This is a genomic window from Paenibacillus sp. DS2015 (assembly GCF_050433705.1).
Classification (GTDB): domain Bacteria; phylum Bacillota; class Bacilli; order Paenibacillales; family Paenibacillaceae; genus Paenibacillus_AQ.
This window is the reverse complement of record NZ_JBNPWS010000018.1, coordinates 1-57,671: the sequence shown is the minus strand read 5'-3', so window position 1 is coordinate 57,671 and position 57,671 is coordinate 1. Positions and strand designations below refer to the sequence as shown.

Sequence of the window (57,671 nt, the reverse complement as noted above, 5' to 3'; positions counted from 1 at the left end):
TCCAAAGTATCAACAGAATAGAAGTTATCCTGCATAAATTGTTTGGCACGGCTCAGCATTTCTTGTTGTACTTGCTCTAACATTGCATTGATTTCTTCGACTATGTTATCTTGCTGAACTATTTTCTTCTCCCCAGTAATACGGGAAACTAAGACACAGACACCATTCTCCATGTCACGAGGACCTAGCTCTAATCTCACAGGAACGCCGCGCATTTCATATTCATTGAACTTCCAGCCCGGTGTTACATCACTGCGGTCATCTACACGAACGCGCACCCCAGCCTTCTTCAGTTCTTTAAACAATTCATCTGTACGTTCTATAACTGCATCTCGAGTCTTTGCAGGTCCAATAGGAATCATAATAACTTGGGTTGGCGCTACTTTGGGAGGTAAAGCAAGACCCCGATCATCCCCATGAACCATAATCATAGCACCGATCAAGCGAGTACTCGTTCCCCATGAGGTCGTGTGTACATATTCTTGTACGTTCTCACGACTTAAGTATTGAATATCAAAAGCTACAGCGAACTTCGTTCCTAAATAATGAGAAGTCCCAGCTTGTACGGCCCGTCCATCCTTCATCATTGCTTCAATAGAGAACGTATCTACTGCACCTGCAAAACGTTCTGAAGGTGTCTTCTGTCCCGTGATCACTGGAATGGCAAGAAACTCTTCCGCAAAGTCACGGTAAACTTCAAGCATACGCATCGTTTCAGTCCGAGCTTCTTCTTCCGTCTCATGTGCCGTATGACCTTCCTGCCAAAGGAATTCACTTGTTCGAAGAAACGGTAATGTTCTCTTCTCCCAACGAACTACGTTTGCCCATTGATTAATCAATACAGGCAGATCACGATAGGATTGAATCCATTTGGAATACATATGACCAAACATCGTCTCAGACGTTGGACGAATGGCTAAACGTTCTTCTAACTTCTCACCAGCTGCTTCGGTAACCCAAGGCAACTCTGGATTAAAGCCTTCAATATGGTCCTTTTCTTTTTGAAAAAAGCTCTCTGGTATAAACAAAGGGAAATAGGCATTTCTATGACCCGTCTCTTTGAACCGCCGATCTAACTCTTGTTGAATGTGTTCCCAGATTTCATATCCATCCGGACGGAATATAATACAACCCCGTACTGGCGAATAATCCATTAATTCAGCCTTCTTAATAACATCAATATACCAGCGTGAGAAATCTTCACCTTGTGGTGTGATTTCTGTTACAAACTGTTTATCTTTTGACATAAAAATGGATTTCCTCCCAAGACTTGGTCCCATATTTCACACATAGAACCTATCAATATTTCCGTTAGCCATTAATTAATCTTAATATATCGTTATACGTTACAGCTATCATAAGTAAGAATAACATCGCAAATCCGATGAAATGAACCATACCTTCGCGATTAGGATCAATAGGTTTACCACGCACCCATTCTATACCGAGAAAAGCAAGACGGCTTCCGTCTAGTGCAGGAATGGGCAGTAAGTTAAATATCCCTAAGTATAGACTTAATATTGCAGCCCAATTTGTTAGCTGAACAATTCCCTGCTTAGCAATCTGTCCTGTCACTTCAAAAGTCCGTACGGGCCCTCCTATATCATCCATTGAGAACTTAGCAATCAATTGGCTAAATCCTTCAAATATCATTTCGGTAGTCGTGACCATCCTTTTACCTGATTCGGTAATCGTTTCTCCAAAAGAAGCGTTACGCGACGGAAGTTCAAGCGTAATGCCTACTTTCCCGCCTTCCTGTCCAGCCATTTCACGTGGAGTAAGAGTCACATTAAAGGTCTCATCATCACGGGTAATCGTCCATTCCATAGGTTTACCCTTGGATTCGAATGTCATATCCACCATTTTCTGACGGTCCGCACCAATGGCATCCCCATTAATCGACTCTACGATATCTCCCTTTTGCAATTTAGCTTCTTCAGCAGGCATGCCCTTAGATACTTCCGCAATTTGCACATACTGAGGATTTTCTATAGGTATTCCAGCCATCTGAATGTATATTGCAAATAGAATAAATGCTAGCAAAAAATTCATTAGTGGTCCTGCAAAAATAGCTAGCGCACGTTGTCCAATAGTTTTACTACCAAATTGACGATTTTTAGGTGCAATTTGTGTCTCTTGCCCCTTAGTTACCATCATGGCTTGTGGATGTACCTTATAAGATTGATGATCTCCATCCACATTCAATTGGAGTGTTAACGCTTGGTCCAAATCAATAGATTCCACTTCACCACGGATCACGTTCTTCCGATTATCAAGCTGATCCAAATATATCTTCTTGGCTTCCCCATTGACAATTCTAATGGCAATTGTCTGTCCTGGATTAATCTCAACAAGCTCAGGATCTTCCCCAGCCATACGTGCATACCCACCAAAGGGCAACAATCGCAACGTAAACTGTGTTTCGTTACGTTTATAAGAAAACAGTTTTGGACCGAAACCGATCGCAAATTCACGAACTAGAATTCCAGCACGTTTTGCGAAATAATAATGGCCCCACTCATGAACCGTAACTATCAAGAAAAACATAAACACGGTTAAAAATACAATCTGCACCATTTCCAATCGTCGCATCCCCCTTTATTGTCTAAGATCGAAGTATGTCCATATAGATTATCATTATTCTCCGACCCAACACAAGAGAATCACTTCTGAAGCATTTTTTATAAAAAGAGGAGTCTAATGGTGTTTAATCATAACTTCAAAGCTAATTCACGTGAACGAAGATCACATTCTTCGATAACATTAATATCAGGTACGGAACTGTTGATATGCTGTTCGAGCACACCTTCAATAATCTGCTCTATTTGTAAGAACGATATATCCCGGTTCAAGAACCGCGACACCGCTACTTCATTCGCAGCATTAAAAGCTGTTGTTGCCGTGCCTCCCATTCTACCACACTCGTAAGCTAATCTTAAACAAGGAAATCTTTCTAAATCCATCTCCTTAAATTGAAGGCTTCCAACTTGTGTTAGTGACAATCTGGTTGAAGGGGAAGGCCAACGCTCAGGATAAGTTAGCGCATATTGAATCGGAACACGCATATCTGGATTCCCAAGCTGAGCAATAATTGAACTATCACAATATTCAACATATGAATGAATGATACTTTCTGGATGAAGTAGCACATTAATTTGATCATATGACAGATTAAAAAGCCAATGTGCTTCTATCACTTCAAGCCCTTTATTAACCATCGTAGCGGAGTCAATTGTAATTTTAGATCCCATAGACCAATTTGGATGCTTCAGAGCGTCTTCTACGGTGACATGTTCTAGCTCTTCTCGGCTCAAATTCCGAAAGGAACCCCCAGAGGCCGTTATTGTGATACCTGTAACATCTTCTCTACGTTCTCCATTCATACATTGAAAAATAGCAGAATGCTCACTATCAACGGGAAGCAGTTTCACTCCTTTTTGATGAGCAAGCGATGTGACCAGATGACCTGCAGTCACTAACGTTTCTTTGTTAGCAAGTCCAATATGTTTTCCTGCCTCAATAGCAGCTAGAGTTGATCGCAATCCCACACTGCCCATAACTGCTGTCACAACCGTATCCGCATCTGTGCCGGCTGCAACTTCTATTAAGCCCTCACTACCATAAAACACTTCCGTTGTTGCAGGAAGATGGGGTCTGATTCGGTCGGCTAAATCCTTCGTAGATACCGATACTTTACGAGGCTTATATTGACTGACTTGCTGCAATAACAATTCAGTATTATTTCCTGCTGCCAATCCCTCAACTTGAAACTGTTCTGGATGCATAGACACCACGTCAAGGGTCTGGGTTCCGATAGATCCAGTGGAACCCAGAATACTAATTTTTTTCATAATGCACCTACTCTCGTGTTAGTAAGGTAATAACATCACGATATGTACAAATGGAAAAACAATAATCCAACTATCGCAGCGATCCAGAATCCCACCATGCCCTGGGAGTAACTTACCTGAATCTTTAATATCATATACTCTCTTATAGGCAGACTGTACTAGGTCACCTAATTGACCAATAACAGCACAGGTTAACCCAATAAGTACAGCTCTTCCTATACTCAATATATCTCCTGGTAAAACAGAGAAAATGATAGCTACAATAATAGCAACCAGAACTCCACCAAGCGCTCCTTCGATGGTTTTGTTAGGACTAATGGAAGGCCATAGTTTGTTGCGCCCGAACATTTTCCCTAAAAAATATGCTCCTGAGTCGCTTGCCCATATACAGGAAAGAATAAGAAAAGTCCAGAAAAGTCCATGATCATCAGGTGAATTCCGCGACCCAGCAATATAAGAAAAACCGATTCCTACATAAAGGGCACCTATAAATAATAATGAAATATGTTTAATTCCGATTTTATTTCTACTGAACACAGTGATCAACATGAACAAGAACATCAGCAACCATATTCCATGCTCTAGCGTTGGTGTATAAGTGATATGTAAAAGTTTCCATGGAAACATGAACATCAACACGCCTAAGTAACCCACGAGGGCTACTATGCTGAAGGGCTTAATTTTAACCATTTTTATAAATTCATAATAGCCTATAAAAGACATAGCCAGAATAAGGAGATGAAATGGAAAGCCACCCAATAAACAAAATCCTAAGAAAACAATTCCAGCAATGATTCCGGTAATTAGTCGTTGTTTCAACGGTTCCATCCTCCATTTGAGTTATGACAGGCCGCCGTATCGCCGAGTTCTACGCTGATATTCAGCAACCGCTTCGTGCAAATGTTGTTTATTAAACTCAGGCCAGTATATATCAGTGAAGCATAGTTCACTATAGGCTAGTTGCCAGAGCATGAAATTGCTAAGTCGCATCTCTCCACTTGTTCGAATCAGCAGATCCGGATCTGGTATTCCTTGTGAATGCAGGTGATCATCAATCCACCCCGTGGTAATCTCATCTGCCTTCATTCGTCCTGCCTCAATTTCGTGGCCCATGTGTGACACACAATCAGTCAGTTCCTTACGACTACCGTAATTTAGCGCAAAATTCAACACAAGTCCATCATTCTCCGAAGTAAGCTTCATAGCTTTCTCCATAGCAAGCAACGTATGTTTTGGCAAACCTTCTTTGTCACCCATCATACGAATCTGAACATTTTTCTGTATTAATTCGTCTAACTCTATAGCTAGAAATTCTTGTGGAAGCCTCATCAAGAAATCAACTTCATCTTTAGGGCGTTTCCAATTTTCAGTTGAAAATGCATATAAAGTCAAATATTTAATTCCGAGATCGTCTGCTGCAATCGTAGCACGTTTTACAGCTTTCATTCCATTCTGATGTCCAACAATACGAGGTAAACCGAGCCGTTTCGCCCAGCGCCCATTACCATCCATGATGATCGCGACATGCCGAGGAATATTGTCCGCGGATATGTCCATTGGTTTCAGAGTATCTTTCTTTCTCCACCACGACCTTATTCGTTTGATCATTCCATTTCCTCCAAGCCACATTGTGCAGGTTGAAACAGCTACGCCAATCACTATGGACACCGTTTCTATTAGAAAGAGACAAACCCCACCATAAAGGAGGGGCTATACGTCTCTTATACTTCCGTGATCTCTTTTTCTTTTGCCGAGAGAACTTTGTCTACTTCTCCGATAAACTTGTCCGTGAGTTTCTGAATGTCCTCTTGGTGTCTATGGGATTCATCTTCGGAAATATCGGTTTTTTCCATTTTTTTAATTTCATCATTTGCATCTCGACGAATATTACGAATCGCAACTTTTCCCTCTTCACCTAACTTTTTGGTTGATTTGACTAATTCTCCACGACGCTCTTCTGTTAGAACGGGAATTGTTAATCTAATCATGGATCCATCATTAGAAGGCGTAAGTCCAAGATCCGATTTGGAGATGGCTCTTTCAATTTCTGACAAAGATGATTTGTCCCACGGCTGAATCATTAAAGTACGTGAGTCAGGTGTAGTAATGTTAGCTAATTGATTGAGTGGTGTGGGTGCTCCGTAATATTCCACTTGAATTCGATCAAGTATTGCAGGTGTTGCTCGTCCTGCTCGTAGTGACGAAAGATCACGTTTTAACGAAAGAATTGCCTTTTCCATACGTTCTTCAGTATGTTTTTTTACGGTTTGTGGCATCAGTCTACGCTCCCTTTACAATAGTTCCGATTTTGTCCCCTAGAACAACACGTTTAACGTTTCCTTCTACTGTTAAAGCGAACACGATAAGCGGGATGTTATTGTCCATGCACAAGGATGTTGCAGTAGAATCCATTACACCTAAGTTTTTGTTCAATACATCCAAATAAGACAATTGCTCGAATTTCACTGCTGTACTATCTATGAAAGGATCCGCTGAATATACGCCATCCACTTTGTTCTTAGCCATTAGAATAACTTCCGCTTCAATTTCTGCTGCTCGTAATGCAGCTGTTGTATCCGTCGAGAAGAACGGATTACCTGTACCTGCAGCGAAAATAACGACGCGACCCTTTTCTAAATGGCGTATGGCTCTACGCCGGATATATGGTTCTGCAATTTGTTGCATAGCTATGGAAGTCTGTACGCGTGTAGGCACATCGATTTGTTCCAATGCATCCTGTAACGCAAGCGAATTCATTACCGTTGCCAGCATACCCATATAATCGGCTGTTGCACGATCGATACCTTTAGCGCTTCCAGCAATCCCACGCCAGATGTTACCACCACCACATACGATGGCTACCTCAACGCCAAGCTCTACCACTTCTTTAATCTGTTCTGCAATAGAAACTATGGTATCGGCATCAATACCGTATCCATTTTGACCCGCGAGTGATTCACCACTGACCTTCAAGACAACTCTTTTAAATACAGGCTGCTCCAATATTCTACCTCCGCTTTTAAGACAGCACCTCTATAGGCGGTGCCAAGTTATAAAAATTACACAAACATCCAAGAAATATAAGAAAACATGGGATGACACGCTATACTTTCTTATATTTTAAAAAAGAAGGAACACACTGTGTTCCACTCTTCTTTATAACTTATTATAGTCGTATTTACACTTTATTTATTAACTTGCGCCATAACTTCTTCTACGAAATTATCTTGCTTCTTTTCCAAACCTTCTCCAAGTTCAAAACGAGCAAAGCGACGAATGGTAATATTCTCACCAATTGTGCTGATTTTTTCTTTCAACAAAGTGCTAATTGTTTTATCAGGATCTTTGATGAAAGATTGTTCCATAAGACAGAACTCTTCATAGTATTTACTGATACGACCTTCAACCATTTTTTCAACAATCTTCTCAGGTTTGCCTTCATTCAAAGCTTGAGCCTTCAAGATTTCTTTTTCTTTCTCAATTGCATCAGATGGTACTTCTTCACGACGTACATAAAGAGGATTAGTTGCTGCAATATGCATAGCGATATCACGAGCAAATTCCTTGAACTGATCTGTCTTACCTACGAAATCTGTTTCACAGTTGATTTCTACAAGAACGCCAATTTTCCCGCCTGCGTGAATATATGATTCCACAGTACCTTCAGTAGCTGTACGTCCCGCTTTGTTGGCAGCAGCTGCCAATCCTTTTTCGCGAAGCAATACGATTGCTTTGTCCAAATCACCATTAGCTTCTTCAAGTGCTTTTTTACAATCCAACATACCTGCGCCTGTTTTTTCACGAATCTCTTTAACTGCACTAGCATTAACTGCCATTGAATGTTCCTCCAAAATAGGTTTATTTAGTATCATAATCTTAAATACAAGAGTAAACGCAGACGTTTACCGATGATAGACTAGAAAATGTACACTATAACGTAGCAAGATTATCTTATGTCTTTAAAAAAAGGGTAGTGAGAGGTTATCCACCTGCCAACCACCCTTTTCATTTAATTCATATGTGAAATACTTAACCCAAGATTAAGCAGTTTCTTCTTCACCTTGATGAGCTTCAACAATAGCATCAGCCATTTTACCAGTTAAAAGTTTAACGGCACGAATAGCATCGTCGTTACCAGGAATAACGTAATCAATTTCGTCTGGATCACAGTTAGTATCTACGATACCCACGATTGGAATACCCAATTTGCGAGCTTCTGCAACTGCAATACGTTCTTTGCGAGGATCAATAATGAACAAAGCACTAGGTAGGCCCTTCATGTTCTTGATTCCGCCCAAGAATTTCTCAAGACGATCTTTTTCTTTGCGAAGAAGGATAACTTCTTTTTTAGGTAGGACGCCAAATGTGCCGTCTTCTTCCCATTTTTCAAGTTCCTTCAGACGGAAGATCCGTTTTTGGATTGTTTCAAAGTTTGTCAAAGTTCCGCCGAGCCAGCGTTGGTTAATGTAGAACATACCACAACGTTCAGCTTCTTCTTTCACAGAATCTTGAGCTTGCTTCTTAGTACCTACGAAAAGAATAGTACCATTGTCAGCAGAGACGCTTTTAATGAAATTATAAGCTTCTTCTACCTTTTTAACCGTTTTTTGCAAATCAATGATGTAAATACCGTTTCTTTCTGTGAAGATATAACGATCCATTTTTGGATTCCAGCGGCGGGTCTGATGACCGAAATGTACCCCTGCTTCCAAAAGTTGCTTCATGGATATTACTCCCATTGTAAAGCACCTCCTAATTGGTTTTTGTGTCCTCCGCCAACCGTCATTTTCCATCAGGACTTTCAACAGAAAGCACCCCTGTTAGAATCACTTGGCGTGTGTTTTTAACACCGTCATTTAATATAACATAACTGAATGATGTATGCAATCTATTTTTCGAGAATTTTAGCTCCATCCTTCTTTTATAACGACGAAAACCGCCACTAGACTAAAAACTTAGCGTGACGGTTTCATTGTAATTTTGGCTATAATCGAATTATTGGTTTCTTCATCTGAAAAGGTATAGTAACCTTCCCTTAATAGCCGATTAACTCTCTGTGCGTTTGCTTCCTTAATAAATTGTTCTGAATTCGAGATAACGCCAGCCTTCTTCAATCCCTCTGCAATCTCAGTCAGATTGTTACCTTCCCTGATCCTATACGAAATACCTTCAGAAGATTTAGGCTTAACCGTAGTTGTCGGGGTTGAAGCCGTTGATTCACTCGGGGCATTCGGAGTCTTAATCGTTGAATTCTTCGTATTATTGTCATCATTATCACTCTTAGCAGGTGTAACAGGCTTTTCTGGATTTGACGGTTCTTCTGCAGGTAAGCTTTGCTTAGGTTCTTCTGTAGAACCTCCCTGTAGTTCACCACTCTTCTCCACCATAACCTCTGTCCATTCCGCTTCTGTTAATAGTTCCTCCGATGAATCTACAACTTTAAGATCCAATGCTTCCGCTTGTTCCTCAATCTGCTCTTTAGTCAATGGCGTAGTAGGTTTATCATTCGGTACTAAGTCTTCTGCTTTGCCCATAAGTGCCAATAACAGAGCGCCAATCACAAGACCTGCCCCAAGACCCGTCATAAAAAAACGATCTTTGATCACATCGCTGCCTCCTGTTTCGCTAGTTGAAGAATAAGTTGTATTTCTCCAGGCTGAAGCCCTACTATCTTAGCAATACTATCGATAGACTTCCCTTGGTCATGTAATTCGAATACTTCCGAATAACGATGCTTGATCGTATTAACTGGTTCTTTTGACGTATCGAGTAAATCTAGCGGTTTCTCATCGGCGTCTACGTTTGCGCTTAATATTTCGAGATCATCATTTAATGATTTGTTCTCAGATACAGAAATACGATTATCGTATTCAATTAAATGTTGTTCAACTTTAATTAGCTGTTTCTTCATCTCAGTCAGTTGTTCTTCAAGAGTAGACTGCTTCACAGAAGAGTCTTTTTTCATTTGAGCAACTAACTCAACTAGTGCATCATTTTCCGTTTCTATATCAGCCATATACTGTTCTAATGTTGCCTCTACTTCTTTTACTACACGATCTGATGCAGACTTGTCCACCTGAGATGCTGGCTTCTTAGGCAACATCAAAGCATAAACGAATGCCGCAGCCCCTAACAGTACGATAATTAGCCATGGTTCCAAAAGACTCAAGTCTCCTTTACGTTCCTATCATTTAATCATTAATTATAAAGACAGATCAATGTGGTGCCCCTTAAAAGGATGCTCTGCCGGATGTTTTTCTGATTCTTGTGCTTGCGCTTGTTCTTGTTGCATTTGTGTCTGTCCGTCTTTCATGGAAGAATGCTGCTTCCCTTCCTCACGAATGGATGAATTTGTCGTTTCATCTACGCCATTACTTCGCTGGCTCATTTCGCGGCTTTCCTTTATATTCTGTGCAGCCAATTGAACTTGGTCTTGTACCGGCCTCTGAAGTAACTCGTTTTGTATTCTCCCTGCTTCTTGGGTTCTCGGCACTGCAATTTGCAATTCCACCGATTTCATACTCACGATAGACACCTCTTCCTATAAGACTTTAACATTGGCTTCGTTGGTTATATGAAAGGAACCATACTGATATCGCCTTCAGAATAATAAAAGGAAACACGTTCCGAAGTGTCTTTCACATAGCGGGTATATCTCCCAATGACAATTTTGGAGCCCCCGTAAATCGTTTTTTCAATATCTACTCTGGCTCTCCCCGTATCCTCCAACATTTTCTCAATCTCTAGAATACGTTCCTTAATTTCAGCATTCTCTCGAAGGTAGGAGCTCTGCGTTGCCTTGAGTTTAATTCTCATACTAAGTTTATCCGTCGTTAATTGTCCAGTAGCAGCCAATTGATCTAACATGTTTAGACCTTTACCCGTCTTCTCCATATTGTCTGTAAGAACCTTTAATTGATTACGAAGATCTACTAGCTCATTCCTAAGTTCAGGCAAGACGCCTACTTCAATAATGGTCACTGTAGACATCGTATTACCTATCGTCCTTGCGACCGCTTTCTCACCTGCTTGTATGGTACCACCCACAATGAGCCCCTTTGTACCTTTACAAATAACATTTTTTCCAGCTCTTATATTTGAATGCATAATACTTTGAGAGACGAGCACATCTTCTCCTGCTATGACATTTCCATCCTGTATAAAGGAACTCTTAACGTTATGACCTGCCTTCACATAACCTTTGTGATAGCCTATAATGCCACTTGTAATCTCTATAGACCCCTCAGCTTCGAGTTCAGCACCCTCTACTCCACCTATTACCCGGATGTCTCCTGCGGCCTTGATCCTAAATCCACTTAGCACATTACCACGGATAACTACAGTTCCTACAAAATCAATGTTTCCTGTACTGTAATCTACATCGCCGTTAATTTCATATATTGGAAATACATTAATTTTATTTTTATCAGTTGTTGTAATCATACCATCAATTGCCGCATACATCGCTGTTTGTTCGGCATTAATCAGAACATTTTTGCCTGATTTGAAATACACTTCTTTTCCCGGTTTAAAGGCGATTTCTTCATTCTGTACGGATATTCCATTCTTCCCCGGTTCCGCTAATTTACGCTGTGCAATTAACTGCCCTTTGCGTACATTATTCAGACTAATAATTTCCTTATAATCTACATCCCCATTTTCATTTTCTACGGGCCGGCGAGTCTTAGCTTCTTCAATTTTAAATGAAAATTCAATAGAACCATCTGTTCCATGAATAGGTGGTACACCAATTGCAATTGGGGTCTTAGTATATTGATATTCTCCTGGGTGGTTCGCAATACGATCTATCATGTGATATTCAATGCCATATTGAATTTTATGATTACGGATAAATTTTTCAAGCTCTTCTGGGGTGAATTTATTATCATCTAGGCTAGAGAACTGAAGGTATGCCATTGTTTTATCCTCAGAGATCGTAACATTCAAATATTTATCCAATGCTGCATGCTCAGCCAAGCTTACTCCCCCTTATTTCGAGTTTACAAATTCACGAAGCATTCTCACAACGTACGCTTGCCTTAATCGTTTTGTAATAATAAATCTCTATTCTTCTCTAACGTTCCTCTTAACCTCAAAATAGCTTTAGAATGTAGCTGAGAAATTCGCGATGGAGAAAGCGACATAACCTCAGCAATTTCACTTAGTGATAGATCTTCATAATATAAAAGTGAAACAACAATTCGTTCCTTCTCAGTTAGCTTTTCAATTCCCTTAACTAAACACTCCTGCATATAGAACTCGTTGATCTTATAATCAGGGTTTCTAGCCTTATCATCTATTAACATACTCAACCGAGTCTCTGATTCTTCTTCACGGATAGGGTCTTCCAAGGAACATAACGTCATAACAGCAACTTCCTGCAGCATTTGTTGATATTCTTTCTCAGAAACTTCTAAATATTGACTCATTTCAGTGTCACTAACAGAGCGCAAATATCTTTGCTCAAGTTGTTGGTATGCCTCTTCTATCTTCTTGGACTTCTCTCTCACGGAACGAGGGACCCAGTCTCCTTGGCGTAATGAATCAAGAATAGCACCCCTGACACGCCATGAACCGTAGGTTTCAAATTGAAGCCCACGTTTATAATCAAATTTATCAATAGCATCAATTAAACCCATAACTCCATTGCTCGCCAAATCATCTTTTGATACATTTTTAGGAAGACCAATAGCCAAGCGACTAGAAACATACTCTACAATGTGAAGGTGATTTTCAATCAGTTTCTTTTTCGCTTCGGTATTCCCATGCTCTTTCCATTCTTCCCAGAGTTCAATATGATTCAATTGAGTTACCTTCTGCTCGTTCAATAGCTTTCGCCCTCCTTATTCTTCTGTCAGGTGACGAACGGCCTTGACCAATTGTTCAGGATCTTGGGTAGAAACCAACTTAGGTGGAGTTAGAGGTGTAAATCCATTATCATCTCGATCCAGTTCTTCAGACGTTGATTTCAAAAGATCTATTCCCCCATCACTGTCAGCGGGTAGTGTCAAGTCAAACCGTGTTCCGCGCTCTTCGTGCGGTTCTAGTGAATCACCATCATGCCATGTATCTTTAGAAGAACTAGAGCCTATAACACCCAATACCCATCTTCCCACATATCCAAGCGCAAACCATATAAGGAATGCAAGTAAACCTCTAGTGAAACTCGTCATCCAAAGATTATTTACAGATGAAGAAAGTAAAGTCACAGCAAAACCAACAAAACCTATCAATAAACTAAATCGTATATATCTATTCATCGCTACAATTCCTTTGCGCCCATTTGTACACTTCTTATGAACAGTACTCCCGTACTACATTCAAGTTCAATAGTACGACCATAATTACCACCTGAATCTTCAGCTAAGAGTGGAATACCTAGTTCCAACAACTTAGCCTTACATGATTCAGTATTTCTGGGCCCAATTCTCATCGTGTCACTCTTCCCAGCAAAAGCAAACATTTGCGAACCACCAGCTATTTTAGCTACTAAACGTGATTTTGAGGCTCCCATTGCCAGCAATCTAGCTAATAATTCAGGTATTGCTGTATCTGCATATTTAGCAATATTAAGTTGACCCTCACGAGCAATGTCAGATGAAGGAAGCATAACATGCGCCATTCCTGCGACTTTAAGTGAAGGATCATAGAGAGTGACACCTACACAAGATCCTAGACCTGTAGTACGTATAAGGCCAGATTCACTAATAACATTTAAATCTGCCATTCCTACTTTTACAATTTTTTGCTCAATCATTCTCGAGAGGCACTCCTAGAGATTCGAATATTTTAGCAAACGATTCAGGATCTGGAATTAGAAAGAACTGCCCCTCTATTTCCTGCGTTCCTTCTAAAAATTTGGTATCAATCAGTAATGCGTCGTCTCCCATCTCGCCGTACTGCAAGAGGCCATAGCTTAAAATAGCCCCTGCCATATCAATGGCTAGGGATGGAACTGTTGGCGACATAGATAATTTCGTAAAATCAGCAAGCGAAGATAAATACGACCCTGCAAGAATGTTCCCTATTTCACTCAGAGCTGATATTTCCATTTCATTAAAAGAATCATTTTGTCCGACATCGATGCCCTTGAGACGTCTTAATAGATTTTTAGCTGCTTCCGGATTTAAGATGAAAAACAAGTTTCCAGGAGCTTCTCCTTCAACTCTAAGGAATATAGCAACAACGATCTGCTCTGCTCCGCCTACGATATCTGCTACAAGTTCAAAAGGTAGGATTTCCACTTTGGGAACGTCCATATCGATTGGCTTATCCAGCAGTCGAGAGAGCGCAGTAGCAGCGTTTCCTGCTCCTATGTTACCCACTTCCTTCAGCACGTCCATTTTGAATTCTTTAAAATACCTAAAGGCATCCATAACTTATTCCTCTATACTTTCAAGTTGAATAATCTCATTCTTATTCAGTACCTCAACTAGATCTAACATGATTAAAAGACGCTCATCACTGATCTTAGCTACACCTTGCAAATATTTGGCCTTAATACCTCCAACAACTTCAGGTGGAGACTCAATTTGCCCACTATTCAGATCAATGACGTCATTAGCTGAATCAACAATGAACCCTACTTCCATATCGTTAACCACAACAATAATGATCCGTGTATTCTCTGTATGTTCTGCTTCCTTTAGACCGAACCGTCCTCGTAAGTCAATGATAGGAATTACAATTCCGCGTAAATTCACAACACCTTTGACAAATGAAAATGTTTTAGGCACTCGAGTTATAGGTAACATACGTTCAATGGTCTGAACTTTATCTACCTCAATACCGTATTCTTCTTCTCCCAATTTAAACACGATTACCTTGATATCTTCTTCCATCTCAACAACCTCCTAATTGATTGCAACTCTATGTCGATTCCATTTTAATTACTTAATAAATGCATTTGGATCGAGAATTAGAGCAACCTGTCCATCTCCAAGAATCGTAGCACCCGTGAAACCTTGGATTTGTGGTAAATACTCACCCAATGACTTTAGGACAATTTCACTTTGCCCAATAAACTCATCAATAGCTAGCGCAGCAAGTCGTTCTCCTTTACGAATAACAATAATTTCAGTCTCTTTTTCTTGTGACTCATCAAAATCAGGTATTGCGAACAAACGACTTAAAGATATAAGTGGAATATGAGAACCTCGGAATTCTATCATCTTGTTACCATGAACCGTTCGAATCTGATTATTCTGAATAATCGCAGTCTCAACGATAGATGACAATGGGATTGCATACTTTTCCGATCCCATTTTGACAAGCATTGCAGCAATAATCGATAGAGTTAAAGGTAACTGTACAGAGAAATTAGTCCCTTTACCTGGAGTTGAAATAATGGTTACATGTCCACCAAGTGATGTAATTTTTGATTTCACTACATCTAGACCTACTCCACGTCCTGAAACGTCTGAAATTTTCTCTGCCGTACTAAATCCTGGAGCGAAGAGCAGTTGGAATACTTCCTCATCTGACATACTCGCAGCTTGTGCCTCAGACACAACACCTTTTTTGAAAGCTGATTTAAGTACGTTCTCTCGATAGATTCCACGTCCATCTTCTTCAATTTCAATAAATACATGATTCCCACTATGATAAGCCCGTAGGTTTACGATACCCACTTCTGATTTCCCTGCGGCTAATCGATCTGCAATAGGTTCAATTCCATGGTCCACTGCATTACGAATCAAGTGAACCAGTGGATCTCCAATCTCATCAATTACAGTACGATCAAGCTCCGTATCTGCTCCTGTGATGATTAAGTCGATCTTTTTATCCAATGATTTGGCTAGATCACGCACCATACGTGGAAAACGGTTAAATACGGTATCTACTGGAACCATTCGAAGCTTCAAGACTATATTCTGTAAATCAGAGCTAACTCGGCTCATATGCTCTACTGTCTCAGTTAAAGCTGTATTATGAGCCTCACTTGCCAACTGTTCCAAGCGCACACGATCAATCAATAACTCACTAAATAAATTCATGAGAACATCTAAACGTTCAATATCGACTCGTATGGTTCGGGATGGTGTACCTACACTTGCTTTGGTAGCTTCCTTCACGATTGGCGAAGCAGGTGAAACCGGTTTAGATTCAATAGAAACTAATTCAGAAGTAACTGCCACCTCTGCTTTACCAGCACTCATCTCAGTCATAAGTTTCAGTGACTCTTGATCCATTTGAATCACTTTTACTTTATCCATTTCGGATAAGTTCAGAATCTTTTGTTCCAATTCTTGTGGATCCTCTTGTGTTATGTAATAAAGTGAAATTCCTTTTTCAAATTCTCCTTGCTCAATATCTTGAACAGAAGGATTTGACTTAATAATCTCACCCGATCTTTCTAATAGGTCAAAAGCCATATAGGCACGTACAGCTTTTAACTGACAATCTTCCCGAATAAACATTTCAATATAGAGAACACGATGGCCTTCTACAATAGATTGATCAAGAACAGAATACTGGTATTCATCCAGCTGGACATCAAGATGAGTCGTAACAGCACTAGCTTCAGGCTCGCTGATAGCAGGCTTAGTTGTAGATAAGTTTTCTCCTCGAACAATGGCTTGAAGTGAACTTACTATGGTCGATACATCTGCTTTACCCGTACCTCCATCTGTAATGTCCTGAACCATAGATTCCAGAGCATCCAAACTTTTAAAAAGCGTATCAAATATAAAATCCTGCATCGCCAACTTTTCGTTGCGTACCAAATCCAGAACGTTCTCCATTTGGTGGGTCAGTGAGGCAAGATCCTCATACCCCATTGTTGCTGCCATTCCCTTAAGTGTATGTGCTGATCTAAAAATAACTTGGACAATACTCAGATCACTTGGGTTAGCTTCTAATTCAAGCATTTTTTCGTTGAGAGACTGTAGATGATCATTCGATTCATCTATAAACATGGATAGGTATTGGTTCATATCCATTAGGGATACACCTCCTTCATAAGTTCACGAAACGTTATTTCAGCATTCGGACAATTTTGTTTGGAATTTCTTCAAGAGGTAAAATATGAGTCACACACTTTAATTCTACTGCTGAACGTGGCATTCCGTATACAATGCATGTTTCTTCACTTTCTGCATAGGTGTCATTCACACCTGAATCATAGAGTTGCTTCATTGATTTTGCTCCATCACTTCCCATTCCAGTCAACAAAACAACATGACGCTCTATATTATGAAGCTGAAGCAAAGATTCAAACATCGTATCAACCGACGGTCTATGTCCATTACGTGCTACTTCAGCTGATATCGAGATCGCATATTGTCCAATGGATGAGCTTCTAATCGTCATATGGAACCCGCCTGGGGCAATGTAAGCATATCCTTGTTGTAGAATCATTCCATGTTCAGCTTCAACCACCTCGATTGCACTAAAGGAGTTAAGTCGCTGAGCTAAAGACTTCGTAAACTTAGGAGGCATATGCTGCACGATGACAATCGCCGCCGGTATATCTTCAGGAATTTTTTCCAACAGAGTCTTTAACGCCCTAGGCCCTCCAGTTGAACATCCAATCGCTATTAAATGTTGAAAGGAACTATTTTTACTCTCATCTTGTCTTACCTTTGGTACAATCTTAGGTACAGCCTTAGGTACAACCTTAGGTACTATTTTTGCAATTCCAGGTAATACAACTTTTTGAATGACATGTTCAGGTTTTACGGACTGAACATTCCTTTTCACAGGTTCATACAATGTATTAATCTTGGGGTTACGTATTTCCTTCTGGAGCATATTTCGCGTTGGGGCTGCTCGGGCTACCTTTATTTCAGGTGCCTTTACACTCCCTGCTGTTGCAAGTGTCATAGGCTTGGATTTCAATATAGGGTTTATTTCCTGAATAACTTCATTCTGTTTCCCTACTTCTTCTAATCTCCTAGCCTCTCTTCTTTGTTTAGCTTGCATAGCACTGTGCATCTTCTCAAGCAGTAATTCCTTCACCTGAATAATATCCTGTGAATTAGATGCTGAAGGCTTACGGATGAAATCGAAAGCTCCTGACTCTAATGCCAATATGGTCTCTTCTAACCCGGACTCATTAATTCCAGATAACATGATCACGGGAATTGGATAGCTTTCCATTACAGCCTTTAAAGCTTCTAATCCATTCATTTCAGGCATTTCAACATCCATAGTAACAATATCTGGCTTAAGCTCCGAAATCTTCTGGATGGCTTCCCGGCCATTCACTGCCGTACCTATGACTTGAAATATAGAATCTGTCTCAATTAAATCAGATATTATTTTGCGCATGAACGCAGAATCATCCACTACTACAACTTTATAAGAATCCATCGCATTTTCACCTCTGGTCCTTTTACAGAAGAATCATTATGGTCGATGTAGCCACTTTTGCATAAATCCTTTGATTCCACTCAAGGTATTCGGTTGTATGGAATTAGGGACTACCATATAACGCCGAGCGAGACGTTGGATATCCCTTGTTGCAGCACAATTTGGAAAGGCAATAGAAAAAGGAATCTGTTTCTTAACAGACTGTACCACACGAGCATCCTCGCTGATGTAACCAAGCATTGAGATTTCTAAATCTAAAAATTTCTTCGCTGCCAACATAATTTTGTTACTAGTATGCTTCGCTTCTGTTTCATCGACGGCACGATTAATAACTAACTGGAAGGGTACTCGATCATCGATCCCATTTACGACTTTAATTAGAGCATAAGCGTCAGTTATCGATGTTGGTTCCGGTGTAGTGACAACAAGACACTCATCCGCAGCTGTTATAAATTGAATATTCTCTTTTGAGAGTCCTGCTCCTGTATCAAAAATAATATAATCCATCTCATTTGCCATAAGCTCGATCTGTGAAGTGAAGTACTGGATATCATGATCTGAAAGTGATACTAGGTTAGCCATTCCAGACCCACCAGAAATGTAGGGCAACGAATTAGGACCTTTTCCAATGATCTCATGTATACTTTTTTCACGACTTAGAAGATGATGCAGGTTATATCTCGACGATGTACCCATGAGAACATCAATGTTAGCCATACCAATATCAGCATCAAAGATTAGTACTTTTTTACCAAGAGATTGTAAAGCTAGAGCAAAGTTTAACGTGAAGTTCGACTTTCCTACTCCCCCCTTACCACTTGATACAGTAATAAATCTAGCTAGCCTAGGTCCCTGCATTTCCCTTGATGACTTGTTAGCCCCTCTAATAGACACTAGATTCCTTAAGGAATGAGCTTGATCACTCATGACCCATCTACTCCTAGTAACAGCTCACATAATAAATTCTCATCTAATAGCATCAGATCATCTGGAACATTCTGACCATTGGTCAGATATGATAAGTGAAGTGGATAATGATGTAACAGATTCAGAATCGAACCATAGCTAGCGGTTTCATCCTGTTTCGTAAAAATAATCTTATTCAATCCATACTTACTGAAATGCTCTGTTATCTTGATCATATCTTGGCTTTTGGAAGTTAAGCTAAGAACTAGATAGGTTTCACTATTTCCTACTGGAGATAACAAACTCTGAAGTTCTGAGACCAACATCTCATTGCGATAATTTCGCCCTGCCGTATCCATCAATATAAGGTCACAATAATCAAGTCGTTGCATGGCACGTTGCATATCACCTGGAGACTGCACCACTTCAAGCGGCACATTAAGAATAGATGCATATGTTCTCAATTGCTCTACAGCCGATATACGATAAGTATCTGAAGTAATAAATCCTACCTTGCGTTGATAGCGAAACAATTGTTCTGCTGCTAACTTAGCAATAGTTGTCGTTTTGCCTACCCCTGTTGGACCCGCAATATATACAATCCTTGTATCCTGCTCAATCCCTCCACCTAAATGTTTAGAGAGGAACGAACCGAGTTTGTCACGGATAAATTGCTTGATTTGTTGCTCATCCATTGAGTTACCGCTTTGTTCCCATTTTTCCATAGCCTCTTCTAGCCATTCATCTCTAAGTTCTTGGTCTACTTCTTGTTGAATCAACAGTTCCTGTAAGCTTTGTAGAGGTGCCGGGAGTTCCTGACTCAGTGTCGAGTGTCGAGACATCTTAGCCATCCACAACTTCATCTCCCTGATCTCCTCAAGCAGCTGCACATCCCCAGTAACATTATTAAATGAAGTTTCAGGCTGTCTCTGCGCTGGCTCGATAGACGGTTGAGTAATTACCCGCATATCAGATATATCCAAAGCTGCTGCAACACTCTTATTCACTGTAAAATCATCGAGATTCTCTGCAGAAACTGGATCCCCTTTCATCCCTGCACTAAGCGTTTCTGTGGTTCTTCGATAAGCTTCGGGGACGGATTTCCTAGGAACAGCTAGAGTAGGAACGGGACTAGTTGAAACAGCCTTAGCAGGAGTAGCATAATTCGACACAGTCTGTTGAACAGGTCTAGGAAGTTTGGTTGAGTTACTAGGCTTGGTCTTTCCGTCATTCTCGACCGCAGCCATCACTTCAATTCTTTTCTTCCTAAACATTCCTAAGAAACCGCCAACTTTGATCTCCTTCGTACTAAGCATGACTGCATCACTACCCAGATCATTTCGGATCTTTAGCATAGCTTCCGGCATATTATCGACTACGTACCGCTTCACTCTCATAAATTCACCACTCCAACGCTTTGAATTTCAACATTAGGTTCCAGTTCGCTATAAGATAACACTGGAATGTCCTGCATAGTTCTCTCAATAACTTGCCTTAAATACATTCGTATGGTTGGCGAGGTTAGAAAGATAGGCTGCTGTCCTGACTGAAGTAACCGATTAATCTGTTCATTAAGCTTCTGATACACCGTCTGTGTTGAACTAGGATCCATCGCAAGATAGCTACCTTGTTCAGACTGTTGTACACTTTCAACAATTTTCTTTTCAAGTGTAGGTCCTACAGTAATGACCTTCAAAGTCTCTCCCTCTTGAGAGTACTGCTGGGTAATCTGCCTTGAAAGAGCCTGTCGTACATATTCCGTCAGAACATCAGGATCTTTCGAGTAATTACCATAGTCAGCTAAAGTTTCAAAAATAGTTACTAAATCTCGTACAGATATCTTTTCTCGAAGCAACTTCGCAAGCACTTTCTGTACATCACCCACGGACAGAACGGATGGAATCAGTTCATCTACAAGCACAGGATAACTGACTCTTAAATTGTCGATCAGTGTCTTGGTCTCTTGACGACCCAATAATTCATGTGCATGTTTCTTAATTAACTCTGTTAGATGTGTTGCAACTACCGAAGGTGGATCCACAACCGTATAACCTGATAATTCAGCACGTTCTTTTGTGGATTCATCTATCCATAAGGCGGGAAGACCAAAAGCAGGCTCCAATGTTTCAATACCTGATATCGATTCATCTTCATACCCAGGACTCATTGCTAAGTAGTGATTTAGTAATAATTCACCACCACCCACGGTATTCCCTTTAATTTTTATGACGTATTCATTCGGTTTTAGTTGAATATTGTCGCGAATTCGGATAACAGGGACTACAAGTCCTAATTCAAGCGCACATTGTCTTCGAATCATAATAATTCTATCGAGTAAATCTCCACCTTGTTGCGTATCAGCTAGAGGAATTAAACCATAACCAAATTCAAATTCAATGGGGTCTACTTGTAATAAATTGATAACACTTTCGGGACTTCGGACCTCTTCGATCTGTTGTTCCTCCTCCATTTGCACTTCAGCTATTTGCTTTTTATCCAAATTCTGCTGCATCTTCCAAGCAGCATAACCCAAGATGAAGGCTAACGGTAATGTCGAAAGCACATGGATAGGGGTAAAGAATCCTAGAAATGCGATCGTGATAGCAACAATATAAATCAACTTAGGATATGCGAATAATTGTCCAGTTAAATCATCTGCTAAGTTTCCATCCGAAGAAGCTCTTGTTACAATTAACCCTGCAGCTGTAGATATTAATAATGCTGGGATTTGACTGACTAATCCGTCACCAATAGTTAGGATAGAATAGGTCGATAGAGCCTCTGAAAAAGGCATGCCATGAATGGTCATACCGATAATAAAACCACCTACTAAGTTAATGATCAGTATAATGATACTTGCAATTGCGTCCCCTTTAACGAACTTACTCGCACCATCCATAGAACCATAGAAATCTGCTTCACGTTCGATTTTACTTCGACGCTCTCTTGCTTGCTTCTCATTGATTAATCCAGCATTCAAATCCGCATCAATACTCATTTGCTTACCAGGCATTGCGTCCAAAGTGAACCGCGCTGCAACTTCTGCTACGCGCTCAGAACCTTTGGTTATTACAATGAATTGCACTACTACCAGAATTAGAAATACTACAAAACCAATGGCAATCTGGCCGCCGGCAATCCAACTACCAAAAGTTGCAACTACCGTTCCCGCATCACCATCTGATAGAATGAGCTTTGTTGTCGAGATATTCAATGATAAACGAAATAAAGTAGTAATGAGTAGAAGTGATGGAAAAATAGAAAACTGCAACGCTTCAGTTGTATTCATAGATACTAGTAGAATCATAAGTGCAATGGAAATATTAACAACCAACAATACATCGAGCAACCATGACGGGATCGGAAGAATCATCATTAATACGATACCGATGACTCCTACCAGCACAGTAATATCTTTTATTTTCAAGGCTTTCTTCGCCTCCGATCCCACAATTATTTGGCTTTACCTTTAAGTTTATATACATAAGCCAGTACTTCAGCCACTGCTTGAAACAAATCAGCAGGAATGGAGTCCCCGATTTCTGCTCTTTGAAACAACGCTCGAGCTAACGGCTTGTTTTCCATAGTCATAACGCCATGCTCCTTGGCGATTTCCCTGATGCGTAATGCCATATAGTCCTGGCCCTTCGCTAAAATAATTGGAGCCTCCATCTGTGTCCCATCATATTGCAAGGCGATTGCAAAGTGAGTCGGATTGGTAATAATGACGTCGGCGTTAGGGACTTCCTGCATCATACGCTGCATAGCCATCCTTCGTTGGCGCTCTCGTATTTTACCTTTTATGAGAGGATCTCCTTCCATCTTCTTATACTCATCCTTAATATCTTGTTTAGACATTCGCATGCCCTTTTCATGTTCATACCGTTGATAGATATAATCAAACACTGCAAGTATGAATAAAGCAGCTGCAATCTTAAGTCCTAGTGTAAGTGTTAAACCTGCAGTGTAAGACAATATTGTCTCGACATTAATTTCGCCGAGAGTGGCAATATTTGATTTCTGACCCCACAATGTACTGTATACGAGATAGCCTATAATCGATATTTTGAAAATTGATTTCGCGAATTCTACTAAAGATCGAATAGAGAAAATATTTTTAAAGCCCTTAATTGGATTGATTTTACTAAACTTCATTTTGAGAGGATCACCTGTCAGCATAAAGCCTACTTGAACCAGATTAACAACAAGTGCCAAAACGATAACGATCACAAAAATAGGTGCTAATATAAGTAGAACTTGAATAGCATACTGCGTGAATAGATCCATCACATTCTCAATCGTTACATCCATTAACAATCTGTTCAAGAATACGTCTTTATACAGGTTTACAACTCGCTCTTTAATGTAGCCACTAAAGATAAGAAGGCACAGAAAACATGTAAGAAGAATGACAGACGATGAGAGTTCTGAGCTCTTTGCAACTTGCCCCTTTTTACGTGTATCCTGACGTTTCTTGGAGGTTGCCTTTTCCGTTTTTTCTCCAGAGAATAGTTGCAAATCCAACGGATATCTAGAAGATATCCTTCGTTCCTCCATCATGCTCATGTCGGTCGACTCCCAATAACCCCTAGCAGATTCTGCATGGATTTAAACAATATTTCAAACAAATTACTGAATATATAAGTGAAACTAGGAACAAGTATCAATAACATGCCCAAACCCAAAAGGATCTTTAGTGGAACACCAATTACAAAAATATTAAATTGTGGTGCTGTTTTAGCTAGAAATCCAAGTCCTACATCTGCCAAGAACATTGATACTATGATGGGTGCGGACATCTGAAACGCTAAAATAAAAGCTTCACTAAAAGTTCTAATTAAGAGCTCTGAAATACTTCCAGCAAATAATCTCGAATAAAATTCATTTGATAAAGGAATCCATTCATAACTATAAAAAATAGCATCTAATAAATAATGATGTCCATTCATACTCAAAAACAGCAGCATAGCGATCATATATTTCAAGTTACCAAGTAAAGGAACTGACACTCCTGTCATCGGATCCATTACATTCGCCATCCCGAATCCTATTTGAATATCAATAAAGGAACCTGCGGTTTGTACTACGGTAAACATCAGATAAGCGATAAAGCCTAGCAGCAGTCCTATTAATACTTCACTAAAGATAAGTAGGACATATGTCATGTCTTCAGGTACTTTTTGATTTAATCCAGTGGATAGATAAACCAACATACTGATAAAGAATGAGACTCCTATTTTAAATATATTTGGGACACCTTTTGCTGAATACACAGGTGCAACGACAAAAAAAGATGTAATTCGACAAAAAATAAGCATAAAAGCCGGATAATTTTGCAGTAATATTTCCATTGTCATTCAGCCTAACCGATGTATTTATACAAATTATTTAGAATATTAAAAGTAAAATCCACCATTGTTGTTAATATCCATGGACCAAATAATACAAGCGACACTAGTACAGCAACGATTTTGGGTACAAACGCTAACGTTTGCTCCTGTATTTGGGTTGTGGCCTGAAAAATACTAATGATTAAACCGACCACTAATCCCATTAACAACATCGGCGCACTTACCATAAGTGCCGTATAAACGGCCTGACCAGCCAAACCTATGATGAAATCCGAACTCATGATCGACCTCCCCCGTCCCACTTAGACGTTTCTATGTAAAGCTTTGTAGTAACGACTTGACGACTAAATACCAACCATCAACGAGGACAAACAACAGTATTTTGAATGGAAGAGATATCATGACCGGTGGTAACATCATCATCCCCATAGCCATTAATGTACTTGCAACCACAATATCAATCACTAGAAAAGGAATAAATATCATGAATCCCATCTGAAAGGCCGTTTTGAGCTCGCTTATTGCAAATGCCGGTACCATAACCGTAAGTGGAATGTCAGAGTAATTATTCGGTTTTTCTGTTTTGGTATAGTTCATGAATAACAATAGATCTTTTTCCCTAGTATGAGAAAACATAAATTTTTTGATAGGATCCGTTGCTTCCGTTAAAGCTTCCGTTTGCGTAATTTCTCCTTTTAAATAGGGCTGAAGTGCTACCTCATTCATTGTTGAAAACGTAGGTGCCATAACGAAAAGGGTTAAAAATAACGCCAATCCAACCAATACTTGGTTTGGAGGCATTTGTTGTGTCCCCAGTGCGGTTCTAACAAAACCAAGAACAATTACAATTCGAGTAAAACTAGTCATTAGCATCAAGATTGCAGGTGCAACACTAATTATAGTGATAAGAAGCAATACAGATAATGAGCTTGTGGCTGGACCTTCACTAGAATCCCCAATTGTAATACCAATATTGGGTATAGGTTCAGCAAAAGCAGAAGTAGCTAATACTAAACTGATGAGTCCAAATAACAAATAGAATAACGCGATCTTTTTTTTCATGAATCCCTCGACCGATCTGTAGTATTGTCCTCCCGCATCAGTTCTTCCATTTTATCTTTGCGGCTTGACATGCGACGTAGCTTGGAGTCAAACACTTCGTGAAAGGAAGACCCTTCTTCAAGCTCTATTTCTTCTGACTGATCTTTCTTGCGGAATTTATTAATAATGCTCATAATGTTCGGAATCATCATATTCTGTCGATTTGACTCTTCTTCAAACGTTGATAATATGTAAGCAACTTCCTCAGGATCAGATATTTTGTCAACGAGGCGAATATCTTCGCCCACACCGACCAAATATACACTTGTTCCGATCTCAATAATTTGCAAAGTTTTATTTGCTCCGAGACCTACTCCACCAAGAATTCGAACAGATCCACTGTTAAACCAAGATCTGTTCTTCTTACCTAAGAAACGAATCAGAAAAATAATAAGAGCAACAATGATTACCAGAACAATAATGACGTAAACTATAGACATTAAGGGACTGCCATTTGAAGTCTGATCTAAGCCACCCATTAGTTGTATTTACACTCCTAATGTTTTGTTAATAGCTTCTACAACACGGTCAGACTGAAATGGTTTAACAATAAAGTCTTTTGCCCCTGCTTGAATAGCATCGATTACCATGGCTTGTTGTCCCATTGCAGAACACATAATAACTTTAGCACTAGGATCTATTTTCTTAATTTCTTTTAGTGCTGTGATTCCATCCATTTCAGGCATGGTAATGTCCATTGTAATTAAATCTGGACGAACTTCCTTAAATTTTTCAATAGCTTGAGCACCATCCTGTGCTTCTCCTACTACCTCAAAACCATTTTTAGTCAAAATGTCACGAATCATCATTCTCATAAATGCAGCATCATCAACTATTAAAATTCTGTTTGCCATTGGTTAAAAATCCTCCCTAACTACTACTTATTGTATTTGTTGTATTCGGTCCCACTGGCTAACAATATCTATCACACGTACACCGAAATTCTCGTCGATAACAACCACTTCGCCTTTAGCGATCAACTTGTTGTTCACCAGAATATCAACTGGCTCACCTGCAAGCTTGTCCAATTCAACGATAGAACCTTGGGACAGTTCTAGAATATCCTTAATTTGCTTATGGGTCCTACCTAATTCTACGGTGACTTTAAGAGGAATGTCCATCAATAAATTTAAATTGTTTTGATCTACTTGAATTTGTGGATTATTCTGGAAATTAGCAAACTGTATAGGTTGTACATTAACATTCCTATTAGGCATCCCACCAAAGTGTTGTGGATGGTTTGCGTGTTGCATTTGCTGATTGGGATCATATCCACCCGAGTATGGCATTTCAGGCTGACCGCCATATCCTGCTTGCGGTGGCAACGGATTAGATGGCGCTTGTTGCATGTTCTGCGCATTATTGTTTACAGCTTGTGAAGGTGCGCTTGTAGTTGCTACAACTTCAGGCACTTGTTCAGGCACTTGTTCAGGCTCTTCTGTCCCATTAATTAATAAATTCACCATATCTTTAGAGAATTTAACCGTTAATAGTTGCATTATGGTGGAATCTATTAAATCACCAATGGTTAATCTGAAGGAGATTTTAACTAGATTTTCTTCTGATGGAAGACTATTGACTCCATCGCCACTTGACATATCCAAAATGTTTATTCCTGGAGGAGAAATATTCACGAAACGATTGAAAATCGTAGACATCGATGTCGCCGATGATCCCATCATTTGATTCATGGCTTCCTGAACGGCACTAACATGTATTTCATTCAATTCTTCGTCTTGGGGATTACCGTCCCCACCTAGCATTAAATCAGCTATGACTTGGGCATCTCTAGTCTTAATTACGAGAGAATTAATCCCTTCAAATCCATCTACATAAGTTACATGAACAGCGACATGAGGTTTTGGAAACTCATCATTAAATTGTGATCGTGTAATCATAGATACTGTCGGTGTAGTAATGTCAACTTTCTTACCTAGTAGTGTCGAAAGAGCTGTTGCTGCACTCCCAAATGTAATATTCCCAATTTCGCCCAATGCATCTTGTTCAAGTGGAGTCAAGTAATCATCAATATGACTTACGCCACTAGTTACATCACTATCTTCTGATTGTCTTAATAGGGCATCTATTTCCTCTTGTGACAAATAATCTTTACTCGTCATGTTCTTCAACTCCTTCGGTGACAATCTCATCAATCTGTACAGCAACTCGATCTTTCAAAGTACCTGGACTCCCAATAAACTTTAATTTATCTCCTACTTTGATCGACAGTCCAGAATGAACCGGCTTATTCAAACTGATGACATCTCCAGCACACAATCCCAAAAATTCTGATATAGTTAATTTAGATTCACCAAGTTCTGCTACAATCTTCAAATTGGCATTTCTTACGCGCTGCTTCAAAGATTCAACTTCAAGAGGCTGACTGATTTTCTTTTCTGATACAAACCACTGATGTGCTGATAATTTTGACATTATAGGTTCTAAGACTACATGAGGTATACAAAGGTTAATCATACCTGTTGTATCGCCAATTTTGGTGCTTAGAGAAATCAATGCAATCGTTTCATTAGGTGATACGATTTGCATAAACTGTGGATTCGTCTCCATCGCTTCCATGCGGGGAGAGATGTCCAAGACAGTCTTCCAAGATTCATGTAAGCTTTCGAACGCTCCTCCAAATATTCGCTCCATAATTGTTGTTTCTATTTCGGTCAGCGAATTAATTTTGGAAGGTGCATTCCCTACTCCCCCTAACAAGCGATCCAGCATAGCGTATGCCACGTTTGGATGAACTTCCATCACCATTCTACCTTTCAGTGGTTCAGCCTCAAAGATATTAAGGATCGTCATCTTAGGGATCGAACGAATGAACTCATCATAAGGTAGTTGTTCAACCTGCACAACGCTTATTTGAACAAAAGTTCTAAGCTGCGCTGAAAAATAAGTTGTCAAGTAACGAGCAAAATTTTCATGGATACGAGTTAAGCTTCGAATATGATCTTTAGAAAAACGTACTGCTCTCTTAAAATCATATGAGCGAACCTTTTTCTGCGTATCTTCCTTTTTAAGCTCCTCCGCATCCATTTCCCCTGAAGAAAGTGCAGCGAGCAGGGCGTCAATCTCGTTTTGTGATAATACATCAACCAATCATCTCACCCCCTTACATGATTCCAGTTAGTTAATTAAATTGGTGCTAGTAAAAAGTAGGTGATCTCAATTTGTGTTAATTTTCCTGCGGTCAAAGTTTTATTGATCAAATTGATCAATTTAGCGTTAAATTGATCTTTACCACTAGCGCCTTTAAGATCCTCTGGCTTTGTATCCGCAAGTGTTTTAAGGATAATGGGTTTGATTTTGATTTCTTTAATTTTGTCAAACTCTTCTTTTGACTTCACTGTATCTAATTGGAACGCCAAATTCATCATTACGATATAATCGGTATCTACTAGATTCGTTTTAATATCGTTAATCTCTGATGTAACTTCAACAATTTCATCAGCCGACATATATTTAGTATCTACTGATTGAACAGCTGAAGGGACATCATTCCTATCATTACTGAACCAATTGGACATTACCAAGAATGCAGCAAGTACTATGAGCGTAATGGCTAACAGAATTGTAATTAGCCAGGGCAGCATCTTTTTCATGGGGATTCCTCCATTTGTTGCACTTTAATAGTGGCATTATTAACGCCGATTTCTTGGTTGTATTGTTTCACTAACACGATGATATCGACAGCCTTCTCAAGAACAATTAATCTTTTACCTGTCACTAAGGTTATGTATGTGTCAGGGGTTTCCTCTACCGTTTCAATTAATAGAGCATTTAACCACATTTGAGTACCATTTAATCGTGTTACTGAAATCATAGTAAGCCTCCTATGAATATTTGGGAGAGGGCCTCCCCCCTCCCGTTACCTCATTAACGTTTCAGATTGACAACTTCTTGGAGAATTTCATCTGATGTAGTAATTATTCGTGAATTCGCTTGGAAACCACGTTGTGCAATGATCATCTCAGTGAATTCGCCTGTTAACTCTACGTTAGACATTTCGAGTTGACCTGCAACAATAGCTCCTGATCCTTCTTCAGCGCTATTAGCAGCCACTCCCTCAAGTTCACCCTCTGGATTAGCATTCAGAGTCATTCGATACAAATTTCCTCCTATTTTCTCAAGACCCTCAGGGTTTAACACCATACCAATCCCAATCTGAGCCCCCTGCGCTGACGTTCCATCCGCCATCTTCTGATTGATGAAGCCGTCCGATCCTATAGTAAATGCCGTAACCTCATCTTCGATTTGAATAATTCCACCGCCGACATCTGTAACAAACATTCCATCGCTAGTAACCAGATTTCGGTTAGCATCAATTTTGAAGTTACCTGCACGAGTTAAGAAAGGAACCTCTTGATCTTCGGATAGCTTCACCATGAAGAATCCATTCCCATCAATACGCAAATCCGTAGGGACATTCGTTGTCATGGCACTACCCGCTAAATGTATCGTATCAATCGAACCTATAGTTACACCCAACCCAATTTGTTGAGCATTAACTCCCCCTGATTCTCCTTCTACCGGTGCAGTCACACCAGACGTAGTTTGGCTCATGATGTCTTTAAACATAATGCGACTTGATTTAAATCCAGTAGTGTTAACGTTCGCGATATTATTACCAATGACATCGAGTTTAGTTTGAAACCCTCTCATACCTGATACGCCTGAATACATAGATCTTAACATTTATATTATTCCTCCTTGTTAAGTACATGGACTGCATCAATCGATCCGCAAGTCCACTGGCTCTCCTATTCGGGCCAGCCAGTTATGAAATAATGACAGCACTATCAATTTGAGTAAAAACATTATCTTTCATAGAATTCCCATCCATTGCAGTTACGACAGTACGATTAGGAACACTTACAATAAGAGCCATATCCTTAAACAAAATTAATGATTCTTTACTACCTTTTGCTGCCGCTTGATTAACAGCGTTAGAGATGCTTGCCATTTGTTCTTGCTTAATCTCAATCCCCCGCTGCTCAAGTCTCTTGATAGCATGGTTACTAAATTTAAGCATGTTTTCCTGTAAAAGTTGTTCAAAAGAGCCACTATTCTGCTCGCCTTTTGAAACTCTTTGACTAGAAGATTGAGTAACTGGATGTATTGGGGCAGGATAAAGTTGACCAATGGTCATCCGATCACTCATATTTCCTTCCCACTTACCTCTGATTCTGCATCAGAATCCAGTTCAGAAGAAGTGTTAGCCTTCTGATTAGCAGCACTTACAGGATTAACGTCACTAGTAGAGTCAGGCACACTTGGTGTTGTGCTATCTTCTGTGGGATTAGCTATTTCAATAATTTTGGTCACAGGGATAGCTAGATCACCTACAGAAGCATATTGAACGCCATCACGAATAATGATTGAGTTCACAATACCACTGTTAATTTGTGAGCTACCTCCGGTACTTTGATCACCATCTACAACCCAACTAACTTTAGCACCGATTAATCCTGAGACACTACCAAGTGATTGGTTTAAGGCAGACAACTGAGTCGAGATATTCATCAGCTGCTCTACAGATGTGAATTGAGCCATCTGAGCAATAAATTCTTTGTCTTCCAAGGGCTGTGTAGGGTCTTGATTCTGTAATTGTGTGATCATGATCTTCAAGAACTGATCCTTACCCATGGTTTGTGTATCCTTTTTACTTGCAGTTGCAACGTTTGCAGCGGAGTAGTTCGGCCACATATTTTTTGTCGATATAATGTCTGAAGCCATCTTTATCACCTCCATCTCTATGCTTTAGCTGTAAATGTACTAACTTCACTTGATCCTTCTTGCCTGCTTAACCACTCATTTATTTCTTCAGTTAGTTCTGCAACTACTAGCGAGTCATCAGAATGACCCTCGCGCTCTTTCGATCTGCGATTAGATTCCTGCTGGCCAGAATTTGGCTGACGACCATCATGATACATTTGAGATTGAAGAGATTGGTTTTGTGTAACTACCAACTTCTCAACATTTAAGCCTTGTGATTGCAGAGCCGATCTAAGCTGTGACATTTGCTGTTCTAACAAATCCTTAGTTCCAGCATGTTCCGTCATAAAACTAGCAACCATTTGCCCGTTTAACATGGTAATTTTGATGTCAACTTGTCCTAAATGTTCTGGATAGAGAGAGATCTTAGCTTCTGTCATTCCATTGGTCTTTACAATATCTAACTTATTAACGATAAATTTTGTGATCTCAGTAGTAAACTGTTCAACGGGCACAGGTGATGGTGCAACTGCTAACGGGGCCTTTAACCCATCTCTCATTGCAAGTTGACCCACTGTAACGGTACTTTGCTCTGAATGATTAAGTTCTTCATTGGTTATCATTTCAGTAGTCGCTTCAACTGTTTCTAAAGCATTGAAAACTGTAGGTTGATTGGATTGCTCCAGTCCCTGTCTAAGTTGATTCAACTGTAAAACTGGCGTCGTCGTTGCTGCCTTCATCTCAACCACTGTCGTATCTGCGGGTATATTGCTTACAGCTTGTGTATTCTTGCTTGTAAGGTCTACAGAAACTACCGGATTACTTGATTGTAAAGGGGTTGATACTGAAGATTTGGACTGTTGTGAATCCGCCGTTAATGTTCCCTCTACTAGACCCTTAAAAGAACTTAATAATTGTACTGCCTGAGTAATTTCATTCACCGAAGTATCACGAGTCTGTAGCTTAGAAACTAGCTGTGTTAGAGCATCCTGTACAGCAAATTTAATCGTTGAAGGATGTTCCGCTAGGAGCGACAGAGAATCATTTTCTCCTTGATCAGCCTCATGTGTAACTTGATCATTCTCATTTATTGTGACATTGACTTGTTGCAACCAAGTTTGAAGTACTAACATTAATGACGGGTCTTCTGCTATTACATCATCTAGCTTTTCCACTTCACTAAGCAGTCCTTCTAACATTGGAGTCAGCGACTTATTTACTTCCTCTTCCTCAACACTATCCACAGACACACTTTGTAGCAATCCTAACAAAGTTGAAGTTCCAGTTGTTGATACTTGAAGCTCGGCTGCTACACCTAGCATAAGTTGCGCCAATGCCTGATCAAATTCAAGTGTTGATCCACTGGCAGCGAGCGAAGTAGTAACAGCACTATCACTCGTTACCTTCGCACTTAATGTTCCACCATTAGTAGTCGCGGAAGTATTCATGTTCATACTTTGAGATATTAACGTCATCGTATTTTCACCTCCTTTCATGGATCATGATACACTGACAATTAGCTCTACTTAACACTCATAAGCTTGTTCAAGATTTTAGCTGTTGTAACTGAATCAATAGAAGACATTTTCCCTAGAATTGCTGATCTTGTAGCATCGTCTACTGAATTCAATACGGTCAATACTTTATCAGGGCTAATCTTGTACGTTTGAAATAAAAGCTCCGCCGCACTCTGCGGTGTCATCGTAGCAAAGGTTTGGCTAATCTGGCTCTTATTTAGATTTGTTAAATCTGGCGTTGAAGTAGTTGATGTCTGATTTTTCTTTAATCTAGACTGTAACGCCGCCACCTGTTGGTCAGTCGAAGATTTAGCTTCCTTCAACATAACCGTCACGTCAGCAGCAATCTTAGGGTCCATTTTTTCCATAATCGCCACTTTATTTGGGGTCTTCATGGCTTCGAACAAAAGTACAATCTCTTCAAGTGTCAAATTCTGAATAATAAGTGCTGATTTGCTAGGATTCATATCAGAATACATCTTAGCTAGATCATTGATCTGCTTCTGATAGCTACTAACTTCTGTTTCCCCACCCTGTGCAGCAGCCGCTGCTTTATCAGCTGTTTCCTGCTTCATTTCATCAATTTGCGCTTGAAGTTCGTTCACCTTACTTTCTCGCTCGCTCTTACCTTCATTCGCCTTTACCAATGCGGCTTCTTGCTCACTAAGCTTCACTTTAAGCTCTTGATTCGTAGCTTCAGTACTTTTGAGCTGATCCTTCGTTTTATCTAATTTGCTTTTCTCTGGATCAAGGCTCGGATCTGGAACCCACTTTTCAACAATAGGAACCTTGTTAGCAAGCTCCAGGAAAGTGTTACGAATATTGGGATTAAAGAGAGCTAGCAGGACACCAAGAAGAACAATAGTAAAAACGATAGGAATCATAAATAACAAAAAACGTTCAAATCCTCCTGATGATTCCTTCTCAACTTCAAAATCATTTTGAGCCACTCTTATTCCTCCCTAAGGGGCCAAACATTTAGTGCACCCTCCGATGATGTTTCTATCGGCTGTTCATAGCAAATCTTACAGTCGCTATTTCATCCAGTTCGTTTTGTTCCTTGAGGAGCATTTCATGCTGAAATTTATCTTTTTCCTTCTCACGTGATTTCATCCATACCTTTTCATCGAGCATCTTGGTTGTTAAATGATCTTTGCTCTTAATGACAACCACATTGGCTCTATGAACATCTGTGTGTTTTCTTTTAATACATTGATCCAAATGATCTACATAGGTCTGAATTTCTCTAATCTTAGCAACAGATGCTGCATTCTCAATATCAGACTGTAGCTGATCAGCCATTTGCTTACGACTAGTTTGAAGTTCACGCAATGATCGTTCTTCATCCTGAAGTTTACCGATCGCGGTTGATAACATCCACTCCGCTTGACTTTTTTCATTACTTTTCAAATCTACAATATTCTGAAACGCATAGTGAAATCGCATTCTTCAGTGGTCATCTCCTTGAAAATTCAGAAATTAATCGCTCTCGCACTTCTGCCAGTGTGACCTTTTCATCTACTTTTTGCTTACTAAAGTCCCAAATACTCTCAATGAAGTCCATAGACTCATCAATGCCCGCATTAGAACCTCTCTGGTATGCACCAATATTAATTAAATCCTCGGATTCTTTATAGACCGCGAGCAATCTTTTGAAGTTTTCGGCTGCAGCATTTTGTTCATCCGGCGAAATATCCTTCATGACACGTGAAATACTGGCCAATATATCAATCGCTGGAAAATGACCCTTATTTGCAATATTTCTATCCAATACAATATGTCCATCTAATATACCGCGAACTGCATCGGCTATAGGTTCATTCATATCATCACCATCGACCAATACGGTGTAGAAGGCAGTAATAGATCCTGTAGGCCCCGTTCCTGCTCTCTCTAACAACTTAGGTAGATTTGCAAAAACCGATGGAGTATAACCTCTCATTGCTGGTGGTTCACCAACTGCAAGTCCTACCTCACGCTGGGCCATTGCATATCGAGTAACCGAATCCATCATCAACATGACATTCATACCTCGATCGCGGAAATACTCGGCAATCGTTGTTGCTATCAAAGCACCTTTAATACGAATTAATGCGGGTTGATCCGAAGTAGCGACAATAACAACAGAACGCTTCAAGCCTTCTGGTCCTAGATCACGTTCAATGAAATCTAATACTTCACGCCCACGCTCACCGATAAGAGCTATGACATTGACATCAGCAGATGTATTTCTAGCGATCATTCCCATCAGTGTACTTTTACCTACACCAGATCCCGCAAAGATCCCTACGCGTTGCCCCTTACCAATGCTCAACAGACCATCAATAGCTCTCACGCCTATGCTAATAGGTTCAAGCACCCTAGGACGATTAAGAGGATTAGAGGGCGCTTTAAAGGTCGAGCTAAATGCCATTCGTGTTGGAATCATCGACCCATCCAAAGGCTGACCTAAACCATCTAGTACTTTCCCCAACAGCTCAGATCCAACCTGAATACTAAGCGGTTTTCCTGTCCCTACAACGTCACAACCAGGACCTATTGACTGCAGTTCTCCCAATGGCATCAAGAGTACTTTATTGTCGCGAAAACCGACTACCTCTGCTTGAAGTGGTTTTGAGCTCTTACTAGGATAGATTAAACATACATCACCAATGTTAGCATCAGGACCTTCCGACTCTACCATTAGACCAATAACCTGTGTTACTTTTCCATTTACCCTCACAGGATCTAATGGACCTAACTGATCAATATATCGCTGGCTATCAAGCACCTTCATCCTGATTTCCTCGCTCCTCATTATCAAGTGCTATACGGACCAGCTCTTTTTTAATTTCTGTAAGTTGGGTATCAATTCGAGCATCCACACTACCAAAGGAAGATCTGATTACACATCCACGATCCTTCACTGTAGCATCTGGTATAATTTTCAGTTCAGCCTGAGAATCAATAGCAAGACTAAGTTCTTCTCTCGCAGCCTCTATAAAAGCATAGTGCGAAGGTGACACACATAACGTAATGACACCTTGTTCCCTCTTCCGCGAAAGGCTTCTTTTGATTAGTTCAATCATAAAATCAGTTTCGAGCGTTAATTGTTTATCAATAACCTTTTCAGCAATAGATGTACTTAATTCTACTAAGAAGGGCTCAGCTTCCTGAATGATTTGATTCTTAGTCTGATAAGCCTCTTCAAGCACATTCTGAGCTTCATTCATCATTTCTTCCACTTTCAAACGAAGCTCTTCCTCTGCTTTAACTTTGCCTTCGTTATAACCTTGCTCAAATCCCTCTGATTTCAGAACTTCTATTAAATGCTCATCTTGTTCTCTACGTTCAACCCACCATTGTTCAATCGTTTCATTAGCAGAAGTCATTATACGTTCCGCTTCATCTGATGACTCACGAATCTGTCTTTCTGCAAATTCCTGAGCATCTCGGAGCATTTCTGCCTTCAAACGTTCTGTCTCAGCATCTACCCGTATTACGATTGGTTCAACAACGTCTACTTCCAACTCCTCGGAAGGCTCCGCTTCTGTCGTAATATACTGTCTTGCTAGATCCAATTCCTTCAGCACTTCTATAGGCACATATTGGGAATTTTTGATCAAATTAGACAATAATATCATCTCCCCCACCGCGGGCAATAATGATCTCACCAGACTCTTCTAATCTACGAATCGTACCCACAATACGTGTCTGAGCTTCCTCAACATCACGCAACCTTACTGGGCCCATAAACTCCATTTCTTCCTTGAACGATTCAGACATCCGTTTAGACATATTCCGGAAGACAACATCCCGCACCTCTTCACTAGCCACTTTAAGCGCAAGTTGAAGATCGGCATTCTCAATATCCCGAATAATACGTTGTATGGATCGATCATCAACATTAACGATATCTTCGAACACAAACATACGTTTCTTAATTTCTTCAGCTAATTCAGGATCTTGAATTTCTAGAGCATCGAGAATGGTACGTTCAGTACCTCTATCAACACCATTCAGTATTTGAACGATAGACTCAATTCCACCAGCATTCGTGAAATCTTGGGTTACTGTTGAAGATAGCTTTTGTTCAAGCACTCTCTCTACTTGATACAAAACTTCAGGAGATGTACTATCCATAACAGCAATTCTACGCGCAACATCGGCCTGTTTATCTTGTGGCAACGAAGAAAGAATCGCGGACGACTGTTCGAATTGGAGATAAGAGAGCACCAATGCAATCGTTTGTGAATTTTCATTCTGAATAAAGTTTAGAATCTGATTCGGATCAGCTTTACGAGCAAAGTCAAAAGGTCTAACTTGAAGATTTGCCGTTAAGCGATTAATAACTTCAAGTGCTTTTTGTGGACCCAGTGCCTTCTCAAGAATTTCTTTAGCGTAATTAATACCGCCTTGAGAAATATATTCCTGAGCAAGACAAATTTGATGAAACTCTGCAAGTATCATTTCTTTCTCTGTAGCATCCACTTGACGGACATTAGCAATTTCGAGTGTTAATTGTTCGATTTCCTCATCACGTAGATGTTTAAAAATTTGAGCAGATACTTCTGGTCCCAAGGTGATGAGTAGTAAGGCTGCCTTCTGACGACCACTCAACACCTGGCTAGTTGCTTTTGCCAATAAACCCACCTCTATTCATCAGCCAGCCATGTCCGCAGCAAGTTGACGAATTCATCCGGTTTCTTCTTCGCCAACGTTTCGAGCTGTTTACGCACTTGACTTTCATTAGTCATACTTTCCATAGTTATGGAAGGGAATTCTGTAGTAACTTGAAGAGGAACATCTTCTTCGAGTTCTTCTTTATTCTTACGATTTCTATAAATCAAATATCCTCCAAGTGCTAAGAGTACAACAGCGCCAATTCCAATCCCCCACAATACCGCTGGTGAGAGCTTTATACCTGTTGTTTCAACAGTACTTCCACCAAAAGATTGCGAATAGACCGAAACTTTCTTAGCTAAATCATCGTCTGTATATGTAACACCCGAATCCGCAATGGATGCTCTTACAATATTCACTAGAATGTTCTCAATTGCATTACGGGTATCTTCATCCAAAGAAGTTTGTCCCGTAGGTGGTTCAACTGCGACATTAATGGTTAAATCTTTCACAGTGTATGGACTAGATATAATATCTCTAGTGATTCTATTGACTTCAGAGTTAACTGTCTTAGATAATTCCTCCGAAGTTGTAGTTCCCGAACTGGAACTACTTGGATAAGTCGGAACCTCCTGATCACCTGTGCCTGCGATTCCACTATCAGGACTTGCTGTTCCCGTGTAGTTTTTCGATATTTCTTGAACGCTAATCTCAATCCCCTTCATGTTTTCAACATCGACAGGCGTGACTAGTTTTTCATTACTCTGTACTTTATCGAAGTTAAGCTTGGAGACGACTAAAACATCTACTTTATCAGGTCCCATAAACTTAGAAAGAAATTGTTTAACATTTAGACGAACATCGTTCTCAAATCTCTTTTGTAGTGAAAAGTTAGCTTCTACCGCAGTTGTTAATCCCCCTTGCCCCCCTTTATCTGTTGAGAGTAGTTCAGTTTCATCATCTGAAATCGTAATATTCTCCATAGGCAGATTAGGAATCGCTGTTTTAACTAGATTATAGTAACCATCGATTGCTTCTTGATTAGGGCTGTAGGTAGGCTTAAATTTCAAAACAACAGATGTTGATGCTTTGTTCTGATCGTCAGTACCAGCAAAAACGCTTTCTTCCGGTAGATTAATTAGAACTTTAGCATCTTGTATGCCATTCATTCGTTTCAATAATTGTTCAACTTCACCATTCAAAGCGTTGTTATACTTTACATTGAATTCACTATCTGTCGTACCTATGGCTGAAGAACTTTCTTCAAAAATCTTGTATCCGATAGAGCCATTCTCTACTATACCTTGAGATCCAATATCCACTTTAACACGTGATGATAGAGTACTAGGTACTGAGATACTTTTACCATCTGAACTTAACTTGTAAGGAATGCTACTACCATCTAGTGAAGCCATAATCCCAGCTGCATCTGTCGAATTTAGCTCCGTAAAAGCAACTTCATATTCTGTCTTAGAGAACACCATCGTTAGAATAATAGCTGCCATTATAATTAAAGCTATAGTTGATATAAATAATGTTTTTTGAATTCTACTAAATTTACTCCAATATTGGATGACCTTATCCTTATATTGGCTCATTCGTTCATTCACAATGTCACCCCACCCGAATCTTCGCTAGCTACAATTATATTTGTGTCCGCATAATTTCTTGATAGGCTTCAATCGCCTTGTTTCGAACTTGTGCCGTAAACTGTAAACTTAGCAAAGCCTGTTCAGCGGTGATCATAGCTTGATCAACATTGACTTCACCTAATATCAACTTTTCAGTCATATTACTCGCACTTTTTTCTTGCTCTGACACTTGATCAATAGCGTCCTTTAAATAATCGCCGAAATTCTGAAGTGACTCTGAAGGTGTACTATCTACCTGACTCGTGTTATTTTCAAGCAGCTGTATTGGTTTAATCGCTTGGGTGTTAAACATCGTGTTTTGAATCATTAATTCCCCTCCTCTTTCTAATCTATTTATAATTTATAAGGAACTGGTTACCTGGATATTATCTACCAATTTCTAACGCTTTCATGACCATTGCCTTAGATGCATTTAGTGCAGTTATATTCGCTTCATATGAACGCGATGCAGAAATCAAATCTACCATCTCTTTGGTGATATCTACATTTGGCATCAATACATAGCCATCTACATCAGCATCAGGGTGTGTAGGATTATATACCGGTTTCAAAGGCGCACTGTCTTCCTCAATCGACTTAACTCTTACACCGTCACCTACTGATTCTTTTCCACTCATTTGTGACTGTAGCATACTAGAGAAATCAGTTTGATTGGGTGTTAGAACAACCATCTTCCGACGGTAGGGTACAGCTTTTCCATCAACTACACTTGCTCTAGTCGTCTGGGCATTTGCAATATTGGATGATATGACGTCCATCCGAAGGCGTTGCGCAGTTAGCGCAGAAGCACTAATTCCAAAACTACTGCTTAGTGTCATTTACTCTATCTCCCCTCAACAGCTGTGCGCATCATTTTAATCTTTTCATTCACCTGTGAAATATAGGCGTTGTAACGAAGCTGATTGTCAGCCAAAAGACTCATTTCTTGCTCAATATCTACGTTATTTAAATTATTATTCATTACCGTAGATTGATCTTCTGTTATAACTGGTAAAGGGACCGATGACGTTGGCCCAATAACAAAATGGCGTGCGTCGGTCCTATTACCCTTGAGTACTGGCATATCTCCAGCCATCGTTTCCTTAAGAAGACTTTCAAAAGACACCTCTGAACGTTTAAAGTAAGGTGTTTCATTGTTAGCAATATTATTAGTAATGACTTGTTGTCTTAAGTTTGCCGATTGAATGGCACCTTCTAATTTTTGAAAACTTGATCCATTCAACAAATTCAATTCTGTTCCCCCTCTTCTATAAAGAATTATTCAAAACATCTCTTAACAGATCATTAAATTTTTTTTGAAATATTACAAAACTAATATTACCACATTTAAGGAGATAATCCTCTTTTTTTTCGACAAATATTGTTAACTATCTTGTAAATTACCCGAGGTTAAAGTAGAAAAATTTACATATTTGTCGTAATACCAGTTTCTTATTGATTGGGTTTTTTTACAATGAGAAAAAAGCCCTATCTTTTGTGTAAAAAGAGGGCTTTTTTCTCATTTTTAATTGCAAATTTTCTAAATTCTATTTAAATAGGTCTCTCTAGGAAATTAGCACGAGTTTTCAAATTCTTAATATCGAAATTCTAGGATTAATTGTAATTTATTTTCATTTAAACAAGGAACAATTATTTTTTATTACATAAGCTTACATTAGTTCCTAAAGAATATACTGACTTAAGTCTCGATCCTGTGCAATATCCGCTAATTTCTCTCTTACGTATTCTGGTGTAATAGTCATACGCTCTAATGTCAATTCAGGTGCTTCAAAAGACAAATCCTCTAATAACTTCTCAAGAATAGTGTGAAGCCTACGTGCACCAATATTTTCCGTATTCTGGTTAACCGTTGCTGCCATCTGCGCGATCACACGAATGGCTTCCGGTTGGAATTCAAGATCAATATCTTCTGTCTTTAGTAAATTAACATATTGTTTCGTCAAAGCATTCTGTGGTTCAGTTAATATAGATACAAAATCTTCAAGCGATAGACTACTTAACTCCACTCGAATCGGAAATCTTCCTTGTAATTCTGGAATTAAATCCGAGGGTTTAGCAATATGAAAGGCACCAGCTGCTATAAATAGCACATAGTCTGTCTTCACAGGTCCATACTTGGTCATAACCGTAGATCCTTCGACAATAGGTAGAATATCACGCTGAACACCTTCTCGCGAAACATCAGGCCCCGTACCTTTACCTTGACTTGCTACTTTATCTAGTTCATCAATAAATATAATCCCAGATTGTTCCGCTCTATGAATAGATTCCGTTATCACATCATCCATATCAATCAACTTCGTAGCTTCCTCTTGGATAAGAAGCTCGCGCGCTTCTTTAATACTTAATTTACGTTTCTTCGTCTTACGAGGTAATAGATTACCGAACATCTCTTGCATATTCATACCCATCTGCTCGTTACCTTGACTTGAGAACATATCCATCATAGAGGAGTGAGAATCTTCTACATCTATTTCAATGATATCATCCTCTAATTTACCGGATAAAAGATTAAACTTCACTTGTCTACGTCGCTCTTTAACGCCACTATCTGGCTCTTTCTCTTCAGCGGAATTCTGTTCGCTGTTGCCACCCCCAAAAAGGGCCTCAAATGGATTCTTCTGTGTCTTAGAGCCTGTAAAGGAAGGAACGAGTAATTGTATAATACGATCATTGGCCATCTCTACAGCGCGCTCCTGCACCTTCTCAGTACGCTCTATTTTAACCATCCGAATCGCTGTCTCAACCAAATCTCTTACCATCGATTCAACATCTCGGCCCACATATCCAACCTCTGTAAATTTGGTTGCTTCAACTTTGACGAATGGAGCATTAACCAACTTTGCGAGTCGTCTTGCGATCTCTGTCTTCCCTACACCCGTAGGACCAATCATCAGTATGTTCTTAGGTACGATCTCATCCCGCGCATCCTCAGGTAGGAGATTACGCCGATAACGATTACGTAGAGCTACTGCCACCGACTTCTTGGCTTGTTTCTGTCCAACAATATATTTATCTAACTCATTTACGATCTGTCTGGGCGTTAACGATTGATTATCCATCATGTATTCCTCCACCCCTCTAACTATTGTTACTGCATCCTTTACAACTCTTCAACAATAATATTACCATTTGTGAACACACAGATTTCTGATGCAATCTGCAATGCCTCTCTAGCAATGTCCTTCGCTTCAAGATCCTGATTATGACGTTTCAACGCTCTCCCTGCAGCCAAAGCGAAATTCCCACCTGATCCGATAGCAATGACGTCATCATCAGGTTCGATAATTTCACCACCACCTGAAATAAGCAACATCCCATCTTTGTCCATAACGATCATGAGTGCTTCTAATTTCCGTAGGATACGATCTTGACGCCAATCCTTGGCTAACTCAACAGCAGCACGTTGCAAGTTACCATGGTGTTCTTCTAACTTACCTTCAAATTTCTCAAACAATGTAATCGCATCTGCTACAGAGCCTGCAAAACCAGCAATGACTTGCCCACGATACAGTCGTCTTACCTTCTTCGCAGTCGCCTTCATAATCACATTGTTTCCAAAAGTAACCTGTCCGTCACCCGCAATTGCTGACTTCCCTTGATGTCTTACTGCACAGATCGTTGTCGCATGAAATGTTAAATCCATCTCTATGACCTCCTTTGTTGTTCTTTAATCGAGCTTGGCTAAGCCAGCCTCTCCAATAAAGGTCGTGATACTCTCTATGGCTCTTGCCGCAAGAGCTTCATTCTTGTCCTTTTTACTACGCATTCTTTTCTCAAGATTAGGAAGGAGTCCAAAGTTAGCATTCATCGGTTGGAAATTTTTAAAATCCGCTGTTGTAATGTATTTAGCCATACTTCCAATTGTACTCAACTCTGGAAAAACTAAACATTCCTCATCTAGAGCTAATCTCGCAGCATTGATCCCAGCAATAAGACCCGATGCTGCAGATTCCACATAGCCTTCTACCCCAGTCATCTGCCCTGCAAAAAAGAGATTTTCATTATTTTCAAGCTGGTAGGTAGGCTCAAGAAGCCTTGGCGAGTTAATAAATGTGTTGCGATGCATCACTCCGTAACGAACGAATTCAGCATTTTCAAGTCCGGGAATTAATCCGAAAACACGCTTTTGCTCACCCCATTTAAGATGCGTCTGGAACCCAACAAGATTATACAATGTTCCCGCTGCGTTATCTTGGCGTAATTGAACGACTGCAAATGGAAGTGTGCCCGTATGTGGATTAACTAATCCAACTGGCTTCATAGGTCCAAAGAGAGCTGTCTGTTTACCACGCTTCATCATGACTTCTATCGGCATACAACCTTCGAAATAGATCTCTTTCTCAAAATCCTTGAGTTGTGCGACCTCTGCGGTGATGAGCGCTTCATAGAAGATATCAAACTCCTCTTCATTCATCGGACAATTCAAATATGCAGCCTCCCCTTTGTCATAGCGAGAAGCCAAATATACTTTACTCATATCAATGGAGTCTTTCTCAACAATTGGTGCTGCCGCATCATAGAAATAGAAATATTCTTCACCCATCTTCTCACGAATATCAGCGGATAAAGAAGGAGAAGTGAGTGGACCTGTTGCAATAACAACAATCTCATCATTAGGAATATGTGTAATTTCTTCATTAAAGACTTCAATCAATGGATGATTATGTAGAGTACTTGTTATTTCTCCAGAGAAACCATCGCGATCTACCGCTAAGGCTCCTCCAGCTGGAACAGCATGTCTGTCAGCTGCTCCCAGAACAAGAGAATCTAACATCCGCATTTCTTCCTTTAAAACACCCACTGCATTTGTTAGACCATTAGCACGCAAAGAGTTACTGCATACTAATTCAGCAAACTGGTCTGTATGATGAGCAGGCGTCTTCACGACAGGTCTCATTTCATATAATTTCACAGGCACTCCCCGACTTGCTATTTGCCAAGCTGCCTCGCTGCCAGCAAGTCCTGCACCAATAACTGTAACTTTTTTTATTTCATTCAACTTAATTACCTCCTGCAATGACTATTCTGCATTATCATCGTTGTCGTCGTCTTCTTCAACCATTTCTACATGATCACAAGATGTACATTGTAATTTAATTCCCTGTTTATTACGTTTCTCAACCATTAAAGAGTCACATTTAGGACATGGCTTAAGCGATGGGCGATCCCATGATACAAATTCACATTCAGGGTAACGATCACAACCAAAGAAAATTCTACCTTTCTTACTCCGTCTCTCAACCACATGTCCTTCTTTACATGATGGGCAAGTGACACCAATATCTTTGATGATGGGTTTCGTGTTACGGCAATCCGGAAACCCTGAGCAAGCTAAGAATTTACCAAATCTACCTAATTTATATACCAAATGCTTCCCGCATTTTTCACAAATCTCATCCGAGACTTCATCCTCAATCTCGATTTCCTTCATTTCCTCTTCGGCAACTTCCAAGCGCTTCTTAAAAGTTTCGTAGAATTCAGCAAGTACTTTAACCCAGTCCTCTGATCCTTCACCCACGTGGTCCAGATCTTCTTCCATATGTGCTGTAAACTCAACATTTAGAATTTCTGGAAAGAACAACTCCATCTGTTCGATGATCAATTCGCCTAATTCGGTTGGCATAAATTTCTTTTCTTCCATCGCAATATAACCACGCTTTTGAATCGTCTCCAGCGTTGGCGCATACGTACTTGGACGACCTATGCCAAGTTCTTCTAAGGTCTTTACAAGTCGCGCTTCGGTATATCGTGGTGGTGGCTGCGTAAAATGCTGCTTCGGTTCAACTTCTTGTTTACTCAAAGAATCACCTGATTGAAGCGCAGGAAGAAATTTATCATCATCTGTTGTTCCGCCGTCATCGTTCCCCTCGACATACACCTTCATGAAACCAGGAAAACGAACCTTTGAACCAACAGCACGGAACGTTACAGATGCAGCGGTAATATCTACCGAAAGCGTATCCAGCACCGCCGACGACATTTGACTAGCAACTAGACGTTCCCAGATTAGTTTATAAAGGCGAAATTGATCTCGACTCATAAATGCTTTTACCGTTTCAGGTTCTCTAAGCATAGATGTTGGTCTTATAGCTTCATGCGCCTCTTGAGCATTTGCTGCCTTCTTAGTATATTGACGAGGCGTCTCTGGAGCAAAAGCTTCCCCGTATTTCGTCTCAATAAATGCTTTAATCTCTTCTTGTGCGGATACAGCGACTCTTGTCGAGTCCGTACGCATATAGGTTATAAGACCGACCGTACCTTCTTTTCCTAGCTCAACACCTTCATACAACTGCTGCGCAACTGACATCGTCTTTGCCGCACGGAAATTGAGCTTACGAGCTGCCTCTTGCTGAAGTGAACTTGTTGTAAAGGGCGCTGATGGATGTCTTTGACGCTCTTTCTCTTTCACTTCACTTACGGTGTATGAGGCTCCTTCGATCGCTTTCAGAACTTCCTGTACATCCTCTTCACGAGACAGTGCCTTCTTCTCTCCATTCATCCGGTGGAATTTAGCTTCGAATTCAGAATCTCCCTTGGATAAACGAGCCGTGATACTCCAATATTCCTCAGGCACGAAATCATCGATTTCATTTTCCCGATCCATGATAATTTTTACCGCTACCGATTGTACACGCCCAGCTGAAAGTCCTTTTTTAACTTTCTTCCATAAAAGAGGGCTAATTTTGTATCCTACGAGACGATCCAAAATTCTGCGGGCTTGTTGAGCTTTAACTAGATCCATATTGATTTTACGTGGTGTTTTGAAAGCATCCTTGACAGCCTGCTTCGTAATTTCATTAAAGACCACTCTACAGCTTTGGGTCTGATCTAGCTCAAGTGCTGTCGCCAAATGCCAAGCAATAGCTTCTCCCTCGCGGTCCGGGTCAGCTGCTAGATAGACATTCTTAACTTTTTTACTAGCACTTTTTAATTCCTTCAATATTGAGCCTTTACCCCGAATAGTAATATACTTAGGATCGAAATCATTCTCAACGTCGACACCAATTTGACTTTTTGGTAAATCTCGTATATGTCCCATTGAAGCTTTTACAATATATTTACTTCCTAGATATTTTCCTATCGTCTTCGCCTTTGAAGGCGACTCTACGATGACGAGTGAATCTGCCATAGATTTAGCCCCTCTCCTGCAATCGAACCATTAGAATCCGTCAAACCCCATTATATGACCTTATATATAGCACCAGCTAATTGGGTAATTTTCTTTTTTATGATTAAAGATAACAGAACTGAATGCAAATGTCCAAAATCCCATTGACTTTCCAGCAACAATTGATCCAGTGTAAATGGTCCCTGCTCGAGTATATGGTATAGTTGAATCTCCTCTGTTGTCAAATTCTCTTTTGGCGAATTGAGTTTCTCTTCTATTAAATGATGCTTTAAATCTTCTTGATTCGTACCCGCTAGTAGTAAATGTGACTCGTATTCCTCCAACACATCCTGGGTACACGTAACCAACTTCGCCCCCTGTTTAATAAGTTCAAGTGTCCCCCGACTTTTAGGAGATGTAATCGGTCCTGGAACTGCAAATACATCACGTCCAGCTTCCATAGCTAGATCAGCAGTAATTAACGAGCCACTTCTTGCATCTGCTTCTACTACTAATGTTCCCAAACTTAGTCCTGCAATAATGCGATTACGCTGTGGAAAAAGTCCAGGATGTGATGGCGTTCCTATTGGATATTCTGTTATGATCAGTCCTTTAGCGGCAATACGTTCATATAACGTTCGATTCTCAGCTGGATATATCACATCCATCCCCGTTCCCATCACCGCGATCGTATTTCCACCGCATATTAATGAAGCTTCATGACACACACTATCAATTCCTCTAGCCAATCCACTAATAACCGATACTCCTGCTTTACACAACCCTTCCGCCAGAACAGCCCCAACCTTCCGACCATAAGCAGTTGGTATCCGAGTACCTACCATTGAAATAGAAATCGAATGAAGCAACTGAATATTCCCAAGACAATACAATATCCATGGGGGTTGATGTATCTCTTTTAAACGAGGAGGATATTCCTTGTCCAGTATCGTAATTACTTTAACTTTTCTACGTTGCAGTTCACGACTCCTCTGCTCAATACGATCCAATGACAATTGTTTTATCACTGTTCCTACCTTATCCCTCGGCAATCCTGCTTGTTCCCAATCTTGTTCACTATAGTTTAACATCTCGCCTGATAATGTTCTCTTGTTCATTAATTTTTCAATACTTTTGGATCCTATTCCATCTAGTTCGTATAGCGCAACAAGCATCTCTCGTTCACTCAAATAGTTCATAATACCCTCCTTAATATCGAGGATTTCACCCTCGTAAAATTGCAGTTTTCGACAAAAAACATAAAAAAGCAACCTTAATTTCCCCATAAAGAGAGAAAAAAGGTTGCTTACCTTGTTATTCGTTATTCTCAAATCTCAACCTACTAGAACCGTAGATCGCGCTGGATTATTATACCGTACACTTATCCAGGATCCCTTGTTCTTCTAGCACGCTAACTAATGTAGAACCCATTTCTGATGGCGTAGGAGCGACTTTGATACCACACTCTTCGAGTTTGGCAATTTTCTCTTTCGCTGTTCCTTTTCCTCCAGAAATAATGGCTCCAGCATGTCCCATTCTCTTACCCGGAGGAGCCGTTACACCGCCGATAAATCCTACAACAGGCTTCGTCATGTTGTCGCGAATCCATTCAGCAGCCTCTTCTTCAGCGGTTCCACCAATCTCACCGATCATGATAACGGCATAGGTGTGCGGATCATCGTTAAAGAGCGTAAGAATATCGATGAATTCAGATCCCTTTACAGGATCTCCACCAATACCAATAGCAGAAGATTGGCCAATTCCACGAGTCGTCAATTGATGAACCGCTTCATAAGTCAATGTACCACTTCGAGAAACGACGCCGACATGTCCAGCCATATGAATATAACCTGGCATAATGCCAATCTTACATTCCCCTGGCGTAATAACACCCGGACAGTTCGGTCCGATCAATACTGTTTTCTTACCTTCAAGGTACCGTGATACTTTGATCATATCAAGTACAGGTATCCCCTCCGTAATACAAATTACGAGATCCAATTCCGCATCTATCGCTTCCATAATGGAATCTGCAGCAAAAGCTGGCGGAACATAAATCACACTTGCTGTTGCACCGGTAACAGCCTTAGCCTCTATCACTGTGTTAAATACAGGCAAACTAACGTTTTGCCCATTCTCTAACGTAATTTCAACTAGTGTGCCACCCTTACCTGGTGTTACTCCGCCCACCATTTGAGTTCCGTAATCCAGAGCTCCTTTGGTATGATATAAACCTGTAGCTCCCGTAATCCCTTGGGTGATAACTTTTGTATTTTTATCGACTAAAATGCTCACGATTACTTCACATCCCCTATCGATTTAAAAGTAACTATTTTACGAGCGAGACAATTTTCTGTGCACCATCAGCCATAGAATCCGCAGCAACGATATTAAGTCCCGACTCCGCCAAAATTTTCTTACCCAATTCCACATTCGTACCTTCGAGACGGACAACCAATGGACGTGTTAAACCGATTTGTTTGGCAGCTTCAACCACACCATTAGCGATAACATCACAACGCATTATTCCACCAAAGATATTGATAAATATCCCTTTAACTTTCTCATCGGAGAGAATAATTTTAAAAGCTTCAGTTACTTTCTCCGTAGTAGCGCCGCCCCCTACATCTAGGAAGTTAGCCGGATCCCCACCATAATATTTAATAATGTCCATCGTTGCCATAGCCAGTCCTGCACCATTGACCATACATCCAATATTACCATCTAAGGCAATATAGCTAAGATCGTATTTAGAGGCTTCGATTTCTTTCAAATCCTCTTCTTCCAAATCTCTAAGCTCTAGGATGTCCTTATGACGGAATAAGGCATTAGAATCGAAGTTAAGCTTGGCATCTAATGCCATCACTTGGCCGTCACCTGTAATCACTAGAGGATTAATTTCTGCGATAGAACAATCTTTATCAACAAAAGCTCGATATAATGCCACCATAAACTGAGCAGCTTTGTTTACGAGTTCGTTGGGAATATGGATCGCATACGCCAGCTTACGAGCTTGGAACAATTGTAATCCAACCGCTGGGTCTACAATCTCTTTAAAGATTTTCTCAGGTGTCTCAGCTGCTACTTCCTCAATCTCTGTACCACCTTCTTCAGAGGCCATCATTACGACACGTCCAGTTGCACGGTCTACAACGACTCCAACGTAGTACTCTTTGCGGATATCACAGCCTTCTTCAATTAAAAGGCGTTTGACCTCTTTTCCAGCAGGTCCTGTCTGGTGTGTCACCAATACTTTACCAAGAATTTCTTCTGCATAAGTACGGACTTCATCCAGGCTTTTTGCCACTTTAACGCCACCAGCTTTTCCTCGTCCACCCGCATGAATTTGCGCTTTCACTACTGTCACCGGACTTCCCAGCGACTTCGCAGCTTCTACGGCTTCTTCTACCGTATAAGCAACCTTTCCGTTAGGAACGACAACTCCATACTGTTTTAATACTTGCTTTCCTTGATATTCATGGATATTCATTTACGAGATCCTCCTATCAACATGACTGCAACAAGACGAGACAATGACATCGAAATTTTTAATTATTAATTGGAAAATACTATAAACCCAACCTATTGTACCATGATTGTAAAACGCTTACCTTAATTATTCTACTTTAATACACACTCTTTTGATATCGTTTTCATTCCTAATTGCGAATGATTGGAAAAATATAGGAATAGAGCGATAGGCATTAACTTACCCTACCTTCGCTCTCTAATTATTATATAACTAGTTATTTATGACTCAAACGCACATTAGATTCATGAACTCGATCTAACAAATCATTAAATTGTGAGAGTAGACTTTGGAATTCATCTCCTGAAAGACAAGTCTGTTGAGATATAGCTGCAGGTACTTGTAATGCTTGCTCCTGCAATTTCCAGCCCGTATCTGTCAAAGTTATGTTCACTTTACGTTCATCCTCTGTAGATCGAATACGATGAACAAGACCCGCAACCTGCATTCTCTTCAGCAGGGGTGTTAAGGTTCCCGAATCCAGATAAAGAGCTTCACCCAACTCTTTAACTGTACGTGCCTTATGTTCCCATAGCACAAGCAAAACTAGGTACTGAGAATAGGTTACCCCTAATTGATCTAACGTCGGTTGGTACAGTTTCGTAATTTCCCTAGAACATGCATAGACCTTGAAGCAAAGCTGGTTATCCAGTAATAATTGTGGATAGGCTTCATGGGTATTATTCATTGTTTCATCATCTTTCATAACTTATATCACCTACCTCTTCACCTTTGATTTTAACATACTCATGCAGATGTTTCATGTTAATCGTTACAAATATATCTCTAACACATTATCTTTACATATTTTTAATTGCGTCCAATGTATATAACATCTTCCTTGACAACATCAACCAATGGTTCTACAATTTGTCTAATATTATCATTGCCGAAGAAATGGAAGCACCTTTTTTCTAATCTGACATGAGACTTTACTATGTCCTAAATAGAAGAGAGGTTTTTTGTTATGTACGGTAAAATGTATAGTGCGTGTCTATATGGAATTGACGGAGTGATCATCGAGGTTGAGGTAGATTTGTCCAACGGTCTTCCGCAGACTTCTATTATTGGGTTACCAGACTCAGCTATCCGAGAAGCTGTCGAACGTGTACGAGCAGCCATTAAAAATTGTGGATTTCGTTTCCCCATGCAAAGAGTTACGATCAATCTAGCTCCTGCAGATTTGCGAAAGGAAGGATCAGCCTTTGATCTTGCCATCGCTCTTGGGATTCTAGTTACAAGTAATCAACTTGTTCTTCCAACAGAGACTAAGCTATTAATCATTGGTGAGCTAGCTCTAGATGGGACTCTGAGACCTGTAACCGGTGTCCTCTCTATGGTGGATCGAGCGAAGCGAGAAGGGTTTCATGGCGTGCTCCTTCCTCGCGAGAATGCAGCAGAAGCGGCACTCATCGCAGGTATACCTATATATAGCCTCAATCATTTACAAGAGTTATTATATCCAAGCACCCCACGGCCTAAAGCTTCAAGAAAAGAGAGTGACGACCCTATTGTTCTGTCCTCGTTAAGTTATCTACAAGTTACTCCTAGTGTCTCTTATTCTGTCGCCAGCACTAATCGTGGGCTCAACAAATATGAAGACTATTCTGACGTCTTAGGCCAACAGCATGTTAAACGCGCACTAACGATTGCTGCTGCTGGGATGCATAATATCCTGTTAATAGGTCCTCCAGGAACAGGTAAGACGATGCTTATCAAGCGTTTACCGACGATACTCCCCTCATTAACGGAACAGGAAGCTTTGGATACGACCAAAATATTTAGCGCCGCTGGCAAGTTAAAGGAAACGGATACCGGACTGCTCAATCGACGTCCTTTCCGCTCTCCACACCACACCATTTCATCTGCTGGATTAATTGGTGGTGGCACCATCCCCAAGCCAGGAGAAGTTAGTCTCGCTCACCGCGGCATTCTTTTTCTAGATGAATTACCTGAATTCTCACGTCATGTACTTGAAGTATTACGACAACCTTTAGAAGAACGATCTGTAACGATTAGCCGAGCCAAGGCTGTGATCACATTTCCTGCTCATTTCATGCTGGCTGCGTCAATGAATCCTTGTCCGTGCGGCTATCTTGGAAGCGATCATCCGGAACATCGATGTACTTGTAGTGAAGCACGCATTACGCAGTATCGTTCCAAAATATCCGGTCCCCTCCTCGATCGAATAGATCTCCAAGTCGATGTGCCAAGGCCCAAGGAATGGAGCCGCGAGAAATTCGGTCTTTCTTCACAAGAAATGAAAGATCAGGTCGTGGCAGCACATGCTATTCAGCTCTCTAGGTACAAAGGGTTCCCTTTCTCATGGAATAGCGAGTTATCGGGTAGTCAATTACGTGAGCAGGCCTCACTTCGAACAGATACAGCTGACATGCTTCAGCAGACACTTGAAGCCTTAGGACTCAGTATGCGCGCATATGATCGAATCATTAAACTATCACGCACCATTGCAGATCTTGAAGGCAAGGCTAATATCGAAGCCTATCATGTTGCAGAAGCCATACAGTATCGTAATTTAGACAGACAACAGCTTAATATGGATGAAAGGTCAATGTAAATAGCCCTTCTTATCCTTTATATAGGCAGGGAATTAACCTCTTCCTTTGAGTCGCCAAGGTTTGGAGATTGATAGTTTATTGGATAGCGTAAACTTGGCTCATCTAGCAAAGAACGAACCTTTGCGTTGGTGAACTTCATTTTTGCTAAGTAGTACCTTCATCTTACCTGTTAACTCAATTCGTTTAATACAAGTCAGCATAAAAAAAGCTACCTCAGAAGAAGTAGCCCCTACATATTTTTTTACTTTTGAAGTATATTCAATAGAATAAACAACGTCCACACTAATATAGAGAAAAATAAAGATATAAAGAAACGACTCATTTTTTGCTTGTTGTTAAGGAGTAGATACATCATTAAAAATGATAATATAGGACTAAAAATTAGTGAAATATAAATAGCTATATCAACCAATGAGAACTCTCCTTTTTATTTTATTGATAATAGGGTGTATTAGTCCATGACCAAGTTTTAGTAAAGGCGTTAGATTGTTCATACGATGTAGCATAAGAAATATTTATAGCCGGCGGAGCTGAAATGGTGATCTCTCCAGCAATACCAATCTGTTTATGAAAATACTTCGCTGCCATTGAAGACTGTTCAGTACTACCGCTACCATCTTGAGGCTTACCAATTTTAACTGAAGACCAACCCTTATGTCGATATACATCATATGATTGACCATTCTTAGTAAAAGCATCTATCAAGTTTATTTTCCATGAGATGCCTGCTCCAGGAAATGTATCATGATATCCTGATATTTGCCCTCCAGCAGTATTTCCAATTGCACTGTCAACCCCTCTTCTTCCATATGCAACATAACTATATTTGGCTGTATTATGATATATATCATAATCATCAGTCCATGATAAAGCGAACTTATCTTCCATCACGAAAATCGGACTATAATTCCAATCCCAGTTATAATTAATCACAAAATGAGCAATATTGGCCTTGTCAGAGCGTACTCGACTGATAGTAATAACATGATCAAAGTTTGTTAAACTTCGTGTTCCGATTTCATTCTTTTTCTGATTGATCTCAGCAATTTTTTTATTAACACTTTGCCTTTGTTCGAGAGTCATATTAGAAGTATCTTCAGTTATTAATTCTGATTGATTTTCATAATCAATAAATACTGCACCCTGATTATAAAGATCTTCTTTCTGTTCTAATTCAAATAATTCGATTATTTCTTCAGGATAATTGCTTTGTCTCAAATATTCATTAATATGTTCTTCCGTAGCTATTGTATCTTCTGCATAGACTTCATGCAAACCAATCAATGAAAAAAAGAAAATACCTGATAGTAATAATTTAAATAACTTCATGTTTTTTCCTCCTATTGTAATTTTTGTATTACTTCTACTATTTAACCCATCTATTACATGTTTAATCTTTTGGAGTGTGATTTTCTGGAATTAATTATTGAGCTATGTATCCCATAATATCTATTATTGGCTTACCAGACTCAGCCATCCGAGAAGCTGTCGAACGTGTACGAGCTGCTATTAAAAATTGTGGATTTCATTTCCCCATGCAAAGAGTTACGATCAATCTAGCTCCTGCAGATTTGCGCCAAAATATTCAGCGCCGCTGGTAAGTTAAAGGAAACGGATACCGGAGTGCTCAATCGACGTGTGTCCTTTCGTCGAGGATAGGCACTCTCTTTATGTTGTAAGACCAAATATGAGTTGAACTGTTTCTACTTGTATCTCAATAGAACGGCTGCTAATGCCTGATGCTGGGCTATAGATTTCTATATGAAAAATAATATAGATTCTTATATGAAGATTGGTAAGACATCATCCGTGAACCCTAGTTGTTGGATTTCAAGTTTATAGGGTTCAAGATAAGTTGTTGTCATTTTATATTTTCATCCTTTCGGGTATGTATAGGGTAAAGAAGGCAAAGAAAAAAGCCTACCCGTTGGATAGACTAGATTCAAAACTTAATTATTCATTATTGACATAGAATCATCATCAGCAAAGTGTGTCTGATATACTTCAGTATACTTACCATTTTCTTTTAGTCTTTTGATTCCTTCATTAAAAATATCAAGAATTTCGTTATTCTCCTTCTTGACTAAAAAGGAAAAATGTTCTTTGTAATCAAAAGAACTAAAATTAATAATGGCATACAGATAAGAGTAACTATAATCAAATTTTTCTTCCACTTTATTATTCCGTGGATAACCAAATGCTACATCTGAATCATTTCTTGAAACAGATGTATAAACATCTTCATCTGTTGGAAATGTCTCAAAGGAATACTTAATATCCATCTCTTCAAGTAAAGCAATTGTAAGATCATATTGAAATTGATTAATCTTATCTATTGTGTCTTGAATTTCCTTTTTATCACTCTTTTCAGTAGATTTAAAGTATGAAATTTTTATTTCTCTGTCTATCGTTTCAGTTGGTGTTACAACCTCTAGTTCTGATGTATTCTTATTTGATTCTTCCGTTATTACGGGTTCTGAACTAATGTTGTTCGACTTACCGTTACCACATGAAGAAAGAATAACTGCAATAAAAACTAATAATAAACATGAAAAACCATAATACCTTTTCATTCAGATTCCCCCATACCTCTACTTTTCACCATTCTATCATTATCGACAAAATAATTCTTAAGTATTAGATTAGATAAAACTAGTCCGTGCTAAACAATATTAAGAAGCTGAATGTCCAACTTCTAAGATTATAGCATTCCAGCAATATATTATTAAATTCAACTTTAAGACAACGTTACAAGCACATTGATAATCAATATTGTATGACGACTATTAAATTCATTTGTTGACTTAGAAGTGTATTTAGTAGACATTCCAAACTTACCTAATGACATAGACTGCAATCAAGCAGTAGTCTTACAAGCATACAAATAGTACGATGATGCGGTTGATTTGAGTGAATCACACATTAGAGAGTTGATTGATATGGCAATTGAGATAACGTATTGTGTGACAATGATTTTCTGAGTAATTAATATTGAAGAAACGTGTAGAATTTATAAAATAGTTCATTATTTAGAAAAAAGTGCAACAGATTAGTTGATCAGTTACACCTTGAATATTATAAATTAATCATTCCATGAATCGAGTACGCCATTATAGAAATAAAGATAAGTATTGCCGTACACCCATTGTTCAATTCGTAAATTAGATTTATTATGTGAATTTATTCTATCTGCTCCACCCCATGACATCAGTACTTGTTCAGCATTCATGCCTGTTACTATTTGTTGTTCTTGAATTGCTTTCCAAATCTTATCGCTCCATGAAGGATGAGTTTTTCTTGGGTCGGAATAGTAAAATTGATCATACATGACTTCTTGTGGATAGCTAGAAAATGGAAGACTGAAAGTGAACTTATTTCCATTTGAGCGTTTTGCAGTTACGTTAATTTTCTTATTGTCTACTTTTAAAGAAATAATATAAATTTTTTCTATATTATACAAAGGGATATTTGAAGAGATTACATTCTTTTTTACCCAAGCATATCTATTCCCATAAGCACCATTCAATAGTTCAATTCTTTGATAGAGTGTAAATTCGGTTGGTGATTCCAAAAATATTGTTGCTTCAATCGTTTTACCAGATTGTAAGACAATTTCCACATCAGTAAAACTTGAATCTGTGTTGCTCATTTCAGATACCCAACCTATTTTATTTCCTTCGTAGACATAGACTTTTCTTCCCATAAAATATCTAATCTCTTTTGGGACGCTCGCTATATTATTAATTAGTTTTTTTGATCTTGTTTCGCCATCTTCATTGCTCCATATAAACAATGAATAAACATCACTAACATATTTCCCCTTTAGATTAGATATTTTTAAAAATAATTCGAAAGATATATATGTACGATTATTAAAAACATAAGAGTTTGATTTATTAATCTTATAGGTGCCATTCAAAGTACTTATTGTGACACCATTTTTTGTAACTATACTGATACCGGGAAGTTGAGTTAACAACTTAATGGGAACATATGTCGAACCGTTAATTGCTAGATATGACTTACTATCTAAGATCTTTAGTTTCCCATCTAAAAAGATAGAGATTTCTTCAATGCCTTCTTCAGAATCTAATAATGGGTTTGAAGCAGCGTAACTTGTTGCTGGAAGAAAACCTCCTACAAGACTAAATACAATGAATAAACTTAATATGAATTTTGATGCAAATTTCATTTCTTTATCCCCCAATTTAATTAATGTTACCAAATTAATTATATTACCATAATGCTATATGTAAAAACGGGTAGGTTAAAAATCCGGGAGCGTCAAGAATTTTATGTAAATAAAAATATGCCTCTCTTGTAGAAGTTCGTTTAGATTTTGTTAGAGAACATTGCTAGAAGTTCCGATCGAGCTTTATCGAAGCCAATGTGACAACGGGTAGCAAAGCGTTGGTTATAGCCTTCAAACTGCGAAACCAAGAATTTTTCTAATGCTTCTTCATGGGGGAATTGCTCTTTACGATTCGTGTATTTCTTAATCTGTTTGTTAAAAGATTCGATTAAATTTGTCGAATAAATACTTCTCCAGATCGATTTAGGAAAACTTTAGAACGTAAAGATATAGGAATTTTCTCGAAAAGATTTAACGACTTCAGGATAAGCGGTTTTCCATTTAACACAGAAGGCTTCCAGCGCTACTTACCAGCTTCTTCATCCTCGGATCGATAAACGGATTTGAAATCTTTACAGATCTCTGCTTGATCCGTCACGCGCACTTTATGGGTAATATTACGCGCTAAATGAACACAGCATGTTTGGTACTTGGCCTGTAGGTAGATCTCCTGAATCGCATTCACAATACCTGTGAGTCCATCGGAGATAAACAGAAGGATTTGTTCCGTGCCACGCTGTTTCACGTCCTGGAGTAGTTCTTTCCAGATGTAAGCTGATTCGGTCGGTGCGACGGCGTACGTGAGAACTTCCTTGGAGCCATCCTCACGAATTTCCAAAGCAATGTAGAGCGCTTCTTTAGATACCGTTTCACGTTTAACGGCGATATAGGTCGCATCAATATAGACACATACGTAGCGCTCCTCAAAGGGTCGTTTCATAAAAGCATCGACATGCTCGACCATCACTTTTGTCATTTTAGATACCGTTTGTGGCGTGTAGTGGTGACCGCACATTTTCTCGATGAGGTCGGCAATTTCCATCATCGTGACACCCTTCTGAAACATGTGGATGACAAAGGATTCTAGTGTATCATTGGAACGCTTATAAGGCGCAACAGTCTGCTGTTTAAACTCTCCATTGCGATCTCGGAGCATGTTAAGTTGCAAATCGCCATACTCCGTGTGAAGTGTACGCGTGTAACCACCGTTACGGTAGTTGTCAAGACAGTTGTCGCGATTCCATAGAATTTATGTAGTCATTTGAATTGTTCTTCATCAGCATCTATGACTCCATCTTTTTCG

At 39.6% G+C, this 57,671-nt stretch carries 59 protein-coding genes and 2 pseudogenes (1 of these 61 running past the window's edge); 2 read left to right on the top strand and 59 right to left on the bottom strand.

Annotated features, from left to right (window positions below; translation table 11 throughout):
* The 54 genes from proS to J2T13_RS15810 all read right to left on the bottom strand — a co-directional run.
* Positions 1–1,247, bottom strand: partial view of a proline--tRNA ligase gene (gene proS / locus J2T13_RS16075; RefSeq protein ID WP_429373019.1) — the 5' portion only. Its footprint begins 202 nt before the window's first position; the window shows 1,247 of its 1,449 coding nt (coding positions 1–1,247); it begins with the start codon at positions 1,245–1,247; its stop codon lies beyond the left edge, outside the window.
* Positions 1,248–1,311: 64 nt separating this feature from the next.
* Positions 1,312–2,583, bottom strand: a complete 1,272-nt coding sequence (gene rseP, locus J2T13_RS16070) for an RIP metalloprotease RseP (protein WP_429373017.1) — start codon at positions 2,581–2,583, stop codon at positions 1,312–1,314.
* Between the two features lie 128 nt (positions 2,584–2,711).
* Positions 2,712–3,851, bottom strand: a complete 1,140-nt coding sequence (locus J2T13_RS16065; protein WP_429373015.1) for a 1-deoxy-D-xylulose-5-phosphate reductoisomerase — start codon at positions 3,849–3,851, stop codon at positions 2,712–2,714.
* Between the two features lie 18 nt (positions 3,852–3,869).
* The gene (locus J2T13_RS16060; RefSeq protein ID WP_429373013.1) at positions 3,870–4,670 is read right to left on the bottom strand and encodes a phosphatidate cytidylyltransferase; all 801 of its coding nucleotides are present in this window, start codon (positions 4,668–4,670) and stop codon (positions 3,870–3,872) included.
* A gap of 21 nt (positions 4,671–4,691) precedes the next feature.
* Entirely contained in the window at positions 4,692–5,459 is a 768-nt protein-coding gene (locus J2T13_RS16055) for an isoprenyl transferase (RefSeq protein ID WP_429373011.1), read from the bottom strand.
* Positions 5,460–5,572: 113 nt separating this feature from the next.
* Positions 5,573–6,127 (bottom strand): ribosome recycling factor, encoded by a 555-nt coding sequence (gene frr, locus J2T13_RS16050; protein ID WP_429373009.1) that lies wholly within the window; start codon positions 6,125–6,127, stop codon positions 5,573–5,575.
* Positions 6,128–6,131: 4 nt separating this feature from the next.
* Positions 6,132–6,854, bottom strand: coding sequence for a UMP kinase (gene pyrH / locus J2T13_RS16045; RefSeq protein ID WP_429373008.1), 723 nt, complete (start codon positions 6,852–6,854; stop codon positions 6,132–6,134).
* Between the two features lie 182 nt (positions 6,855–7,036).
* A complete protein-coding gene (tsf, locus tag J2T13_RS16040; protein WP_429373006.1) occupies positions 7,037–7,687 on the bottom strand; it encodes a translation elongation factor Ts in 651 nt (216 codons plus the stop codon).
* A gap of 204 nt (positions 7,688–7,891) precedes the next feature.
* Positions 7,892–8,590, bottom strand: coding sequence for a 30S ribosomal protein S2 (rpsB, locus tag J2T13_RS16035; protein WP_429373004.1), 699 nt, complete (start codon positions 8,588–8,590; stop codon positions 7,892–7,894).
* A 216-nt stretch (positions 8,591–8,806) separates the two neighbouring features.
* Positions 8,807–9,457 carry a hypothetical protein gene (locus J2T13_RS16030; RefSeq protein ID WP_429373002.1) on the bottom strand — a complete coding sequence of 217 codons (651 nt, stop codon included), beginning with the start codon at positions 9,455–9,457 and terminating at the stop codon, positions 8,807–8,809.
* The gene (locus J2T13_RS16025) at positions 9,454–10,011 is read right to left on the bottom strand and encodes a hypothetical protein (protein ID WP_429373000.1); all 558 of its coding nucleotides are present in this window, start codon (positions 10,009–10,011) and stop codon (positions 9,454–9,456) included. The genes J2T13_RS16030 and J2T13_RS16025 overlap by 4 nt, the downstream gene beginning before the upstream one ends.
* Positions 10,012–10,053: 42 nt before the next feature.
* The gene (locus tag J2T13_RS16020; RefSeq protein ID WP_429373101.1) at positions 10,054–10,371 is read right to left on the bottom strand and encodes a hypothetical protein; all 318 of its coding nucleotides are present in this window, start codon (positions 10,369–10,371) and stop codon (positions 10,054–10,056) included.
* Between the two features lie 50 nt (positions 10,372–10,421).
* A complete protein-coding gene (locus J2T13_RS16015) occupies positions 10,422–11,828 on the bottom strand; it encodes a DUF342 domain-containing protein (protein WP_429372998.1) in 1,407 nt (468 codons plus the stop codon).
* A 62-nt stretch (positions 11,829–11,890) separates the two neighbouring features.
* Positions 11,891–12,679 carry a FliA/WhiG family RNA polymerase sigma factor gene (locus J2T13_RS16010; RefSeq protein ID WP_429372996.1) on the bottom strand — a complete coding sequence of 263 codons (789 nt, stop codon included), beginning with the start codon at positions 12,677–12,679 and terminating at the stop codon, positions 11,891–11,893.
* A gap of 15 nt (positions 12,680–12,694) precedes the next feature.
* Positions 12,695–13,111 carry a hypothetical protein gene (locus J2T13_RS16005; protein WP_429372994.1) on the bottom strand — a complete coding sequence of 139 codons (417 nt, stop codon included), beginning with the start codon at positions 13,109–13,111 and terminating at the stop codon, positions 12,695–12,697.
* Between the two features lie 2 nt (positions 13,112–13,113).
* The gene (locus J2T13_RS16000) at positions 13,114–13,608 is read right to left on the bottom strand and encodes a chemotaxis protein CheD (protein WP_429372992.1); all 495 of its coding nucleotides are present in this window, start codon (positions 13,606–13,608) and stop codon (positions 13,114–13,116) included.
* On the bottom strand, positions 13,601–14,227 hold the full coding sequence (locus J2T13_RS15995) for a chemotaxis protein CheC (protein WP_429372991.1): 627 nt from the start codon (positions 14,225–14,227) through the stop codon (positions 13,601–13,603). Before J2T13_RS15995 ends, J2T13_RS16000 begins: the two co-directional genes overlap by 8 nt.
* Before the next feature lie 3 nt (positions 14,228–14,230).
* Positions 14,231–14,692, bottom strand: coding sequence for a chemotaxis protein CheW (locus J2T13_RS15990; RefSeq protein ID WP_429372989.1), 462 nt, complete (start codon positions 14,690–14,692; stop codon positions 14,231–14,233).
* A 48-nt stretch (positions 14,693–14,740) separates the two neighbouring features.
* Entirely contained in the window at positions 14,741–16,792 is a 2,052-nt protein-coding gene (locus J2T13_RS15985) for a chemotaxis protein CheW (protein WP_429372987.1), read from the bottom strand.
* Positions 16,793–16,826: 34 nt separating this feature from the next.
* On the bottom strand, positions 16,827–18,164 hold the full coding sequence (locus J2T13_RS15980) for a protein-glutamate methylesterase/protein-glutamine glutaminase (RefSeq protein WP_429372985.1): 1,338 nt from the start codon (positions 18,162–18,164) through the stop codon (positions 16,827–16,829).
* A gap of 36 nt (positions 18,165–18,200) precedes the next feature.
* The gene (locus J2T13_RS15975) at positions 18,201–19,091 is read right to left on the bottom strand and encodes a MinD/ParA family protein (RefSeq protein WP_429372983.1); all 891 of its coding nucleotides are present in this window, start codon (positions 19,089–19,091) and stop codon (positions 18,201–18,203) included.
* On the bottom strand, positions 19,088–20,467 hold the full coding sequence (gene flhF / locus J2T13_RS15970; protein ID WP_429372981.1) for a flagellar biosynthesis protein FlhF: 1,380 nt from the start codon (positions 20,465–20,467) through the stop codon (positions 19,088–19,090). Before flhF ends, J2T13_RS15975 begins: the two co-directional genes overlap by 4 nt.
* Positions 20,464–22,497 carry a flagellar biosynthesis protein FlhA gene (gene flhA / locus J2T13_RS15965; protein WP_429372979.1) on the bottom strand — a complete coding sequence of 678 codons (2,034 nt, stop codon included), beginning with the start codon at positions 22,495–22,497 and terminating at the stop codon, positions 20,464–20,466. The genes flhF and flhA overlap by 4 nt, the downstream gene beginning before the upstream one ends.
* A 26-nt stretch (positions 22,498–22,523) precedes the next feature.
* Positions 22,524–23,636, bottom strand: coding sequence for a flagellar biosynthesis protein FlhB (gene flhB, locus J2T13_RS15960; protein ID WP_429372977.1), 1,113 nt, complete (start codon positions 23,634–23,636; stop codon positions 22,524–22,526).
* Positions 23,633–24,421 carry a flagellar biosynthetic protein FliR gene (gene fliR, locus J2T13_RS15955; protein WP_429373099.1) on the bottom strand — a complete coding sequence of 263 codons (789 nt, stop codon included), beginning with the start codon at positions 24,419–24,421 and terminating at the stop codon, positions 23,633–23,635. Before fliR ends, flhB begins: the two co-directional genes overlap by 4 nt.
* A gap of 11 nt (positions 24,422–24,432) precedes the next feature.
* On the bottom strand, positions 24,433–24,702 hold the full coding sequence (gene fliQ, locus J2T13_RS15950) for a flagellar biosynthesis protein FliQ (protein ID WP_429372975.1): 270 nt from the start codon (positions 24,700–24,702) through the stop codon (positions 24,433–24,435).
* A 31-nt stretch (positions 24,703–24,733) separates the two neighbouring features.
* Positions 24,734–25,483 (bottom strand): flagellar type III secretion system pore protein FliP, encoded by a 750-nt coding sequence (fliP, locus tag J2T13_RS15945; protein ID WP_429372973.1) that lies wholly within the window; start codon positions 25,481–25,483, stop codon positions 24,734–24,736.
* Entirely contained in the window at positions 25,480–26,001 is a 522-nt protein-coding gene (locus J2T13_RS15940) for a flagellar biosynthetic protein FliO (RefSeq protein ID WP_429372971.1), read from the bottom strand. The genes fliP and J2T13_RS15940 overlap by 4 nt, the downstream gene beginning before the upstream one ends.
* Positions 26,002–26,010: 9 nt before the next feature.
* Complete coding sequence (locus J2T13_RS15935) at positions 26,011–26,376, bottom strand: response regulator (RefSeq protein WP_068596933.1); 366 nt, start codon at positions 26,374–26,376, stop codon at positions 26,011–26,013.
* A 27-nt stretch (positions 26,377–26,403) separates the two neighbouring features.
* The gene (gene fliY / locus J2T13_RS15930) at positions 26,404–27,642 is read right to left on the bottom strand and encodes a flagellar motor switch phosphatase FliY (protein WP_429372969.1); all 1,239 of its coding nucleotides are present in this window, start codon (positions 27,640–27,642) and stop codon (positions 26,404–26,406) included.
* The gene (gene fliM, locus J2T13_RS15925; protein WP_429372967.1) at positions 27,632–28,630 is read right to left on the bottom strand and encodes a flagellar motor switch protein FliM; all 999 of its coding nucleotides are present in this window, start codon (positions 28,628–28,630) and stop codon (positions 27,632–27,634) included. The genes fliY and fliM overlap by 11 nt, the downstream gene beginning before the upstream one ends.
* A gap of 35 nt (positions 28,631–28,665) precedes the next feature.
* Positions 28,666–29,133 (bottom strand): flagellar basal body-associated FliL family protein, encoded by a 468-nt coding sequence (locus J2T13_RS15920; RefSeq protein WP_429372965.1) that lies wholly within the window; start codon positions 29,131–29,133, stop codon positions 28,666–28,668.
* Entirely contained in the window at positions 29,130–29,354 is a 225-nt protein-coding gene (locus J2T13_RS15915) for a flagellar FlbD family protein (RefSeq protein WP_429372963.1), read from the bottom strand. The genes J2T13_RS15920 and J2T13_RS15915 overlap by 4 nt, the downstream gene beginning before the upstream one ends.
* A 53-nt stretch (positions 29,355–29,407) precedes the next feature.
* Positions 29,408–30,226 carry a flagellar hook-basal body complex protein gene (locus J2T13_RS15910; protein WP_429372962.1) on the bottom strand — a complete coding sequence of 273 codons (819 nt, stop codon included), beginning with the start codon at positions 30,224–30,226 and terminating at the stop codon, positions 29,408–29,410.
* 82 nt (positions 30,227–30,308) lie between these two features.
* A complete protein-coding gene (locus J2T13_RS15905) occupies positions 30,309–30,692 on the bottom strand; it encodes a TIGR02530 family flagellar biosynthesis protein (RefSeq protein ID WP_429372960.1) in 384 nt (127 codons plus the stop codon).
* On the bottom strand, positions 30,689–31,267 hold the full coding sequence (locus J2T13_RS15900; protein WP_429372958.1) for a flagellar hook capping FlgD N-terminal domain-containing protein: 579 nt from the start codon (positions 31,265–31,267) through the stop codon (positions 30,689–30,691). The genes J2T13_RS15905 and J2T13_RS15900 overlap by 4 nt, the downstream gene beginning before the upstream one ends.
* Positions 31,268–31,284: 17 nt before the next feature.
* Complete coding sequence (locus tag J2T13_RS15895) at positions 31,285–32,721, bottom strand: flagellar hook-length control protein FliK (protein WP_429372956.1); 1,437 nt, start codon at positions 32,719–32,721, stop codon at positions 31,285–31,287.
* Positions 32,722–32,768: 47 nt separating this feature from the next.
* Positions 32,769–33,713 carry a MotE family protein gene (locus tag J2T13_RS15890; protein WP_429372954.1) on the bottom strand — a complete coding sequence of 315 codons (945 nt, stop codon included), beginning with the start codon at positions 33,711–33,713 and terminating at the stop codon, positions 32,769–32,771.
* A 52-nt stretch (positions 33,714–33,765) separates the two neighbouring features.
* On the bottom strand, positions 33,766–34,209 hold the full coding sequence (fliJ, locus tag J2T13_RS15885) for a flagellar export protein FliJ (RefSeq protein WP_429372952.1): 444 nt from the start codon (positions 34,207–34,209) through the stop codon (positions 33,766–33,768).
* A 10-nt stretch (positions 34,210–34,219) separates the two neighbouring features.
* On the bottom strand, positions 34,220–35,539 hold the full coding sequence (gene fliI, locus J2T13_RS15880) for a flagellar protein export ATPase FliI (protein WP_429372950.1): 1,320 nt from the start codon (positions 35,537–35,539) through the stop codon (positions 34,220–34,222).
* Entirely contained in the window at positions 35,526–36,377 is an 852-nt protein-coding gene (locus J2T13_RS15875) for a FliH/SctL family protein (protein ID WP_429372948.1), read from the bottom strand. The genes fliI and J2T13_RS15875 overlap by 14 nt, the downstream gene beginning before the upstream one ends.
* Positions 36,370–37,386 (bottom strand): flagellar motor switch protein FliG, encoded by a 1,017-nt coding sequence (fliG, locus tag J2T13_RS15870; RefSeq protein WP_429372946.1) that lies wholly within the window; start codon positions 37,384–37,386, stop codon positions 36,370–36,372. The genes J2T13_RS15875 and fliG overlap by 8 nt, the downstream gene beginning before the upstream one ends.
* Before the next feature lie 11 nt (positions 37,387–37,397).
* Positions 37,398–38,975 (bottom strand): flagellar basal-body MS-ring/collar protein FliF, encoded by a 1,578-nt coding sequence (gene fliF, locus J2T13_RS15865; protein ID WP_429372944.1) that lies wholly within the window; start codon positions 38,973–38,975, stop codon positions 37,398–37,400.
* A gap of 34 nt (positions 38,976–39,009) precedes the next feature.
* Positions 39,010–39,324, bottom strand: coding sequence for a flagellar hook-basal body complex protein FliE (gene fliE, locus J2T13_RS15860; protein ID WP_429372942.1), 315 nt, complete (start codon positions 39,322–39,324; stop codon positions 39,010–39,012).
* Positions 39,325–39,382: 58 nt separating this feature from the next.
* A complete protein-coding gene (gene flgC / locus J2T13_RS15855; protein ID WP_429372940.1) occupies positions 39,383–39,835 on the bottom strand; it encodes a flagellar basal body rod protein FlgC in 453 nt (150 codons plus the stop codon).
* A gap of 5 nt (positions 39,836–39,840) precedes the next feature.
* The gene (gene flgB, locus J2T13_RS15850) at positions 39,841–40,248 is read right to left on the bottom strand and encodes a flagellar basal body rod protein FlgB (protein WP_429372938.1); all 408 of its coding nucleotides are present in this window, start codon (positions 40,246–40,248) and stop codon (positions 39,841–39,843) included.
* Positions 40,249–40,678: 430 nt separating this feature from the next.
* Complete coding sequence (gene hslU, locus J2T13_RS15845; RefSeq protein ID WP_429373097.1) at positions 40,679–42,079, bottom strand: ATP-dependent protease ATPase subunit HslU; 1,401 nt, start codon at positions 42,077–42,079, stop codon at positions 40,679–40,681.
* Between the two features lie 41 nt (positions 42,080–42,120).
* On the bottom strand, positions 42,121–42,663 hold the full coding sequence (gene hslV, locus J2T13_RS15840) for an ATP-dependent protease subunit HslV (protein WP_429372936.1): 543 nt from the start codon (positions 42,661–42,663) through the stop codon (positions 42,121–42,123).
* Between the two features lie 24 nt (positions 42,664–42,687).
* Positions 42,688–44,019 carry an FADH(2)-oxidizing methylenetetrahydrofolate--tRNA-(uracil(54)-C(5))-methyltransferase TrmFO gene (gene trmFO / locus J2T13_RS15835; protein ID WP_429372934.1) on the bottom strand — a complete coding sequence of 444 codons (1,332 nt, stop codon included), beginning with the start codon at positions 44,017–44,019 and terminating at the stop codon, positions 42,688–42,690.
* 21 nt (positions 44,020–44,040) lie between these two features.
* Positions 44,041–46,149, bottom strand: coding sequence for a type I DNA topoisomerase (gene topA / locus J2T13_RS15830; protein WP_429372932.1), 2,109 nt, complete (start codon positions 46,147–46,149; stop codon positions 44,041–44,043).
* Positions 46,150–46,199: 50 nt separating this feature from the next.
* Complete coding sequence (gene dprA, locus J2T13_RS15825) at positions 46,200–47,327, bottom strand: DNA-processing protein DprA (RefSeq protein ID WP_429372930.1); 1,128 nt, start codon at positions 47,325–47,327, stop codon at positions 46,200–46,202.
* 169 nt (positions 47,328–47,496) lie between these two features.
* Positions 47,497–48,423: a succinate--CoA ligase subunit alpha gene (gene sucD / locus J2T13_RS15820; protein ID WP_429372928.1), complete on the bottom strand. Its 927-nt coding sequence runs from the start codon at positions 48,421–48,423 to the stop codon at positions 47,497–47,499.
* A gap of 34 nt (positions 48,424–48,457) precedes the next feature.
* Complete coding sequence (sucC, locus tag J2T13_RS15815; RefSeq protein ID WP_429372926.1) at positions 48,458–49,618, bottom strand: ADP-forming succinate--CoA ligase subunit beta; 1,161 nt, start codon at positions 49,616–49,618, stop codon at positions 48,458–48,460.
* Positions 49,619–49,874: 256 nt separating this feature from the next.
* Positions 49,875–50,345 carry a MarR family winged helix-turn-helix transcriptional regulator gene (locus J2T13_RS15810; RefSeq protein WP_429373095.1) on the bottom strand — a complete coding sequence of 157 codons (471 nt, stop codon included), beginning with the start codon at positions 50,343–50,345 and terminating at the stop codon, positions 49,875–49,877.
* A 279-nt stretch (positions 50,346–50,624) separates the two neighbouring features.
* Here J2T13_RS15810 and J2T13_RS15805 point away from each other — a divergent pair, with 279 nt between their 5' ends.
* Entirely contained in the window at positions 50,625–52,235 is a 1,611-nt protein-coding gene (locus J2T13_RS15805; protein WP_429372924.1) for a YifB family Mg chelatase-like AAA ATPase, read from the top strand.
* A 99-nt stretch (positions 52,236–52,334) separates the two neighbouring features.
* Here the strand turns inward: J2T13_RS15805 and J2T13_RS15800 are convergent, their stop codons facing one another.
* Together J2T13_RS15800 and J2T13_RS15795 are read right to left on the bottom strand one after the other, a co-directional pair.
* Positions 52,335–52,517 (bottom strand): hypothetical protein, encoded by a 183-nt coding sequence (locus J2T13_RS15800; protein WP_429372922.1) that lies wholly within the window; start codon positions 52,515–52,517, stop codon positions 52,335–52,337.
* Positions 52,518–52,668: 151 nt separating this feature from the next.
* Positions 52,669–53,565, bottom strand: a complete 897-nt coding sequence (locus tag J2T13_RS15795; protein WP_429372920.1) for a hypothetical protein — start codon at positions 53,563–53,565, stop codon at positions 52,669–52,671.
* Between the two features lie 110 nt (positions 53,566–53,675).
* On the opposite strand from J2T13_RS15795, the pseudogene J2T13_RS15790 reads away from it, so the two are divergent.
* Positions 53,676–53,816, top strand: a pseudogene (locus J2T13_RS15790) (magnesium chelatase domain-containing protein); the annotation flags it as partial.
* 369 nt (positions 53,817–54,185) lie between these two features.
* Here the strand turns inward: J2T13_RS15790 and J2T13_RS15785 are convergent.
* The 3 genes and pseudogenes from J2T13_RS15785 to J2T13_RS15775 all read right to left on the bottom strand — a co-directional run.
* Positions 54,186–54,809 carry a transporter substrate-binding domain-containing protein gene (locus J2T13_RS15785; protein WP_429372918.1) on the bottom strand — a complete coding sequence of 208 codons (624 nt, stop codon included), beginning with the start codon at positions 54,807–54,809 and terminating at the stop codon, positions 54,186–54,188.
* Positions 54,810–55,318: 509 nt separating this feature from the next.
* Positions 55,319–56,428, bottom strand: a complete 1,110-nt coding sequence (locus J2T13_RS15780) for a hypothetical protein (protein WP_429372916.1) — start codon at positions 56,426–56,428, stop codon at positions 55,319–55,321.
* Positions 56,429–56,568: 140 nt separating this feature from the next.
* Positions 56,569–57,587 (bottom strand): annotated as a pseudogene (locus J2T13_RS15775) (IS256 family transposase); the annotation flags it as partial.
* Between the last annotated feature and the right edge of the window lie 84 nt (positions 57,588–57,671).

What these genes read in the sequence shown, in the direction of transcription:
- J2T13_RS16000 (WP_429372992.1), bottom strand. Translation starts at nt 13,608, where the DNA reads ATGATTGAGCAAAAAATTGTAAAAGTAGGAATGGCAGATTTAAATGTT.
- fliE (WP_429372942.1), bottom strand. Translation starts at nt 39,324, where the DNA reads ATGATTCAAAACACGATGTTTAACACCCAAGCGATTAAACCAATACAG.
- flgC (WP_429372940.1), bottom strand. Translation starts at nt 39,835, where the DNA reads ATGACACTAAGCAGTAGTTTTGGAATTAGTGCTTCTGCGCTAACTGCG.
- dprA (WP_429372930.1), bottom strand. Translation starts at nt 47,327, where the DNA reads ATGAACTATTTGAGTGAACGAGAGATGCTTGTTGCGCTATACGAACTA.
- J2T13_RS15795 (WP_429372920.1), bottom strand. Translation starts at nt 53,565, where the DNA reads ATGAAGTTATTTAAATTATTACTATCAGGTATTTTCTTTTTTTCATTG.
- J2T13_RS15995 (WP_429372991.1), bottom strand. Translation starts at nt 14,227, where the DNA reads ATGGATGCCTTTAGGTATTTTAAAGAATTCAAAATGGACGTGCTGAAG.
- J2T13_RS15910 (WP_429372962.1), bottom strand. Translation starts at nt 30,226, where the DNA reads ATGTTAAGATCTATGTATTCAGGCGTATCAGGTATGAGAGGGTTTCAA.
- J2T13_RS15905 (WP_429372960.1), bottom strand. Translation starts at nt 30,692, where the DNA reads ATGAGTGATCGGATGACCATTGGTCAACTTTATCCTGCCCCAATACAT.
- hslU (WP_429373097.1), bottom strand. Translation starts at nt 42,079, where the DNA reads ATGGATAATCAATCGTTAACGCCCAGACAGATCGTAAATGAGTTAGAT.
- J2T13_RS15980 (WP_429372985.1), bottom strand. Translation starts at nt 18,164, where the DNA reads ATGGATTCTTATAAAGTTGTAGTAGTGGATGATTCTGCGTTCATGCGC.
- J2T13_RS16065 (WP_429373015.1), bottom strand. Translation starts at nt 3,851, where the DNA reads ATGAAAAAAATTAGTATTCTGGGTTCCACTGGATCTATCGGAACCCAG.
- J2T13_RS15915 (WP_429372963.1), bottom strand. Translation starts at nt 29,354, where the DNA reads ATGATTTCAGTAACACGATTAAATGGTACTCAAATGTGGTTAAATGCT.
- J2T13_RS15810 (WP_429373095.1), bottom strand. Translation starts at nt 50,345, where the DNA reads ATGAATAATACCCATGAAGCCTATCCACAATTATTACTGGATAACCAG.
- rpsB (WP_429373004.1), bottom strand. Translation starts at nt 8,590, where the DNA reads ATGGGAGTAATATCCATGAAGCAACTTTTGGAAGCAGGGGTACATTTC.
- J2T13_RS15935 (WP_068596933.1), bottom strand. Translation starts at nt 26,376, where the DNA reads ATGGCAAACAGAATTTTAATAGTTGATGATGCTGCATTTATGAGAATG.
- sucC (WP_429372926.1), bottom strand. Translation starts at nt 49,618, where the DNA reads ATGAATATCCATGAATATCAAGGAAAGCAAGTATTAAAACAGTATGGA.
- J2T13_RS15920 (WP_429372965.1), bottom strand. Translation starts at nt 29,133, where the DNA reads ATGAAAAAGATGCTGCCCTGGCTAATTACAATTCTGTTAGCCATTACG.
- fliY (WP_429372969.1), bottom strand. Translation starts at nt 27,642, where the DNA reads ATGACGAGTAAAGATTATTTGTCACAAGAGGAAATAGATGCCCTATTA.
- fliI (WP_429372950.1), bottom strand. Translation starts at nt 35,539, where the DNA reads ATGAAGGTGCTTGATAGCCAGCGATATATTGATCAGTTAGGTCCATTA.
- J2T13_RS16005 (WP_429372994.1), bottom strand. Translation starts at nt 13,111, where the DNA reads ATGAATAGATATATACGATTTAGTTTATTGATAGGTTTTGTTGGTTTT.
- flhB (WP_429372977.1), bottom strand. Translation starts at nt 23,636, where the DNA reads ATGAGCATGATGGAGGAACGAAGGATATCTTCTAGATATCCGTTGGAT.
- J2T13_RS15780 (WP_429372916.1), bottom strand. Translation starts at nt 56,428, where the DNA reads ATGAAATTTGCATCAAAATTCATATTAAGTTTATTCATTGTATTTAGT.
- J2T13_RS15985 (WP_429372987.1), bottom strand. Translation starts at nt 16,792, where the DNA reads ATGGATATGAACCAATACCTATCCATGTTTATAGATGAATCGAATGAT.
- J2T13_RS15895 (WP_429372956.1), bottom strand. Translation starts at nt 32,721, where the DNA reads ATGACGTTAATATCTCAAAGTATGAACATGAATACTTCCGCGACTACT.
- frr (WP_429373009.1), bottom strand. Translation starts at nt 6,127, where the DNA reads ATGCCACAAACCGTAAAAAAACATACTGAAGAACGTATGGAAAAGGCA.
- fliP (WP_429372973.1), bottom strand. Translation starts at nt 25,483, where the DNA reads ATGAAAAAAAAGATCGCGTTATTCTATTTGTTATTTGGACTCATCAGT.
- topA (WP_429372932.1), bottom strand. Translation starts at nt 46,149, where the DNA reads ATGGCAGATTCACTCGTCATCGTAGAGTCGCCTTCAAAGGCGAAGACG.
- J2T13_RS16055 (WP_429373011.1), bottom strand. Translation starts at nt 5,459, where the DNA reads ATGATCAAACGAATAAGGTCGTGGTGGAGAAAGAAAGATACTCTGAAA.
- J2T13_RS15805 (WP_429372924.1), top strand. Translation starts at nt 50,625, where the DNA reads ATGTACGGTAAAATGTATAGTGCGTGTCTATATGGAATTGACGGAGTG.
- fliR (WP_429373099.1), bottom strand. Translation starts at nt 24,421, where the DNA reads ATGGAAATATTACTGCAAAATTATCCGGCTTTTATGCTTATTTTTTGT.
- J2T13_RS15785 (WP_429372918.1), bottom strand. Translation starts at nt 54,809, where the DNA reads ATGAAAAGGTATTATGGTTTTTCATGTTTATTATTAGTTTTTATTGCA.
- fliQ (WP_429372975.1), bottom strand. Translation starts at nt 24,702, where the DNA reads ATGAGTTCGGATTTCATCATAGGTTTGGCTGGTCAGGCCGTTTATACG.
- flhF (WP_429372981.1), bottom strand. Translation starts at nt 20,467, where the DNA reads ATGAGAGTGAAGCGGTACGTAGTCGATAATATGCCGGAAGCTATGCTA.
- J2T13_RS15900 (WP_429372958.1), bottom strand. Translation starts at nt 31,267, where the DNA reads ATGGCTTCAGACATTATATCGACAAAAAATATGTGGCCGAACTACTCC.
- J2T13_RS15940 (WP_429372971.1), bottom strand. Translation starts at nt 26,001, where the DNA reads ATGGGTGGCTTAGATCAGACTTCAAATGGCAGTCCCTTAATGTCTATA.
- J2T13_RS15975 (WP_429372983.1), bottom strand. Translation starts at nt 19,091, where the DNA reads ATGAGTGATCAAGCTCATTCCTTAAGGAATCTAGTGTCTATTAGAGGG.
- fliJ (WP_429372952.1), bottom strand. Translation starts at nt 34,209, where the DNA reads ATGCGATTTCACTATGCGTTTCAGAATATTGTAGATTTGAAAAGTAAT.
- J2T13_RS16020 (WP_429373101.1), bottom strand. Translation starts at nt 10,371, where the DNA reads ATGAAATCGGTGGAATTGCAAATTGCAGTGCCGAGAACCCAAGAAGCA.
- J2T13_RS15990 (WP_429372989.1), bottom strand. Translation starts at nt 14,692, where the DNA reads ATGGAAGAAGATATCAAGGTAATCGTGTTTAAATTGGGAGAAGAAGAA.
- tsf (WP_429373006.1), bottom strand. Translation starts at nt 7,687, where the DNA reads ATGGCAGTTAATGCTAGTGCAGTTAAAGAGATTCGTGAAAAAACAGGC.
- hslV (WP_429372936.1), bottom strand. Translation starts at nt 42,663, where the DNA reads ATGGATTTAACATTTCATGCGACAACGATCTGTGCAGTAAGACATCAA.